The organism is Undibacterium sp. RuRC25W (assembly GCF_049339825.1).
Taxonomy (GTDB): domain Bacteria; phylum Pseudomonadota; class Gammaproteobacteria; order Burkholderiales; family Burkholderiaceae_D; genus Undibacterium.
In genome coordinates this window covers 1-57,471 of sequence record NZ_JBMPPD010000021.1, presented here as the reverse complement: position 1 = coordinate 57,471, position 57,471 = coordinate 1, and the positions used below count along the sequence as shown (strand labels likewise).

Sequence of the window (57,471 nt, the reverse complement as noted above, 5' to 3'; positions counted from 1 at the left end):
AAGAGTCTGCCGTTTATGTCCTCAACTGGCTCTCTGCGACAGGTACAGGCATCTTCATCGCCAGTATTATCAGTGGTGTGTTGATGAAATACCGCTTGTTGGATCTCGTACGTATTTATTTCCGTACGATCTGGTTAGTACGTTATTCGCTGTTGACGATCGTTCTGATGCTGGCGTTGGGTTACCTGACTCGTTACTCTGGCACTGACGCTACGCTTGGTATTGCATTCGCTCACACAGGTAGCCTATATCCGATTTTTGGTACCTTGTTGGGTTGGATGGGTGTGGCATTGACTGGTTCTGATACCGCAGCAAACGTCTTGTTTGGTGGTTTGCAAAAAACGACAGCAGAACAACTGGGTTTAAACCCAATCCTGATGGCATCGGCGAACAGTGCTGGTGGTGTGATGGGTAAAATGGTCGACGCACAAAGTATCGTTGTGGCTAGTACCGCTACCCGTTGGTATGGGCATGAAAGCAGTATCTTACGTTTCGTGTTCTTCCATAGCTTGGCGTTAGCTGTGTTAGTTGGTTTCTTTGTCTTCTTGCAGGCTTACATGCCGCCATTTACAGCATTGGTACATTAAGGTAGTTGTTTTAAGGTATCTGTTCCTTTCTTTCGCAAGCGGAGGGAGGGAACAAGAATAAGGGAACAAGAACGAGAGCGGCATTGAGACTACGTCTCAATGCCGCTTTTTATTTTGCTCTCTATTTTTACTCCGGCTTCAAGTAAAACGCATCTGGTAACTGCGCACCCGCGGTCGTTTCTTTGATATCACCCTTGGTATTCGTCAGTACCACTTCCAATTCAGGCCCACCGAGCTCAATAATCACCTGACGGCATGCGCCGCAAGGAGCAATCGGACCTTCGGTGTCGCCAGTGACGGCGATCTTTGCAAAATCTCCAGGACGATAACCAGCAGCGACTGCGCTGAACAAGGCAGTGCGCTCGGCGCAATTACACAGACCGTAGGAGGCATTTTCGACGTTACAGCCATGAAAAACTTTCCCGTCTTTTGTCAGTACAGCAGCACCGACTTTGAATTTGGAGTAAGGCGCATACGCCCGTTCACGCGCTTGGTTTGCTTCGGTGATGAGTTGTTGAGTGTTCATAGTGGGTTCCATTGAAAAAGGCATGTCGGAGTACGGCATGCCTTTGAATAGTGATACAAGCTGTAGTTAAGTTGCAGTTGATTTGTATCTGATGTTATTTTTTAACGCCTAATTCACGCAGACGTTCTTGCAGATAACTACCTGACGTGTGGCGCTCGGAGAGCACAACATCGGGACGTGGATGCAAGAACAACGGCAATGAAATACGGGATTTTTTCGCTTCTTCGCCAGTTGGGTTCAAGACGCGATGAATCGTCGAAGGATAATAACCCTGTGACGCTTCGTCGAGCATATCGCCAATATTGACAATCAACATACCGAAATCACATGGCACGTCATGCCAAGCGTCATCTTTGCCTAATACTTGCAATCCCGCTTGTGTTGCAGCAGGCAGTACGGTCAGCAGGTTGATATCGCCATGCGCTGCGGCACGCACGGCATCTGGTTCTTCGTCACCGCGCAATGGTGGGTAGTGCAATACGCGTAACAGAGTCAGGTCGCTATCCGTAATCATGTCTGATAAAGGCATGGAATACTTCGCTTTAATGTCCGCTGGTGTGTGATCTTCTACCCATTGCAGTAACTCAGCGGCCAGTTTGGAGCCTTCAGCATAGTATTCACGTGCAGCGTTCGACACTTCGGACGGTACGCGACCCCATGGATAAACGTGATAAAACTCTTTCAGATCGCGTTTGGCAAAACCCTTCGCGGTTTCCGAAATTTTTGGCGAAAAATAGCCATCCATTTTTTCAGCGTCGAACTCGTATTTGTTCTTCTTGTCAGTCTGGAAAAATTCATACCATTCCTGATAAATGGTATTGAGCAAGTGTTGAGACAATGGATGGTTTGTCAGCACACCGAAGCCTGTTTTATGCAGGCTTTCAGTGAATTTTCTGGCGGCATCCGGATCGCGATAATCAACAGGTTGAATATGCATGATCGCTCCTTAGTTGCTCAATGGTGCTTGCAACCAATCGCTGCTCAATGTTGCGTCGATCAGTTTAGAACAGGCATCCGCATCCACTTTCATACAAACGCGGGTTTCTGGTTTGCTGGCTTCCCAACCTGCCTGCGGATAAGGGATCGGCAGTTTTGCCATCATAGTCTGACCATTGCCGATACCTTCTTTGGCAACGCGAACGCGGCCAGATTGGGTTTCGAAAATCTCTGGCGCAACGAGCCAGACAAACGCTAACACGTCATGACCGTAGCAAGCATGGCCAAGGTCAGGGCGGATACTTTGATAGAAATTAGCGTAGAAGTTCACGGCGTGCGACAAGGTGTCCATCGCGACGTGTTTATGTTGGTCTGCCAGACGCGCAAAGAATGTCGATGGCAATACTACGCGGTGGGTCACATCCAGACCAACCATGGTCAGATCCCAACCTGCGGTAAACACTAAATCAGCTGCATCAGGATCGTTCCAGACGTTGGCTTCAGCGACCGGAGACACATTGCCTGGCTCATCAACTGCACCAGCCATCAACACGACATTTTTTAATAACTTTGGCAGTTGTGGTTCCATCTTCAATGCTAGACCCAGATTGCCCAGCGGGCCCACTGCTACCAGAGTGATTTCACCTGGATGTTGACGCGCCATCTTGACGATGAATTCAGCAGCACTTTCAACTTCTGCTTTACCGCCAACTTCAATCCGTGAAGGTAAATTGCCCAGACCGTCTGCACCGTGAATAAAGTCAGGTGGTGTTCCTGCAGCTTTGGCGAATGGCACATTAACGCCTTGCGCGACTGGAATACTACGTCCGGTAATACGTGTCAGATACAGTGCATTAATCGTTGCTTGTTCAACATAGACGTTACCAAAAGTCGTCGTGATACCAACGACATCGATATCTGGATGGGCGAGTGCAAAGTACAGCGCCATTGCATCATCTACACCTGGGTCGGTATCAAAAATGACTTTGTGTTTTGTTTGCATGGATGTTCTCCAAAAAATAACTCCGGCTGGCCATTGGACAGAACCCAGACGCGAAGCGATTTGTTGCGGTTGACCCGGTTCAAGGAGGCCGAAAATTGCGCTTTTGCTGACACTAACCCGGCTGTGTCCGTGGTGACAGCCGAGTCGCTTATTTTTTCTTTTTGCTCTAGCGAGACTTTACAAATGGTACGCCAATGGCTTTTGGTGCCACTGACTTTGCCATGAAACCTGCCAGTACGATGACCGTGACAACATACGGGATCATTTGAATCAAAGAGCCCGGTACCTTGCCGATCACAGGAAAAACAACGCCCTCGATCTGCACCTGCAATGCTGTAAAGAAACCAAACATCAGACAGCCTAAAGCCGTCTGTAAAGGACGCCAGTTGCCAAATACCAGTGCCGTCAACGCCAGATAGCCATTACCTGCTGACATATCACGCAGGAAAAATCCACTTTGTACGATAGATAAATAAGCACCAGACAGCGAACACAATACGCCAGCACAAAGCATCGCTATAAAACGTGTACGCTCAACATTTACGCCAGCAGCATCGGCCGCATGAGGATTTTCACCAACGGCACGCAGGCGCAAGCCAAAGCGACTGTGGTACAACACCCAGTGAACTAGCGGGATCAAGGCGAAGGCAACATAGACCAGTACACTATGACCGCCTAATAGCTGTGTGTAGAACCAGCCCAGGAAAGGGATATTGGCGATGGCAGCGGACCCAGGTAACACGATATCAAACAGGCGCGCTTCGCCAAGATCAGGTGTACGGCCACCTTGCATAAAGAAGAACTGTGCCAGTACAAATGTCAGTCCACTCAGTGCAATGTTAATCGCGATACCAGCAACGAGTTGATTACCTTTTTGAGTAATACTCACGAAGCCTTGAAGAAGCGCGATCGCAACTGAGATGCCTACGCCCGCCAACACGCCAAGCCAGGGATTTTGTGTCGTGTAAGCGACGGCAGCTGAGACAAATGCTGCAGCCAGCATTTTTCCTTCTAAGGCAAGATCAATCACGCCACTACGTTCGGCGAACAGACCTGCCATTGATGCAAACATGAGAACTGGTGCATTGCGAATAGTGGCAACCAAAATGCTGGAAAATTGAAAATCATCAAACATCATTTTTCCTTACGTTTTAATAGTGCGGATAACGCTGGCGTGTAGAGATTTTCCATGGCGCCGCAGAACAAAATAATTAGACCTTGAATAAAGATGAAGGTCTCTGGGGGAATATTCGGTTTTTCCAGAGACAGGTCAAAGCCACCCTGAATCAGCGCACCAAACAAAATCGATGAAAGGAAAATGCCAATCGGATGTTGACGTCCCATTAAGGCAATCGCAATACCGATAAATCCTGCACCTGCCGGAAAATTCAGATTCAGATAGTGGGTGGAGCCCATCACCGAGTTAACGGCTCCCAGGCCTGCCAGTGCACCCGAAATCATCATAGTGATGATGATGGTTTTTTTGATAGAGATCCCCGCATAATGGGCGGCATGTTGATTTAAACCGGTGGCACGTAACTGATAGCCCCAGGTCGTGCGCCAGATTGCCACGCCATAAATGACTAACGCCAGAATCGCGAGAATAAAACTGATATTGAGCGGTGTTTCACCCAACGCTGGAATAAGGGCATTTAGTTTTGGTAACCAGGAACTATCTGCGAATAAGCGACTCGCAGGATTTTGTTGGCCATCTGGGATCATCAGTATGATCAGGTAGTTCATCAGATTGGCCGCAATGAAATTAAACATAATCGTTGTCACGACCACGTGGCTACCACGCCTAGCCTGGAGATATCCTGGTAAAAATGCCCATAATGCACCAAAAATCGCACTGCTGGCAATCGCCAGCGGGATCAGAATCCAGCCGGGTAAATGTGCATCAAACGCCAATAATACTAATGTTAGTCCCAGGCCACCAATATACATTTGACCTTCGCTGCCGATATTAAATAAGCCAGCTTGCATCGCAACCGATACTGATAAACCGGTAAAGATAAACGTTGCCGCATAAAACAGGGTGTAGCCGAGACCTTCAGGATCAAGTACTGCAGCATTAACTAGGATTTGCAGCGATTCAAGCGGACTCTCACCCAACAAATAAATGACACCTGCAGCAACCAACAGCGCAGAGAGCAAATTCAGTAAGGGCAGGGCAAAGGCGCTGGCCCAACGGGGAAGATCGGCTTGATTCATACTTTTAACTCTATCGTCGCTGTTAGCTTTATATGTTCTCGGAACTATCGGAAGTATCGGGAATCTGGGGACTGCCCCTTATCTGACAGGGGTCTGTCTGTCAGTCTCGTTGTGGGCGCACGTTCTTCTCTTTAATTCATGACGAATGATGGACTCATCCATCATTCTCGTACTCGTCTTATTGCTACATTAATTACTAATGTTTATGTAAACCACCCATCAACAAACCGATACGGGTAGCATCAAATTCTTCTACTTTCAGTTCACCCGTTATCGTGCCACTGGACATCACCAGAATTCGGTCGGCTAATGCCCTGACTTCTTCCAGTTCGACGGAGACCAGTAAAATAGCGACGCCAGCGTCACGCATAGCAAGTAAGCGTGCGTGTAGACTCTCGATGGTGCCGATATCAACACCGCGGGTTGGCTGACCGACTAGCATGAGTTGCGGGTTGGCATTAATTTCACGTGCCATCACTACTTTTTGCTGATTTCCGCCTGACAATAAGGCAATCCGTAGGTGCGGATCTGCCGGGCGCACATCAAATTTACTCAGCATCTCAGCGCAGTTCTTCAAAATCTGTTTGTAATTGAGTAAGCCAAATGTTTTACCTAATTTTTTCTGATAACCGAAAAAACTATTCATCATCACCGAAAAATTTTTGACGACGGCGTTACGCAGGCGATCTTCTGGAACGTGGCCGATGCCCCATTCGCGATACACCGCAGGTAAACCGTCAGCGTCTTTGCGTCCGGCGAACGGCAGTGTTTTGCCATGCATCGTGATGCTGCCACTGGAGGGCAGGCGCATACCGCTTAAAATTTCAAGTAACTCGCTCTGACCATTGCCAGACACACCTGCTACAGCGACAATTTCACCGGCACGAATGTTGAAATTCAGATCGTTGAGTAAGTTCACTTGCTGTTCATTCACCAGATTGAGACCTTTTACCTCGAGTACATTTGCGCCTGGTGCATAAGGCGCGCGAGGCAAATGGGCTTCGATAGGGCGACCGACCATCAGTTCTGCTAACTGTTCTTTGTTGGTCGCTGCTGTGACAACAGAACCCACGACAGTGCCACCGCGCATGACGGTGACTTCGTCGGTGATTTCCAGAATCTCTTGCAGTTTGTGTGTGATCAGGATGATGGTTTTTCCCTGCTCCTTAAACAAACGCAATACTTCAAATAAGGACGCGGTTTCTTGTACTGTCAGCACCGCAGTCGGTTCATCCAGAATCAGGATGTTCGCACTGCGATAAATTTGCTTCAAAATTTCTACCCGCTGCTGTACCCCGACAGACAAATCTTCAATTTTGTCGAGGGGATCAACGTCGAGGTTATAACGTTGACAGATTTCGCGTAAGGTCGCCTCAGCTTCTTTACGACGATGTTTAAGGCGGAAGCCGCCTTCACCACCGAGCATGATATTGTCGAGTACCGTCATATTTTCGACCAGCATAAAGTGCTGGTGAACCATGCCGATGCCTAGCACAATGGCCTCGTGGCTGTTACGTATCTGTTGTATCTGACCGTTGATCAGGACGTTACCGCTGTCAGCCTGATAGTAACCATACAGGATACTCATCAGCGTCGACTTACCCGCACCATTTTCACCGATGACGCCGTGAATAGAGCCAGGCGCAATGGAAAAGCTCACATCACGATTAGCCTGCACTGCGCCAAAGCGTTTGGCAATGTGTTGAAATTCGACGGCTGGCTGCATACTTTCAGGTTTCCGGATGATAAATAGGGGCGGGGGCGTTAACGTAAAATAAACGTAAAAATGTCGGGGCGCTATCAGTCAGCGCCCCGTTTGTTCGATCTTGAATCAGACTGGGCACTTATTCGCATCACGGAAATCAACTACTTTGATTTTACCGTTGATGATGTCTTGCTTGGCTGCATTGACGCGTTTTTCAACTTCAGCACTCACCACGCTGCGATTATCTTTATCTAATGCCCAGTCAACGCCACCTTCTTTTAAGCCTTTATAAGTCACGCCACCTTTCCAGGTGCCGTTTTTGACTTCCATGAAGCTGCCGTAGATCACTTGATCAACACGTTTAACCATGGAGGTCAGCATATTGCCTGGGTGAATGTAGTTCTGGTTGGAATCGACACCAATACCCAGTTTGCCTTTTTCTTTGATGGCTTGTAACGCGCCCATGCCACTACCGCCTGCAGCAGCAAAGATCACATCAACACCGCGTTCCATTTGTGCGCGCGCAAGCTCGCCACCTTTGGCAGGGTCATTCCACGCTGCTGTTGTGGTGCCGACCATATTTTGTACCAGATCCGTTTTTGCATCGGTTGCTTTTGCACCTTGCGCGTAGCCGCAAGAGAAATTGCGGATCAGTGGAATATCCATACCGCCGATGAAGCCGAGCTTTTTGGATTTGCTTGACAGTGCCGCAGCAACACCTACCAGATAAGAACCTTCTTGCTCTTTAAATAGCACGGAATTGACGTTATCGCCTTTGGCAACACCATCGATAATCACGAATTTCGTCTTGGGAAATTCTTTAGCGATGTTTTGTACAGCTTGTGCCTGCGCAAAGCCAATCGCCGCAATCAGATCCACGTTTTTACGAGCCAAGTTACGCAGCATTTGTTCTGCTTGTGTGTCACTGGCGACCTGCACTTCAATCACATTGATTTTGGTTTCTTTTTTGAAGCGATCAGCACCTTCTGATGCGGATTGATTGAAAGATTTATCAAACTTGCCGCCCGCGTCGTAGATGACCGCTACTTTAGGATCAGCCGCGTAGACGCTGCTTGCAGCTAACAGACCAGCCAGGGACAGGCAAATTTGCTTGAGTTTCATAAAAACTTCCTTTTCAGATGTCGTAGTGTGATAGTGGTTTTCTGGCGGTTCGTTATGTTTTAGGCCAGAGCGCTATCACTAGCCTACCATGTCCATCGCTGTTGCTTTGTCATGGTGGCGAAATTTTATCAAATACTGGTGTTTCTTATTGAGTTTGCGTTATTCGTGATACTCACGTTACGCAGCTTTACGTGCTGACATAAACTGGATGACGTCCTGTCGCTGCGGTATCGACGTCTGCGCACCGAGCTTAGTGACTGTTAACGCCGCCGTGTATTGGGCTTCAATACTGGCTTCCAAGATACTCAGTCCGTTCGCAATCCCTACCGCAAAGGTGCCAACAAAGGTGTCTCCAGCGGCAGTCGTATCAATCACGTCGACTTTAATTGCCGGAATAAACTGACTGCTGGTTTGTTGGGTAATCAATGCACCGTGACCGCCCATGGTTAAGATGACCGTGTTAACGCCAAACTTAGTTATCGCGCGTGACGCGGATTCTGCCGTTGCCTGATCTGTCACCGCAACGCCACTGAGTAACGCTGCTTCAGTTTCATTGAGAATCAGAAAATCGACTTGCTTTAACAGTGCGTGACTTAACGCTTGAGCTGGTGCAGGATTAAGGATCACTTTCACGCCTTGCTCACGTGCGACTTTTACTGCGTATTCGACGGTCGTTAACGGCGTTTCGAGTTGACACAACAACAGTTTGGCCGAGGCGATAGTGGAGCGGGCCTCGTCGATGTGAGACGTTGTCAGACTGGCGTTCGCACCTGCCGCTAACACGATACTATTATCACCACCATCTTCGACCAGAATGCCTGCGACCCCTGTGGCCACACCTTTGATGGTTGTCAAATGACTGATATCGATACCTTCGCTAGATAAACACTGCTTAGAAAACGTACCAAAACCATCGTCACCTACAGCGCCAATAAAGCTAACATCAGCACCTTGGCGTGCCGCAGCGACTGCCTGGTTGGCGCCTTTGCCACCTGGGATCTGGCGAAATTCGTGTCCATGCAAAGTTTCGCCGAGCGCAGGCATGCGTGGGGTGCGAAAGACCAGATCCATATTGACGCTGCCGACTACCGTTATCCGTGGCTTCATGATGCTATTTTCTCAATAAAAAGTGGATGCGCAATCGTTTGCGCAATCGTTTTCGTATTTAACTATGCGCTCATCGGCTCGTCAAGCGCATTCTCTGTTTTTGGTGAAATTTTGTGCAATTTAAAGACTTGCGGAGCGTCTTTGCGACAGGACAAGCGGCCATCTTTATGATTTTGATCTCTTTGCGATGTTGTCTGCAAACGCGATTGTGGGGCTGACGGGCGATGCTGTCAAATGCAGTATCAAAGAAAAATTGCGGCAGATTTCATTTATCGACAATGTATAAAAAATGCTGGTTGACACGCTTTCCACATATGTTTATTGTAATAAACAATTGTTTTATTTTGAGCGTTTTATTTTTTCATAGCTACTTCGCAAACATTTGCATTCATGACCAAGTTAATGTCGAAAAAAGATCAGCTTTTTGAGCTGGTGAGGGGAAATCCGTACATTTCTCAACAGGAATTAGCGGCGCAATTACAATTATCCCGATCAGCGGTCGCTGGCTATCTGGCTAATCTGACGAAGGATGGACGGATTTTAGGCCGCGCGTATGTTTTACCTGACCGCAGTCCATTTATTTGTATCGGTGGCGCGAATATTGACCGCAAATTACGCAGCAAAGGACCACTACAAATGGGAACGTCGAACCCCGTCAGTCAATATGAAAGTTACGGTGGCGTTGCGCGGAATATCGCTGAAAATCTTGCCCGACTTGGTGCAGCAACACGGTTGATTTGCGCTGTAGGTGATGATGCAGCAGGTCAAAGCCTATTGACGCAGGCCGATTCCGTTGGCATTGATGTTGCTGCCAGCTTGCATGTATCTGGTGCTCTCAGTGGTAGCTACACTGCATTGTTGGACGATGCGGGAGAGTTGGTCTTGGCGATGGCGCATATGGAGTTGTGCGAGAGCCTGACACCAGCGTTTCTTGTCAGTCGCCAGCAACAGCGGGCGAATGCGATGATGACGATTGCCGATATGAATCTCCCTCTCGATAGTATGCAACTTTTGTTAGACGAGGCAAACGTCAACTGTACGCCCTTGGTCGTTGTCGCTGTCTCTCAACCTAAAATGACACGTTTGCCTGAACAATTAACAGGATTGCGCCTATTGATTCTTAATAATGCCGAACTGGAGCAGCGTCATGGGCATGCTTGTGCTACGCATGATGAGATGATAGCCGCAGGTCGCCGCTTGCAGGCGCAAGGTGTGCAGGATGTGATTATTACATTAGGCGAACAGGGTATTTTATTTAGCGACAGCAACCGGGGCGATGCATGGACTTTTTGTGCGGCAGTTCCGGTTGAGTCAACTGCGGTTGTTGATGTGACTGGCGCTGGCGATGCATTTGTGGCCGGCGTTTGTTGGTCACTACGCGAACAACCGGACGACTTACCACTGGCTTGCCACCGCGGTCAGCAGTTAGCAGCAATCACTGTCAAAACTACAGCAACCGTTGCTCAACAGTTGCATTCATCTCTATTTAACGAGGAAATTCTATGCAATCCCATTTGATTTTTTCTGAAGAAGTCCGTGCCGCCACGTTATCAGGCAAGCCTGTCGTTGCGTTGGAATCGACGATTATTTCGCACGGGATGCCCTATCCGCACAATGTGCAGACGGCGCTTGAAGTAGAGCATATCATCCGTGAGAAGGGTGCAGTGCCAGCCACTATTGCCGTTATGAACGGTAAGATCCATATTGGTTTGTCGCACGCCGAACTAGAGTTGTTGGGACAATCTAAGGATGCACTAAAGGTAAGTCGTCGTGATTTACCGTATGTGCTGACAACAAAAAAACTGGGGGCAACGACAGTTGCTGCCACGATGATTTGTGCTCAGTTGGCAGGTATTCAGGTCTTTGTCACTGGTGGTATTGGTGGCGTACATCGTGGTGCAGAGCATAGTTTTGATATCTCAGCCGACTTACAAGAATTAGCGCGCACCTCTGTTGCGGTTGTTTGTGCTGGTGCTAAATCGATCCTCGACATTGGTCTGACGTTGGAATATTTGGAGACCTACGGCGTGCCAGTGGTTAGCGTCGGGCAGTCGGCTTTTCCTGCATTTTTTACGCGTGATAGTGGATTTCAAGCTGATTTTCAGCTTGATAGCGCAGAAGAGCAAGCCGAATTTGTGCATGCCAAATGGGGACTGGGTTTAGATGGGGGCGTCGTTATCGCTAATCCCGTGCCAGAGTCGGATGCGATGCCGAAAGAAGAGATTGATCAGATCACACTGCAAGCATTGCAAGAAGCGGGTGTGCAAGGTATTCAAGGCAAGGCTGTGACGCCGTTTTTGTTAAGCAGGATCAAAGAACTGACTGCAGGTCGGAGTCTGACAACCAACATTGCGTTGGTGAAGAATAATGCCCGAGTCGGTGCGGAGCTAGCGCTGGCATTACACAAAAAACATTGATCGTTTTGCTGTCAAAATCGATCAAGTAGATGCGGTAATGGTAGGCATTTAAGTTGATCACAACTGGGGTTGGCGCTCCACAACGAATGCGATCGCACTTCGTAGAGTCAAGCCGGGCGGGGCCCGGCAGCCACCGTCCTCTTTTGTTTTGCCAAGAAACACGCTATCACAACCCACATCAGAAAACACCTAACGACAAATTCAGTTGTGACGAATTCAGTCAAGGATAGAAAATACTGACGTGATAACCAGAAGCTCTGAGTTTTGGTAATTCAAAGTACACCTTGATATTTTGCTGACTTTTTGGCGCAAAGCCCTTGCTCAAGACGGTCTGGTCGGTGAGATAATCGGATGGCGTAAAGGCTTTTTGTAATACCGCTTTATCTTTTTCATCATTCAGTATCAGCTCAATGTGTGGCCAGGATTGCAAAGTTGCGCTGTTATTTTGTAATTGTATGGACAATGAAAAAGCCTTGCCTTCAGGTGGCGGTGATTCTAGTTCATTTGATTCCACACTGATGCGTTCGATCTGTGCAGGTAAGTTCACCTGACAATGCATCACATCACATGCCTTGATAAGAGCGGCTTTGCTTTCAGGAAAATTGGCGGCAATCTGAACGCGGAAGATATAGATCGCTTGTAGCAATAGCAACGGCAGTAACAGCAGGCAGGAAACCAGCATCGCAATCCGAACGATGCGACCACGTTTTTGTTCGCGCTCAGCCTTGAGTACAAAGTCAGGTTTTTCTTCTGCGGCCATCTCGCCATCAACCGGGTTGCCTGCATCATCTATGTGAGCAGCATGACCAACGACATCGCTCACAGAATCTTCTGCGAGGGCAGCATGATTGGCGAGGGCTGATTCTGTTTCACCGATATAGGGTTCTCGTAGCTCGTCAGGCGTTGGTTCCAAATGAGATTGGGAATCTTGTTCTTGATGGCCCGCGTCCTCATTTATTGTCAGGGAGCTTTCAGGCGTATCTGTTAATGACCATGAATCGTCCGTTGGCTCCAGTGTGACTGCTTTAGTTTCTAATTCAACCTTGGTTGCCAAGTTGGCGTCAGGTGTCGCAGGATCTGCAAATAGATCAATGTCGTCGTCGCCGAGTAAAAAATCTAATGAAGCGGCCGAGTCAGGCAGTATCTCTGTACTGGTCTCTGGTTGCGCTGTAGGGGCAACCGTCTCAGCGGTGGATTGTTCATCTACAACGCTACCGGCGTCAGCAGTTTGCCAAGACTCAAGATCATTCAGGTCCTCATTGGGAAGGATAGAGAAGGTATCTTCAGGCAATGTATCGGCCGGCGCTTCAGGCACCTCGGGTGTCTGCTCAATGTGCTGAATTTGTGGCTCGGTCGTTGCTGATGGGGGAGGCACCTGATTATCAGAACTGTTTGGGGTGGTGGACTTTACGCCATCGAGTGGAATCAGATGCTCCACCCCATTGAAGGTTTGCTGGCACGAGCCGCAGCGTACCAGTCCAGCATGTAACTTCAGTTGGTCGTTGGCGACCCTGAATGTTGTCATGCAATGGGGGCAGCGGGTGGCGAGTGCCATAGCTTTATCCTGCTAATTTTCCGGACAGTGCAACCCAACCTTCATGCTCTGCCCAGACACTGAGTTGAATGAAAGGCGCGTACGCCGCCGCCACTTCTTCTGCTTGGCGCGCCAGTACGCCGGATAAAATGAGAGAGCCGCCAGCAGCAACGCGACCCGCAAGCATCGGTGCCATTAATTTAAGTGGGCTCGATAAAATATTTGCCACGACGACATCAAATTTTTCGGATGATGGATGTGCTTCGCCAAATGCTGCTGGTAACGCGTATTCAATCTCGCATTGATTGCGTTCGGCATTGTATTGTCCTGACTCGATGGCTTGTGGGTCGATGTCAACGCCGATGACGTTTGCTGCGCCTAATTTTTTAGCAACCATGGCCAGAATACCAGAGCCGCAGCCATAATCGAGGACGCTCAGATTTTCAGGAGCGTGTTCTTCCAGCCATTCCATACACAAACGTGTCGTTGGGTGACTGCCTGTACCAAATGCCAGACCCGGATCTAATTCGAGGATTAAGGCATTCACATCTGGCGCGTCATGCCAGCTAGGCACAACCCAGATATTCTTACCGATATGAATTGGGGCAAATTGAGATTGGGTTAAGCGTACCCAGTCTTGTTCTTCAACGTTGCGGATCGTGTATTTTGGTGCTTCTGGCAGGCCGATGGCTGCTGCAGCATCAGCAACAATCACTGCGTGATCGCTGTCGATGTCAGCCAGAGCAACAACGCGGCTGCGGTCCCAGGCAGCTTCGTCAGGCTCCATGCCCGGCTCACCAAATATTGGCTTTTCGTCAGCGGTGCCTTCATCTGCGTCCTCTACCGAAACAGACAGCGCGCCGGCATCCATCAGGGCGTCCGACAAAGGTTCTGCATGCGCACGAGCTACTTCGATGACAATTTCTATCCAAGCCATTTTATTACTTTCTATTCCTACGTTAAAACCAACGGGCTCACCACAGTGCTACAGAGAAAACACCAAAGGGCAACATCCAGATTTGATATAAAGAATTCACTCTATTCTAATCCTTCTGTGCCCTTTCGCACCTCCGTATTAAGAGGTTTTAAGCTTTACTTATTTTTCTTTGACAAATCTGGCATGTCCGCCAATTTATGTTCCAGATAATGGATATTGGTGCCGCCTTCAATAAAACGTGCATCAATCATCAACTCTCTGTGCAATGGGATATTCGTCTGAATACCTTCTACGACCATTTCTGACAAGGCAATTTGCATACGGCGGATCGCTTGTTCACGCGTTTCGCCGTAGGAAATGACTTTACCGATCATGGAGTCGTAGTTCGGTGGTACGAAGTAGCCTGCGTATGCATGAGAGTCAACACGAATCCCTGGGCCGCCTGGCGTATGCCAGGAAGTAATGCGACCTGGGGACGGCGTGAATTTAAATGGATCTTCGGCATTGATACGGCATTCGATCGAATGACCTTTGATCGTAATGTCACTTTGTTTGAATCGCAATTTTTCGTTGAAGGCAATACGGATTTGTTCCTGAACAATATCTACACCCGTGATCATTTCGGTGACTGGATGCTCAACTTGAACGCGGGTATTCATTTCAATGAAATAGAATTCGCCATTTTCGTACAGGAACTCGAATGTACCAGCACCGCGATAACCAATTTTGCGGCAAGCGGCAGCGCAACGATCACCGACTTTTTCGATCAGTTTGCGTGGAATGCCTGGTGCGGGTGCTTCTTCGATCACTTTTTGGTGGCGACGTTGCATTGAGCAGTCACGCTCACCCAACCAGATCGCATTACCATGCTGATCGGCAAGAATCTGGATTTCCACGTGACGTGGGTTTTCCAGGAACTTTTCCATATAGACTTCAGGATTGCCAAATGCTGCGCCGGCTTCCGCTTTGGTCATTGTTACCGCATTGAGCAGGGCTGCTTCGGTGTGGACAACGCGCATACCGCGTCCACCACCACCGCCAGCCGCTTTAATGATGACCGGATAACCTACTTTACGTGCGGTCTGTACGATGACTTTCGGATCGTCTGGCAAAGCACCTTCGGAGCCTGGTACGCAAGGAACGCCAGCTTCGATCATGGCGTGCTTCGCGGAGACCTTGTCGCCCATCAGGCGAATGGATTCAGCGCGTGGTCCAATGAAAACAAAGCCGGATTGCTCTACGCGTTCAGCGAAATCGGCGTTTTCAGACAAAAACCCATAACCAGGGTGAATTGCTTGTGCATCGGTCACTTCAGCCGCGCTGATAATCGCTGGCATGCTGAGGTAACTCAGATTCGATGGCGCAGGACCGATACAGACAGATTCATCGGCCAGCTTGACATATTTTGCTTCGCGGTCGGCTTCGGAATGCACGACAACGGTTTTGATACCCATCTCGCGGCATGCGCGCTGAATACGGAGCGCGATTTCACCACGGTTGGCGATAAGAATTTTTTCAAACATGATTTAACTTTGCTGTGGCAATGGTTGCAGCTCTTGGTGTCGGTAGTATGAACACGCTAGCCCGGATTAGCCAATGACGAACAGTGGTTGGCCGTATTCAACCGGCTGACCGTTTTCGACCAGAATTTGTTTGATCACGCCGTCGAAATCGCTTTCGATTTCATTTAAGAGTTTCATCGCTTCGATGATGCAAAGGGTGTCGCCTTTGTTGATTTGTTTGCCGATATCAGCAAACGGTGCAGAACCTGGGGAAGAAGAGCGGTAGAACGTGCCAACCATCGGAGACTTCACGATCTGACCTTCAGGTACGGCGGCAACTGGCGCTGCGACTGGTGCTGGTGCTGCTGGCTGCTGTGCCTGTTGTGGCTGCTGCTGCATCATCACCACTTGGTTCTGGGGTAAAGCGGAAGATTTAACGATGCGGACTTTGCCTTCACCTTCTGTTACTTCGAGTTCGGCGATATCCGATTCCGCAACGAGGTCAATTAGGGTCTTGAGTTTTCTTAAATCCATGTGTAATCCCCTTAAAAAAAGTAGTTCTGAATTATCTGAAGGGCGCAATATAGAACGAATTACCCGTTCTTGCAATGCTGCCGAATTGCGGATTGTACATTAAAATGAATGAAAATGTATGTTAAATAAGCGAAGTTAGAAGAAATTAGATATTTTTTAGGGAAAAATCAATAGCCAGTCGATAACCGTCGGTCCCGCAACCGCAAATGACTGCTTTGGCAATTGCTGAAAGGAAAGAGTGGTGCCGGAATGCCTCGCGCTGATGAACATTCGAGATGTGGACCTCGATGAACGGAATGGCAACTCCTGCAAGGGCATCACGCAAGGCAACGCTAGTATGCGTCAATCCACCAGGATTAATCACGATGGCATCTACGTGCTCCAACCGTGCCGCATGAATGCGATCGATTAATGTGCCTTCATGATTACTTTGAAAAACCGCTAATTCTGCATCGGCGGCTTGTGCTTGTGCCTGAGCTGCGGCTTCCACGTCGGCGAGTGTCGTATAGCCATACGTGGCAGGCTCACGGGTGCCGAGCAAATTCAGATTGGGGCCATTCAGTAGCAGCAGTTTGCTTGCCATAGTCGGATTCAATTTGACGAAGATGGGCGCATTTTGCCGCTAATGGCTACAGATTGGCAAGAAAAAAACGACTTACTTTGCCTTTTCCGCAGAAAATTTGGCAATGTCAGCGCGTAGCTGGTCCATTTTTAGGCGTCCAAGATAGTTTTTGACAACTTTTCCTTCGGGATTAATTAACACCGTGAAAGGTAGTCCGCCCGCCTGATTACCCAATTGCCGTGTCAATTCACTGCCGTCCATGCCCGCGACATAAATGGGGTAGCTAATGCTGTATTTCTTTGTGAATTCAGCAATATTACTCGGGCTATCAATCCCCATGCCAATAATTTGCACGGATTTACTTTGTAACTCTTTTTGTAGGGCGGACAATTCTGGCATTTCCTGAACACAAGGGCCGCACCAGGTTGCCCAGAAGTTAACTACTAGAAAGTGATGTTGCCATTGACTTAATGCTTGTGGCTTGCCAGTGCTGTCAGGCAAGGTTTTTGCAAAAAGCTGGGCCACGGTTTTATCTTGTGGAATCTCGGCACTGGCACGTAGATTACCCGCAAAAATACCTAAACCGAGACCAAGAACTGCGATCACTGTGGCGATAGGGAATATTTTTTTGCTCATTTTTCACTCAATGTCTTAAGTTTCTGCGTTGATCAATGCTTGCAATGTCGCTAAGTTAGCCCGCTCTGTGCTTTTGCCGTTACCGTTTCGGATTGCATCTGTTTCATGCAAAACCAGATGTACGCCTTCGTTTTCGACCATAAAACTCAATGTTTCTACGCTCTCGTTACGTTTTCCGAAGCTTTCGGACACCTCAAATTGCACATCTTTATTTAAAAGGAAGATGACAACGTCTTTGCTATTGTCTGTATATAAATGAAGATAAATGTCTGAATGTGGTCCGGCCGTGCCATTGAGTACCGCGCCAACGAGGTAGGGATTAAAACGCTCAAATTCAGTCATTAATCGAGCAGAAAGTTGTCTCAGTTGCAACAGTCTCTGAGGTTGAGTGTCTCCGAAAAACAATTCGTTGTATTCGCGGACTTCTTGTTCGATCTGCTCGTTATCCGGTAAGACATCGCCTTTGATTTTTTGATTGCCAAGCAATTGTTTGGCGGCTTTTCGCTTTGCTGAGGCGTAATCGGCACCATCTTCCGCAATCATGCGGGCGGCAAGGGCGGCGATTTCAGCACGCAATGCTTCTGCTTCTGTAGGAGTTTGAATCATCATGATGGCATCATAACTCAAGATCTATCCCTTCGTGCATAGGGAAACCACGCAGCTCTCAGGTAGAATTACGGGATTCTGAAAATAAGTGAAATTATGCATATTCATATCTTAGGTATCTGCGGCACGTTTATGGGTGGACTTGCTATTTTAGCAAAAGAAGCCGGACACAAAGTGACTGGGTGTGATGCCAACGTCTATCCGCCGATGAGTACGCAGCTTGAAGCGCAAGGGATTCAGTTGACGCAAGGCTTTGGTGCTGAACAGGTTGCTTTAGCACCGGATTTATATGTGATCGGCAATGTGGTTTCCCGTGGAAATCCCTTGATGGAAGAAATCCTGAATCGTGGCTTGCCGTATGTATCGGGTCCACAATGGATGGGTGAACATATTTTGCGGGATAAATGGGTGTTGGCCGTAGCAGGAACACACGGTAAAACGACAACATCCGCCATGCTGACCTGGATTCTTGACTATGCTGGCTATGCACCAGGATTTTTGATTGGTGGCGTACCGCTGAATTTTGGCATTTCTGCCCGCTTACACGGCACGCAGGCGTCTGATTTTTTTGTGATTGAAGCAGATGAATATGACACTGCGTTCTTTGATAAACGCAGTAAATTTGTTCATTACCATGCCAAAACGGCGATTCTGAATAATCTCGAATACGATCACGCAGATATTTTTCCCGATGTGACGGCGATCGAGACGCAATTTCATCATCTGGTGCGGACGGTGCCGGGTGTAGGGCGCTTGATTGTGAATGGCAAGGATGAATCGCTCGCACGCGTGGTCGCACGTGGTTGCTGGAGTGAGAAAGAATTCTTTGGTGTAGATCAGGCGTGGCGTCTAGTGTTAGGCAACGGCGAAGATTTTGATGTTTATTTTAACGATGCGTTGCAAGGGACAGTTCGCTGGCAACTGAACGGCGAGCACAATCGCCAGAACGCATTGGCAGCGATTGCAGCTGCACGTCATGTCGGCGTGACACCTTCGATCGCTATTGCGGCGCTGACTGAGTTTGTCAACGTCAAGCGCCGTATGGAAGTGCGCGGTGTAGAGCGCGGCGTGACAGTGATCGATGATTTTGCGCATCACCCCACCGCAATCACCACCACCGTTGCTGGTTTGCGTCGTAAAGTTGGCTCAGCCCGCATTCTTGCTGTCTTGGAACCACGTTCAAATACCATGAAGCTCGGCACCATGAAGCAGGCATTATCAGAAAGTCTCAAAGAGGCTGATTTGGTATTTGGGTTTGGTGCGCAAGAAGGAAAAGATGCCTTAGGCTGGAATCTGAGCGAGGCCTTGTCTCCATTGGGAGCGAAGGCGCAAAGTTTTCATTTGATACCAGCGTTGGTCGAGGCGATAGTCGCGCAGGCGCAACCTGGCGATTACGTTCTGGTCATGAGTAATGGTGGCTTTGGTGGTGTGCATCAACAATTACTAGATGCCCTCAAAGCAAAAAATAACGCAGAGGCAGGGGTAGTATGATTTTGTATTTGCACGGCTTTCGATCTTCACCCAACTCATTTAAAGCCAGGGCGATGCAAGAATACATGGATCGCTGTGGCCGAAGTGCGGAGTTTTTTTGCCCTGCGCTGTCGCCATCCCCTGCCTTGGCAATCGTGCAGGCAGAACAGTTATTAGCGGGTGTTGATCCCGCGGCAGTGACGATTATCGGCTCTTCACTGGGTGGTTTTTATGCGACTTGGTTGGCAGAGAAGTATGGCTGTAAAGCGATGCTAGTCAATCCCGCTGTCAAGCCACTACGCGAATTAGAAAGCTATGTTGGCGTTACCACCTACTACCATAGCGACGAACGATTCGAATTTAAAGCGGCGTATGTAGATGAATTGCGCGCGTTGGCAGTAACGACAATCACACATCCAGAGCGCTATTTTTTATTGGCAGCAACGGGTGATGAAGTACTGGACTGGCGCGAAATGGTGACCTTTTATCAGGGTGCCAGACAGCAGATTATTGAGGGAAGTGATCATGGCCTGGCAGAGTTTGCGGACATGTTTGACGAGGTCATGGCATTCTGTGATGCCAGTGTGATCCATGCGTGATTCGTACTTGCCCTTGTCTGTTAGCGAGCCACGTCGACTCGCCATTGCGCATTGGGTAGATCACGTCAATACGATCGAGACTCGGCCAGAGATGCAAGACTGGCTTTGCAACCGCGACTCATTGACCGCCAGATTGGTGGCGCGCTGTGATCAGTTTCGGGTCCAGCGATTGTCGCAACACCAGACACGTTGTCTGCATGATGAGTACACTAATATCGGTTTGGCAAGACCTGCCAAAGTGCGCCAGCGCGAGGTCTTACTCAAGTGTGATGGCGTACCGATGATCTATGGCCATACGGTCGTACCGCTAAATGCGACGGCGAATCAATGGCCTTTGTTTCATGCATTGGGTGAGCGGTCTTTGGGCAGTACCTTGTTTAATGATCCGCTGGTTGAACGGGGCGCTTTGTCCTATGCCCGTTTGCATACGAGTCATCCGCTGATACAAAGAATCAAGCGAGCAGTACCAGACATGCATGCTAGAACGCTGCCAGCACGACGATCACTGTTCTGGCGCAAAGGCGCATGTTTGCTGGTGACGGAGGTATTTTTGCCCGGAATTGTCAATCTGTAATGAAGCTTGCAGGCGAATCGGCATTGACGTTGATTAGATTTGAGCGCGGGGCTGCATGGTATTGCAGCATGGCATTGTAGGATGGAACACAAGGTGGGGAGCGTTCAGAATGCTTCCTGAAAATACAGCATATTGTCAGCCTGACGGGCAAGACAGTTTGTACACATCGATGTTTATAAAGAAGTATTGAATGAATTTATTTTTTGAAGAATCCGGTGATTTTAAGGCAGGTAGCGTGTTATCACAGGCAGGTGAAGCCTATCAGGTTGAATTAGCAAGCGGTAAGCGTACTAAGGTTAAAGCCAAAGACGTCTTGTTGCAATTTACGTCGCCTGATCCTGTCAGCCTGATTGAGCAGGCGAAAGCCGCTGCAGCTGAGATTGATCTAGAATTCTTATGGGAAGTGGCAGGACAAGAAGAATTTGGTTTCGCTGAGTTAGGCGCTGAATATTTTGGGCATGCGCCTCAACCAACCGAAGCGGCCGGATTGATTTTTGCGTTGCATACAGCACCGGTCTATTTTTATAAAAAAGGTCGTGGCAGATATAAGGCCGCACCAGAAGCATCTCTTAAGGCCGCATTGGCAGGCATTGAGAAGAAAAAGCAGCAATTGCTGATTCAGGCTGGTTACGTTGAAGAATTGAAGCAACAGCGTCTGCCAGAGGCGATGAAATCGCTGGCCTTGTCATTGTTATTTAAACCCGACAAAAACAGCATTGAATACAAAGCGCTGGCAGAAGCCTGCGATACATTGCAAACATCTTCTCAACGATTGATGCTCGCTGTGGGCGGCATTCCTAGTCCCAAAGAATTACATCTGGCGAAGTTTCATTTTGAAAATTTCCCTAAAGGTGCGGGATTCCCATCCATCGACGTTCCTGCATTACCAACGGATTTACCGGTGGCTGATGTTCAGGCATTTTCGATTGATGACGTGACCACCACAGAGATTGATGATGCTTTCTCTGTCGTGGAACTTGGCGATGGCAAACTGCGTATTGGCATTCATATCGCCGCACCAGCGTTAGGTATACGGCGAGGCGACGCCATCGATCAGATTGCCCGTTCACGTATGTCGACTGTGTATATGCCCGGTGACAAGATCACGATGTTGCCAGACGAGCTGGTTAATGCCTACACCTTAGGTGCGGGGCAGACGCGTCCGGCCTTGTCGTTGTATGCCATCATCAATACCGAAGATTGGACTGTGGTTGCGACGGAGACAAAAGTAGAAGCTATTCCAATGGCCTCCAATCTGCGTCATAACGATCTGGATGCCTTAGTGACAGAAGACAATCTGGCAAACAATACCGGTGAATATCCGCATAAAGCTGAGATCGCACATATCTGGAAATGGGCATTAGAATTAGAAAAAGGCCGCATGGCCAAGCGCGAAAGTTTTGGTATGAAACCAGAACAAACTAATCGTGTTGATTTTAACTTTTACGTTGAAGATGACGTGGTTAGTATCGTTCGTCGCAAGCGTGGCGCACCGCTTGATAAGATGGTGGCTGAGCTGATGATTTTTGCTAACAGTACCTGGGGCAAGCTCATGGCCGACCATGGTATTCCTGGCATCTACCGCGCGCAGGGCGTTGCAGGTGGTCGAGGTCAGGGTGGGTGGGCTGGACGTATGCAAGTGCGTATGTTGACGCACGCAGCGCCCCATCAAGGATTGGGCGTTGATCAATATGCGTGGAGCACCTCGCCGTTACGTCGTTATACTGATCTGGTTAATCAATGGCAAATTATTGCCTGCGTAGAGCACGGCATTACTGCGCCGTTTGTTGCGACCTTTAAACCAAAAGACGCGGACCTGTTTGCGATTGTGTCTGGTTTTGACGCAGCTTATTCCGCATACGCTGATTTCCAGTCAACAATGGAACGTTACTGGTGTTTGCGCTGGTTGCAGCAAGAGGGTGCCCGCCAGGTCGATGCGGTGGTTCTGAAAGATGAAATTCTCCGACTGGTTGATATTCCACTCGTGATACGCTTGCCTGGTATGCCGCAGACGGCACGTGGTGCACAAGTCAAGCTCGATATTTTGCGCTGGGATGAAGTTGATCTAAGCGTTGAGGCGCGCTTGCTGGAAGTACTTAATACCGTAACAGAACTGGGTGAAGACGAGGAAGAAGACGTCGGTGACGAGGGGGGCGATCAAATCGCTCAACAAGAAGACAGTTTAGAGGAGCAAACGGAGGCAGCAGTGGATAGCGAGCAAGCACTGCAAGGCGATGCTAATGCAATTGATATTGATGATACCGATGGCGTTTTGCAGAACGAAAAAGTGACAATTCAAGAAAATACGCAACCATAAATCGTGCATGAGTTTTTGGTATTCATCAGACTGGTATAAAGTCAGACAATAAGACGGAAAACAAACCATTGAAATCAATTTTCGATAATTTGATACTGACCATTGCCATCACCGTATCGGTGATGGTGCATGCAGCATTAATGCTGGTACATTTCGTTGCGTGTGATACGACGGAAACGAAAGCGGCTGATCCTGGTTTAGAAGTGATTTTAGTCAATGCTAAGCATGATAAGAAACCCTTAAAAGCCGAAGCACTCGCGCAAGCTGATCTCGATGGAGGAGGCGCCAGTGATAGTGGGCGTAGTAAGTCACCTCTGCCGGATATGCAGAAAAGTGAAGATGGTGACAATATACGTGCCGCCACTAAACGCATTGAAGAGCTCGAGCAGCAGCAAAAGGAGTTGCTGGACCAGGCCAGCCGTCAGGAGACTTTCCGTCTTCCTCAACATGAAAAAAGACGTCTCGATGATAGCCGTGCTCCGACGAAAGGGGACGATGATCTCGATACCACCAAAGCGCTTGCGCGGATGGCGGCTGAGATTTCACAGACGATTGAAGATCAGAATAAACGTCCACGTAAAACATTCATTACGCCAAGTACGCAAAAAGTGGGCTATGCACTGTATTACAAAGAGATGCAAAAAAGGATCGAGGATTTTGGCACGGTCCATTTCCCACAAAAAGACGGCAAAAAATTGTACGGTGAGCTGATTGTGTACATTCCGATTTTTCAGGATGGCACCATTTATGAAAAAGATGGTGGCCCACGCATAGAAAAATCGTCTGGTAGTAAAGAACTTGATAAAGCCGCATTACGTATTATTCGACATGCGGCACCATTTGAAAAATTTCCACAGAATATGCGTTCTGCTGATAAGAACGATTTATGGGTTGTCATTACTCGTTTTAAGTTTACCCGTGATGAGCAGCTAGAGACAGAATTACGCGGAGGTAAAAGTTGAGTACCGTATTGGTCAATAATTCAGTGGCGTCATCAAATGTGCTGGATCAGTATGTTGTGATTGGCAACCCTATTGCGCACAGTAAATCACCTTCGATTCATGCCGCATTTGCAGAGCAAACGCGGCAACAGTTGGCATACCAGCGCTTGATGGCGCCGCTGGAGAGCTTTGTGCAAACGGTCGAGACATTTCGCGCCAGTGGTGGCAAAGGAGCGAATGTGACGGTGCCATTTAAACTAGAAGCCTATGCATTGGCAAATCAACCCGCTAATCAGCTAACCCCTCGTGCCGCAGCAGCTGGTGCCGTTAATACCTTAAAGTTTGAAGTAGATCATCTGATCGGCGATAACACAGATGGCATCGGGTTGGTGGCTGATATCATGAACAATGCTGGCGTTCCTTTATGCGGCAAACGCGTATTGCTGCTTGGTGCCGGGGGCGCAGCACGTGGTGCAATACTGCCGTTGCTTGAGCAACAACCAGCCAGCTTGTGGATTGCTAACCGTACGCTGTCTAAGGCGCAGGATTTAAGAGCCATCGCGCAACAGTTCTCGCCTAGCAGTGTGGTGGAAGTGGCGACGTTTGAGCAATTATCTGGCCCATTTGATGTGATCATTAACGCAACCTCAGCCAGTCTGAGTGACGATGTGCCACCGTTACCGACTGGTATCATGACTTCTGCCACGCTTGCCTATGACATGATGTACGCGGCAACGCCCACCGCTTTTCTGCGTTTGGCTCATGAATGGGGTGCCGTCTGTCGCGATGGACTGGGAATGCTGGTAGAGCAGGCAGCTGAGGCATTTTATCTTTGGCGTGGCGTACGTCCACAAACAGAACCGGTATTGCGTACTTTGCGCACAGAATTACAAGCAATAAAGCCGGTCTGAAACCTCTGGAAAATATGAAAATCTTTCGTCGTTTACTGTTTTGGTTAGTGGTAGCTCCCATCCTGTTTGTCTTGTTATTGCAGGCGTATTTTTTTGTGCAAATTGCGTGGTGGATTAACTTTAATCCGTCATCGACCAGCTTCATGCGTCATCAATTAAGTGTCCTGCAAGAGAAAGATCCGAACGCCAAGTTACAGCATCAATGGGTGCCGTATAACCGCATTTCTAATAACCTCAAACGTGCAGTGATCGCATCTGAAGATGACAGCTTTGTCGATCATGAAGGGGTTGATTGGGAAGCAATGCAGAAAGCCTACGAAAAAAACCAGAAAAAAGGAAAAGTTGTTTCTGGCGGCTCGACAATTACCCAGCAGTTAGCTAAAAATCTGTTTTTATCCGGCGAACGCAGCTATCTCCGCAAAGGTCAGGAACTCATCATTACGTATATGCTTGAGTTCTGCATGAGTAAAGAACGCATTCTGGAGATTTATCTCAATTCTGTCGAATGGGGTGTCGGTATTTTTGGCGCTGAGGCCGCAGCACACCATTATTACGGGATCAATGCGGCATCGCTGGGACCTGCACAGGCCGCACGCCTCGCCGTGATGTTACCTAAGCCACGTTATTTCGATAAAAACCAAGGCTCAGGATATCTCCAGCGCCGGACCGAACTGATTTTAAAACGAATGAATAACGCGGAATTGCCATGAGACTGACACGACAAACGGGTATCAATCTTGTCTGGGTGTCCATTCTATCTATGATCGTGGCTGCCGCGGGTATGATGGCTCTTTACACCATGCGCTACGGCCATTTGCCGTTTCAGGAAGCCCTCGCACGCTGGCAGAGCTCTGGTAAGGTGATCGGCAATGAGTTACAGAAAGCAACGGGCATCAAGGATCTCAATTTGCCTGATCAGGAAAACGCTGGTGCACCGCCGCCAGTGACCGTGGAATCGGGTGTGCGTCGCTGTATTATTCAGGGCAGAACAGTATTTTCTGACACGGAATGTAGCGATCAAAATCCGACAACTAAAACGATGAAACTCACTGATACCAAGGGCTTTGTTCACCCTAAGCCAGTACAGACTGAAGATGAAAACGCCACGGGTACCGACACTGATCTACGTCGGAAGATGATCGATAAAGTCATCGAGAAAAGTAGTCGTTAAGCTCTATCTTGTATCAGACATTCGCCACTTACACGAAGGACAACGTTATGCCAGCTACCGCATTGAGTCACTATAATTTACGTTCTGACCGTGAGCAAATGGAAGTGTTGAAAGATTTTTACTGCCAATTCGTTGGTCTCAGGGTTGGGCCACGACCTGCCATCGCCAGTTTTGGTTATTGGTTGTATGCGGGAAGCGAAGCAGTGTTGCATTTGTCCGAAGCACGTCACGGCGAGCAGCGCCAAAGTGCGCTCAAGACCAGTTTTGATCACGTTGCATTTCAATGTACAGAGAGCGAGATGATGTTGCAGCAATTGCGGGAGGCGGGAATCCCTTATCGCTTGGCAGAAATTCCAGCTTCTGAAGGGTTCTCTACCCAGCAGCAGATTTTTTTTACTGATCCTTTGGGTAATGGGATTGAATTGAATTTCATCTGATCATGTCTGTCTTATCTGGGTTTTAAATATTTTGCTGTTTCACGTTGATACGACTTACTTTTTCTGGTCTTCCCCAGCGTTGCCCAGATAGTGTTTACCTGCACCTTATGCTCGTTGTAAAAATCTGCATTGAACAGTAAATATTGTTCAGCAATCTTAATTGGTTCATCGTCCCGAATCATCGTATTTTTTAGTGCGGTATTTTTGTTCATGATCCTGTTTGCTTCTGCCTCTTCCAATACGATGACTTCCGGCATTCCTGATTTAAAGGCGCCAACTAAATCATCGCTGGCAGGGAGATAGGTGATCGAGTAACCGAGTTTTTCAAGGTCTCTCCCGACGCTATAGCCAAGTTGGACACCGACATGCAGATTATCTGCATGTTCAAGATGTTGATTGTGCCAGCGCACTTTACTATTCATGTGACGGTAGAGATAAAAATTGGCATTAAAGAGACGGAGATCCTTATTCAAGGCACCATGCGTCGTAGTTGGATAACTCCCCCAGATGGTACGCTCTTTCATATAACTGGCACCAATAGCAGCTTGTATTCGTCCCTCTTTTACCTCATTGAGGCAGCGTTTCCAAGGGAGCCTAAGCAGTTCAAACTCCTGATTGAGATCATGTTCTGCCTGATGAATGGCTGAAAGAACTAGACCTTGGTTGGCACCGGTGATCCATGGGGACATTGAGTGATCGATATAGCAAAACTTTAATTTATTCTCCGCGGAAGACGCGATCAGCGTTACTAGATTGAGCAGTAAAAATAAACTTAGTCGTACCATGAACCTTGCCTCCGCGATAGAACATCATTGACGTTAGGCAGAGTCGGGCTAAAGGCGAGGTGCCGATTAATCTCTGCTTACGTTGAAAAATAAAATGATCCTGTATTGATGCATAAATACTGCTCAGACCTATATTTTCCTCATCACTATCGTGAAGCTGGTCTGCTGTATGTCTTATCTCATTTTTATATAAATAAAATTAGCTGATAACATTATCATGGATCTGAGTAGCCTGCTATCGCTGACATTATTGGCGCTCATTTTTTGGAAACGTTTGGCTCACAGCAATTCAAGACTGTGCTTGTTCTTTCGCGTCGATTTGTCTTAATGGTAGTACCGCGTTAAGCTTTTCAAATGTCAAATGGCATTCTTTGATAAAAATCGGTGGTGGACGTGTTGAAATTGCATCATGCAGATTCATTGTAGTTAGAACATCACATGACGTGTGCTTGAATCGTCACGCTGTGAGGTCAATCCAGTAATCTTTATTTCTCAATTTAGGTATTAATATAGGTGTCAATCAACAATGGAACTCCATCACCCAATAGGTATTTTTGATGCAGGGATCGGCAGTTATGCGATTGTGGAGCGAGTCCGCCTTCGCTTCCCATCGCAGGATATTGTCTATTTTGCAGATCGCGCGAGTTTTCCGTATGGTACTAAAACACCAAAGCAGTTACTGCAATCCGTGCGTGTTGCGACTGATTTTTTAGAATCACAAGGATGTGCCGCTGTTATACTCGCATCGAATGCACCAAGTATCGTTGTGTTGGATGAGTTACGTGCTCTGGCTAGCGTTCCTGTGATTGGTGTGTTTCCACCGGTCAGAGAAGCATTAGATAAGTCTTCCACGAAACAAGTTGCTATTCTGGGTGTGAAATCGATGGTCAATAGCGCTGCGATGCAGGCGTATGTTGATCAACACAAATCCAAACCAGACTTGGTTGTCTTAAGTAATGCATCATCCTTGGTCGATCTGGTGGAAAATTTTGATTTTTTAAATCACCCAGAACGCACACAACAAACAGTAACTGCGTTTATCGATCAATTACTCGCCACGCATCCATCACTGGATGTCATGACAATGTCGTCAACGCATCTACCATGGTTGAAATCTTTTTTTGAAATAGCTGCACCTCAGATCAGTTTTCTTGATCCAGCTGATTCGATTCTGACGCAATTAGAGCCGTACATTTCTGACGGGAGTGGAATCACCTCATGCCTTGCGACGGCAACAGCACAATTAAGTCTGGATGCATTTAATCAAGCGCTGGGATCGTTGGGAACTTGCCTCACCGCGAAGTTGGTTGAGACGCCTCTTCCGCGCGCATAAGACTTGAACTCAAAGCCATCAGTAACCGTTCTACGGGCAGGGATGAGTGGTGTGAAAATAAAAATAGAGTGGCGAGTTAACTGTGATATGGCGCTTGCTTTAACTAATCCAATGTTATTTTTAGACTCGTCATTTCTGCGAGTTTTTAACTGTGGGGGGCAGCGTATTTTGTTCGGGTAAGGATTTTTCAAGGGAAAGAGGGTGCATGGCGATCAAGTTCTAAACCCGTAAAAACTCTTCACGGTTTCCCAGCCAGCGTTCTAGATGCGCGGCGACGGTGACAGGATCATTTTTTAATAAATCGTCTGCTAGATTCCGGGCTTTTTCGACCAGCCATTGATCGGTCTCCAGATTTGCAAAGCGCAGCATTGCTTCGCCAGACTGACGTGCTCCCAAAAATTCACCCGGGCCGCGCAGTTCCAGATCTTTGCGGGCGATTTCAAAACCATCGTTACTCTCCCGCATGGTGGCTAATCGTTGTTTTGCAGTGCCACCGAGTGGACCCAGATACAACAGCAGACACACGCTTGCCGCGGCGCCGCGCCCGACGCGCCCACGTAACTGGTGCAACTGCGACAGGCCGAAACGCTCTGCGTGTTCGATCACCATCAGGCTGGCGTTCGGGACATCGACACCAACCTCAATGACCGTGGTTGCCACCAAGACCTGGCTACGGTTTTGAATAAAGTCATCCATCACCTGCTGTTTTTCAGTGGGCTTCAAACGACCATGTACTAAGCCCACCTGAACGCCAGGCAGGGCTTGTGCTAGCATGGCGTGAGTATCGGTGGCGGTTTGTAGTTGTAAGGTTTCTGATTCCTCGATCAATGGGCAAACCCAATACACTTGTTTGCCTTCTTGTGCTGCAGCATGCACGCGAGCAATGACTTCATCGCGGCGGTTCTGGTCGATAACGCGGGTAACAATTGGGGTGCGACCGGGAGGTAGCTCATCAATGACCGATACTTCTAGATCGGCAAAATACGTCATTGCCAGCGTGCGGGGAATGGGGGTGGCCGACATCATTAACTGATGAGGCACTTTGCCTTGTTCGGCTTTGTTCGCCAGTGTCAGACGTTGACCGACGCCAAAGCGATGCTGCTCATCGACAATCACTAAACCTAATTTTTTAAACTGCACAGTGTCCTGTATCAGCGCATGTGTACCAATGACTAAATGCGCTTCACCCGAGCTGATTAGCGCATTAGCGCTGTCTTTTTCTTTCTTTTTGAGACTACCTGTCAGCCACGCTGTTTTGATGCCGAGTGGCTCCAGCCAAGCGGCGATTTTGCGGAAATGTTGTTCTGCTAAAATCTCCGTCGGTGCCATGAGTGCTGCCTGATAGCCGTTATCAATCGCCTGTGCAGCGGCTAATGCGGCAACGATGGTTTTGCCACTTCCCACGTCCCCTTGCAGCAGGCGTTGCATCGGATAGCTGGCACGGAGGTCGTGACGGATCTCCGCCAGAACTTTCTGCTGGGCGCCCGTCAGCGAGAACGGCAGATTTAGCAGAAACGCGTTGCTCAGTTCACCGACCACAGGGAGCGCGTTCGCGCCTTTGCTACGGCGGGTAATCTGTGCGCGTTTAAGGGATAATTGTTGTGCCAGCAGTTCGTCAAATTTGACGCGCTGCCATGCTGGGTGTTCGTGTTCGATCAGGCTATATTGATCGATATCCGGTGGTGGGTTGTGCAGGATGCGCACACTTTCTTCGATGCCGGGCAATCCCAGTGCAGCAAGATGCGCGGGTGACAACGTATCGCGCCAGTGCATTCGGCTTAACGCGTTGGCGATGGCTTTACGTAATAATGCCTGCGGAACGCCCTCGCCGGAGGGATAGACAGGCGTGAGCGCCATTGGCAGTGGGGCACCTTCATTAACGATTTTATAGCCGGGATGTACCATCTCGGCGCCAAAAAAACCGTGCTTTAATTCGCCACGTGCCCGCACGCGTACCCCACTGGCAAACTGTTTGAGCTGACTGCCATAAAAATTGAGAAACCGCAGGACAATCTGACCGCTGTCATCGCTGATGGTGACGACTAACTGCCGTCTTGGCCGGTACTGCACATCCGATTCAGTCACGACACCCTCTACCTGCACCATACTTCCACCACGCAGTGATGCGTCGTGCATACTGGTGATGCTGGTTTCATCCTCATATCGCATCGGTAAATGCAGCGCAAAATCCATGTCTTTACGTAGCCCCAATTTGGCTAATTTGTCACTGGCTTTGATGGCATTGCTGGCGGCGGGTTTTTTGGATGTTTTTTTTGCAGTGGCTCGCCCATTGCTTGTCGCATCGTCCGGTTTTAAGGCGATTTCGGTGTTGACGACGGGTAGATTTGGGGCTTGCGCTGCCATGGGTGTAAAATGGTAGGTTTTGCTGTTGGCGTAGTTGATAAAAATAATGCTTTTTGTTCAAAAACAGAGGCGATATTCTCAAAAGAATAGCATGTCGCAAACTATTCTACTGATTTTTTATACAGTGCGCAGCATTTTGTTTTCACTCTTTTGGTTTTCCGAGCATGAAATATACTCTTAGTAACTTTGATTTTGATTTGCCCGAGTCCTTGATCGCGCAAATGCCATTGCCGGATCGCACCGCATCGCGCTTATTGCACGTGGACGGTGATCAATTGGTTGATCGTCGTTTTTCAGATGTATTAAGCCAGTTAACCGCAGGCGATGTGCTGGTATTTAATGACACCCGGGTTCTCAAGGCGCGTTTTTTTGGTGCCAAAGAAACTGGCGGTAAAGTGCAGTTGCTGGTGGAGCGTGTATTGTCGAATACCGATGAAAATCGCAGCGTGTTAGTCCAGATGCGAGCATCTAAATCGCCATTGCCAGGTAGTAAAATTCGCCTCGCAGACGCCTTTGATGTGGTTGTTGGTGAACGCCAAGGCGAGTTTTTTACCTTGTTTTTTCCATCGGATATTTTCGTATTGCTGGAGCAATATGGCCGTTTGCCGCTGCCGCCCTACATTGAGCATGATGCGGACGACTTTGATGAACAACGTTATCAAACGGTCTATAACCGGGTGCCGGGTGCGGTTGCTGCACCGACTGCTGGTTTACATTTTGATCAGGATTTATTGCAGCGTTGCCAGGCTAAAGGCGTACAACTTGCTTATGTTACCTTGCATGTAGGCGCGGGGACGTTTCAGCCAGTGCGTGTCGAAGACCTGAAAGAGCACGTTATGCACAGCGAGTGGTACACCGTGCCGACAGAGACAGTTGACGCAGTCCGCGCTGCAAAAGCGTCTGGTGGCAAGGTGGTTGCTGTTGGTACAACCAGTATGCGTGCCCTAGAATCTGCGTCGCAATCCGGACAACTGGAAGCTGGTAGCGACGACACCCAATTATTCATTACACCCGGGTATGTGTTTAAAACGGTGGATCGTTTAATCACGAATTTTCACTTACCAAAATCAACGTTGATGATGCTGGTGTCTGCCTTTGCAGGTTACGATAGCATTAAGGCAGCCTATGCCCATGCGATTGCACAGCATTACCGCTTCTTCAGTTATGGCGATGCGATGTTACTGACCAATACCTCAGACGCGCAGACAGACGCTGGCGCAACAGAGAAATAAAAACACACATTTAGCGTGTCCGCTACCAAGTAGGACACAAGGAAAGATTATGCTGGAATTTACGCTCATCAAAAAAGACAAGACTACGGCAGCCCGTCGCGGTCGTGTGAAGGTCAACCACGGTGAAATCGAAACACCGATTTTTATGCCAGTCGGTACCTATGGTTCCGTCAAAGCGATGTCGCCGCTGGAATTGAAAGAAATCGATGCGCACATCATTCTGGGTAATACCTTCCATTTATGGCTGCGCCCGGGCTTAAGCGTTCTGAATAAATTTGGCGGTTTGCATGACTTTATGGGATGGGATAAACCGATCCTGACTGATTCAGGTGGCTTCCAGGTGTTTTCGCTTGGCGCGATGCGCAAAATTACGGAAGAGGGCGTCAAGTTTTCTTCTCCGATCAGTGGTGAGCGCTTATTTTTGTCACCAGAAATCTCGATGCAAATTCAACGTGCGCTGAATTCCGACATCGCGATGCAGTTCGACGAATGTACGCCCTACGAAATCGATGGTCGTCCGGCAACCACCGAAGAAGCTGGCAAATCCATGCGCATGTCTTTGCGTTGGGCAAAGCGCTCGATTGATGAATTCAATGCCAACGAAAATCCGAACGCTTTATTTGGTATCGTTCAGGGGGGGATGTTTGAGCACCTGCGTGATGAATCGTTGGCTGGCTTGAATGAATTGGGTTTCCACGGAATAGCGATTGGTGGTTTGTCTGTTGGCGAGCCAAAAGAAGACATGATGCGCATTCTGGCGCATACCGGTCCCAAATTGCCTGAAAACAAGCCACATTACCTCATGGGTGTTGGTACGCCAGAAGATCTGGTGGCGGGTGTGGCGAATGGTATCGATATGTTCGATTGCGTGATGCCAACCCGCAATGCACGCAATGGCTGGATCTTTACACGCTTTGGTGACGTGAAAATTAAAAATGCACGTTACAAAGAAGATAAAGAACCATTAGATGCGACATGTGAGTGCTACACCTGCAAAAATTTCTCTCGTGCGTACCTGCATCATTTGCATCGTACCGGTGAGATTCTTGGTGCACGCCTTAATACGATCCACAACTTGCACTACTACTTAGATTTGATGAAAAACATCCGCAAATCTCTGGATGATGAACGCTTTCCTGAGTTTGTGCAGCAATTCCATGCAGATCGTTCACGCGGTATATAAATTCATCTGAAAATTCAAAGCATCAAACTTGCTTGATGATGATTGATGAAGTCTGAAAAGGGTCGCGGTGCGGCCCTTTTTTACGTTTGTAATATCGATATACGTTTTTCAAATATAGTCGGTGATACATCGTTATTTTCCGCTCTCCAAGAGTAAAATCGCGCCTGACAGAATTTCTGCATTGTTGATTGTTCTGCGGTTGAGCGAGTCGTTCGCCACGTAGACGAAAAAATAAATAGGAGACAACATGAATTTTCATCCTGTAGTGATCGCCGGTGGCGGTATTGCTGGGTTGTATTGCGCTTGGCGACTCGCTGAGTCTGGACAGCAAGTGGTGGTATTGGAAGGCTCTGCGGATCGTTGGGGTGGTCGCATCGAGACCGAAGACCTTGATGGCTTTACCGCTGAATGGGGGCCGATGCGCTTTGAACCGACGCTACAACCGCGCTTTGCTGGTTTATGCCGCGATCTGGGTGTGAAACTGATTGATTTCAGTGGCCCAGTGGGTGAAGAAGTAAATGCGCCTACTTATGATTTGCCCGATGAAGAGTTGGGGCTCAACTCGCTGCAACTACTCAAGCGCGGCATCATGTTGATCATGGGTCAGTCGCCCGATGATCAGGCTTGGATCGATAAGCAGACAGAAGCAGATTACCAACGCATGCGCAAACACGCGCAGTTGAACGGCCAGCCGTTATGGAGCATGGGTTTCTGGAACGCGATGTCAGCGCAAGGCGTATTGTCGCATCTGGCGCTGACCAAATTGCGTGATACCGGCACGTTCTATCATATGCTGCCAGAAAATCTGAACGCGATTGAATGGATCATCTGGTGGTTACGTGCTTTGAAAACCATCGGTCAGGAACTGGCAACCATTGATGGTGGTAGCGCCAAGCTGACCGACAGCATCATGGCTAAATTGCGCACATCGAGCAATGTCACGCTGGCTGGTGGGCATGCTTTGAAAAGTTTTAAGCAAGTTGCCATGGGGCAGCCGCGTTTGGCGTTGGAAATTACCACCAAAAATGGCGTGATTGAATTGCAAACAGACCGTCTGATGTTGGCTTTGCCACGCTTACCGCTAGTGAAGCTGGCATCGTCATTGCCTGAGCACGTTGCGAGTCAACTCGATTCCGTTAACGGTTTCCCGATGTTGAAACTGTTTTTTGTCACCGATGCGCCGTGGTGGGATTATTCTCAAAAACCGCAGCAGTATGCGAGTTGCTTGCCGACCCGTGAGATTCATTACTTCCGCCGACCTGAAAACAAAGACAAAGACGGACACGGTATGGTGTTGTTGTACATGGATCGACCTTCGACAGAGTTCTGGAAACACTACGTAGTTGAAGGTGATAAGCATGACCGAGCAGAAATTGATCAGAATGCTAAGATTGTTGAAGCTTTCTCCTTGTTTGTGGCACGTGATGTCAAACGCCTCATTGATATTAATCGTTCCGGTTTGAGCTTAACAGAGCAAGCACGTCATATGTTTGAAGAAAAGAGCCTTGAAGAAACCGCAGCGTTTATCAAAAACTCTGTGATTACCTACGGCATTCGCGACTGGGCACGTGCTCCGTATGGAGCCGCGAATCATGGCTGGCAGCCAGGCGTGCGGTCGTGGAAAGTGATGGACGTGTTTAAAGCCTTTGATTTTGGATCGGGAGCCAAAAACATCCACATCGTAGGTGAGGCGTATTCTGATTACCAGGGATTTGTCGAAGGCGCACTGAATACTGCAGAGTTGGCGCTGGAAACCATGAAATTTGTCTAATATTGACTGGAAAACTCGACTAAGTTTTGCTATGGATACGTCAAAATCCATCTAAAAAATAGATAACAAGATGAAGTTTTATGAGCAAAACACAGTAAAGCATACGAAAAAGCGGTATTTTTGCCTGCCAATGCTAGAATGTGGCGCTTTGCCAATTGAAAATTACCCATCTGTCACGACATAAGGGTGATTGCAACAAGAGTGGTTTGATTGTATGAGCCACTGATTCTTACAACGAATGGAGTCTTAACGTGTTTATTTCTAACGCTTATGCGCAGTCCACTGGTGCTGCTAGTATTCTTGGTGGCGATGGTGGCTTAATGAGTTTCTTGCCATTAGTTTTGATGTTTGTGGTGCTGTATTTCTTGATGTTGCGCCCACAAATGAAACGTCAGAAAGAACAAAAAGCCATGATGGATGCCCTGGCAAAGAACGATGAAGTCATCACGTCCGGCGGTATTCTGGGTAAAGTAGTTAAAGTGACTGACGCCTACGTGACCATCGAAGTCGCGAACGGTACAGAAATTGTCGTACAAAAAATTGCTGTGACGATGCTGCTGCCTAAGGGCACCATTAAAGCGATTTAATTAGCAAACACCGGCAACGCAGTCCATTTCACCTTGGACTGCGTTGTGCTTTTTAGCTTCCATTTCTATTTTTATTATGAATCGCTACCCACTCTGGAAGTATCTGTTGATTTTGATCGCGCTTGTTTTTGGCGGTTTATACACGGCACCGAACTTTTTTGGCGAATCGCCAGCCGTTCAAGTCAGTAGCGCGAAATCGACAGTCAAAATTGACAGCAGCTTGTCAGCCCGCGTTGAACAGGCAATACAACAAGCTGGCCTCAAAGACAATGGCATTTTTTACGATTTTAATGGCTTACAAGGCACCGTTCGCGCACGTTTTGTAGATACGGATACCCAATTCAAAGCCAAAGATGCGATCGAAAAAGCGCTGAATACAGATCCAAACGACCCGACTTATACGGTTGCGTTTAATCTGTTGTCGAATACGCCAAAGTGGATGCAGAATCTGAATGCCTTGCCGATGTATCTGGGTCTGGATTTGCGCGGCGGTGTGCACTTTCTGATGCAAGTCGATACTAAAGCCGTATTGAACAAGCGCGTACAAGGTTTGCAATCGACTGTGCGCGCAACGTTACGCGATAAAGAAATTCATCATGCTGGTATCAGCCGTGATGGTGATGTGATCTCCATTAAATTCCGTGATGCAGAAACCCGTAATGCTGCTAAAGCCCTGCTGGTATCGCAATTAACGGATGTGAATTTTGTTGATGCCGTTAGTAGCGATGCGACCGAGTTCAATCTGCAAGCCGGCCTGAAACCAGAAGCCCTCAAGGCAGTGGTTACCGAAGGCGTTAAACAAAATATCAGTGCCTTATCTAAACGTGTGAATGAACTGGGTGTTGCTGAACCAATTATTCAACAACAAGGTCCGGATCGTATCGTCGTCCAATTGCCTGGCGTCCAAGATGTTGCACGTGCAAAAGAAATTATTGGCCGTACGGCGACTCTGGAAGTTCGCTTGTTAGATGACAGTGTGATTGGTCCAGTCGATACCAATACACCAGTGCCGTTTGGTTCTGAATTATTTAAATCTAACCGTGGTGAATGGCTGATTCTGAGCAAAGATCCCGTTGCAACAGGTGATTATATTACTGGCGCATCAGCAACATTCGATGAACGTCAACAGCCAGCAGTGTCTGTGGATATGAATGGTGACGGTGGCCGTAAAATGCGTGAAGCGACGCGTAATCGCATCGGCAAGCGTATGGCGATCGTGTTGTTTGAAAAAGGCAAAGGTGAGGTATTGATCGCGCCAACGATTAATGCTGAACTCGGCTCTCGTTTCCAGATTACTGGTATGGGTACTGCTGCTGCCTCGGCTGATCTGGCTTTGTTGTTACGTGCTGGTTCTCTGGCCGCACCAATGGAAATCATCGAAGAACGTACCATTGGACCGCAATTAGGTGTCGAGAACATCAAACAAGGTCGTAATTCGACGCTGTACGGTTTTGCTGCGATCTCGATCTTTATGATCGTGTATTACATGTTGTTCGGTGCGTTCAGTGTGTTGGCACTGTCGGTTAACTTGTTGTTGTTGGTGGCGACATTGTCCCTCTTGCAAGCAACACTGACTTTGCCTGGTATCGCAGCGATTGCGCTGGCGCTAGGTATGGCGATTGATGCGAACGTGTTGATTAACGAGCGGATTCGTGAAGAACTGCGTGGTGGTAAATCGCCACAAAAAGCGATCGAAGAAGGCTTTGGTCATGCATGGGCAACCATTCTCGACTCCAACGTTACGACCTTTATCGTCGGTCTGGCATTGTTGATCTTTGGTTCTGGTCCGATCAAAGGCTTTGCTGTTGTGCATTGCCTGGGCATTCTGACTTCGATTTTCTCTTCCGTATTTGTGTCACGCGGTGTGGTGAATCTCTGGTACGGTCGTCAAAAGAAACTGACTTCCTTGTCTATTGGTCAGATCTGGAAACCAACTGCTGATGCGGTCAACACGACTGACGTTACTCAACAATCGTAAGCCTAGATAAGAATTCAGGAATTCATTATGGAATTATTCCGCATTAAAAAAGACATTCCTTTCATGCGCCATGCGCTGATTTTCAATGTCATTTCTGCCTTAACGTTTGTGGCCGCCGTCTTCTTTTTGCTGCACAAGGGTTTACACTTCTCCGTTGAATTTACCGGCGGTACGGTGATGGAAGTGTCGTATTCCAAAGCAGCAGACGTCGATGCCGTGCGTAAAACCGTTGAGTCTTTAGGTTACGCCGATGTCCCAGTGCAGACCTTTGGTAAAGCACAAGATGTGGTCATTCGTTTGCCATTGCCAAAGCAAGACAGCTCGGCAGATGATCAGGCGAAAAAAGTATTCACGGCGTTACAAGCCATTGATCCAGACGTTAAATTGCAACGGACAGAACAAGTTGGCTCGCAAGTGGGCGACGAGTTAGCGCATGACGGTTTGATGGCCTTGTTGTTCGTGGTGATCGGTGTGGTGATTTATCTGGCGATTCGTTTTGAATGGAAGTTTGCGGTGGCGGCAATTATCGCCAACTTGCATGATGTGATCATCATTTTGGGTTTCTTCGCATTCTTCCAATGGGAATTTAACTTATCTGTCTTAGCGGCAGTACTGGCGGTGCTGGGTTACTCAGTGAATGAATCCGTGGTTATTTTTGATCGTATCCGCGAAAACTTCCGTAAACAACGCAAGATGACCGTCAAAGAAGTGATCGATAGCGCGATCACAAGCACCATCTCACGGACGATTATTACCCACGGTTGTACGCAGATGATGGTGTTGTCGATGCTGTTAATCGGCGGTCCAACCTTGCATTATTTTGCGGTTGCATTGACGATTGGTATTTGCTTCGGTATCTATTCATCTGTTTTCGTGGCTGCGGCCATTGCGATGTGGTTGGGTGTGAAACGTGAAGATCTGATCAAGCCAGTCAAAGAAAAAGACGACACAGACGGAGCGGTTGTTTAATCTTCTGAATCGTTTGAAGGGTTGATTCTCTTTTTTGAGAATGAAGCAAGAATAAAAAAGCCAGCATTTGAACTGACCCCATTTAATTGGGCAGATTAATTGCTGGCTTTTCTTATGCATTCATCCATCAATCAGGGTGCTATGCTCACGCGTTACTGGTCATTTTGATGACGCGTCGATGATGTGTCGACGATATGTTTCTATCGTCGACAGGCTTAAAAACACGCAAGTTCATCGCTGTGAATATTAAGCGGCATTCTTCCCTAAGTGTGACTTTAACTTGCTCAACGCCTCTTCGAGAGCGTTATAGTCCGCTTCTGTATATTCTGCAAATCCTTCTCCACCACTTTGTATTACTTTTGGGAAGATATCTTTAAAAATCGTTTCGCCCTGCGACGTTAATTTAACAAATAACTGTCGCCGGTCTTCTCCACCACGTTCACGAATGATGAGTGCCTTTTGCTCCATGCGGTCGAGTACCCCGGTGAGGGTCCCTTTCGTGATCAGGGTTTTTTCGCCGAGTTCTTTGCAAGTCATTCCTGGCGTATTGCCGAGCGTTGCAATGATGTCAAACTGTGCTGGGGTGTAGCCGAGTTGTCTGACTCTGCGGTTTGATACTGTTTCAAACAACTGCATACATTCGGATAAAAGACGGATGCTGCGTAGGTAGCGTTTATTCATAGAATTATCGATATTGGTCGGAAGCAAAAATTATTTACTTCGCTACGCTATGCATAAAAGCAGATTGCGTTACGGTTGTTTATGCCGATGTTGGTTCTGATCTGCGTTGATCAGAACCAACAAGGACCATCTCAAGAGAAGTCTGAGATCGTCAAGGAGCAGACGAGTGATTAGTCTGCGCGAACAGCTTCAACTTGGATAGCCAGTTTTACTTCTGGTGCAAAACGTGGTGTGCCATAGTTCAAGCCAAAGTCAGTACGTTTGAATTCAGCAGAAGCGTCAGCACCGCACACTTCTTTTTTCAACATTGGATGTTGAATACATTTGAATTTGTTGATGGTCAGTGTCAATGGTTTTGTCACGCCTAACAAAGTGAATTCGCCTTCAACTGCAACTGGTGTGTCGCCATTGAATTTGATCGAAGTACCTTTGTAAGTCGCTGTCGGGAATTTTTCAACGTTGAACATATCAGCAGATTTTGCGTGATCATTCATTTTTGAGAAACCGAAATCGATCGATGATGTGTCGATCGTGATGTTTACTGTACCTGTTTTTGCTGTACGGTCCAGAGTGACTGTGCCGCTTGTTTTGTCAAACTTACCGCGCCATACGGATACGCCGAAATGGTCAGCTTCAAAGCTTGGATAGGTATGTGTTGGATCGATCGTGTAGTTATCTGCGAATGCCGGTGCTGCACTAACAACTAAAGCTGCTGCGATAAGTTTTGCTAATTTCATAGGTTGCTCCTGATTGGACAATGGAGGAATGTCAGCGCCTTGCATTGACATTCCGGTGGTAACAAAAGATGACGATATTTTTACTGCTATTTTTTGCTGCTTTTGTGATGTTTACTGCGTGGTAACTACATGAAACTTAATCGTAACTTCATCGGCGACCATGCCGGTGTCTTTCCATTCACCTTCTCCGATATTGAAGGTGAGGCGTTTGATCGGCAGGCTGCCGTCAAAGATCTGATTGGCGCCTTCTTGTTTGATGCTCATCGGGAAGCTGACATTGGCCGTTTTACCTTTGATGCTCAGCGTACCAGTGACATCGAGCTTACCCACACCGTTGGCTTTCATACCAGTTGCAACGAAGCTTGCTTTTGGAAACTGCGCAGCGTTAAACCATTCTTTTTTCAATACTTCTTTGTTGTACTCGGCGTCACCCAAATCAAAACTGGCGAGATCAATCTCGACGCTGGCTTTTGATGTTTCTGGTTTTGCTGCGTTATAGTCGATTGTTGCTGCAAATTTTTTAAACTTAGCATCTACCGGTACATTCATTTGTTTAAAGACGATCGTGACGGCACTTTTTGCTGCATCGAGTCGTGCAACAGCTGCCAGCGCTGGAACAGACATTGCCACAACGAGTGCTGAAGCGATCAGATGTTGTGGTTTGAATTGAAATCTCATAGCAATCCTTAATATTTATTTGTTGAGCGTCATCCGACGCAGTAAACCATCTTTGTCGATGAATTGATGTTTGAGTGCAGCCAGTACATGTAAAACGACGACTGCCAGAATCACATTGGTCAGTAACTCATGTAATTCTTTGAGAGAGCTTTTTAAGGCTGGATCCGGGGCAATGAAGGTAGGTAATTGAACCAGCCCCAAATAAACCACTGGATACCCTGCCGCTGAGGTGTAAAAGTAACCAGATAAGGGTACGGCGAACATGAGCACGTAGAGAAACACGTGTGCCGCATCAGCTGCCTTCGCTTGCCATGCGCTCATGGAGGCAGGGTAGGTGGGGGCGTGAGTGAATAAACGTGTCAACAGGCGGATAGCAACGAGTCCAAGCACCGTGACGCCCAGCCATTTATGATAGGAGTAATATTGTAACTTCGTTGGGCTGATACGCATGTCGGTCATCACCGTACCGAGTGCGAAGGCCGATACGATCAGGGCTGCGATGAGCCAATGTAATACCACGATTGCTGCGGGATAACGTTGATTTTCCGTCATTCAGAACTCCAGTTAAAAAGTAAATTAGTTCGCATTAGAACTAATATAGCAAAAAAAGTTCAAGTCTGCTGGCGAAGGCGTTTTTTGAGATGAATACTGTTCGCACCTGCCGCACCGTATTTGATCTGTATAACACTGTCTTCAGCATCTGTACTATGTCATTGTTACATTTTCAATATAGAGGCAAAAAAAATAAGCGCAATCAAAAAGATGATTGCGCTTATTGGCTCAGATCAGATCTGAGTGGTGAATACCGGAACGACGATGCTTCGAATGCTGTTCTTAGATAGCTTTCGCTAATTTGGCGGCAATACCAATGTAGTTTGCTGGAGTCATCGCTAACAAGACATCTTTCGCCTCTTGTGGAATTGCCAGACCTTCGACAAATTCACGCAGCGCTTCTTTAGAAATGCCTTTGCCGCGAGTTAATTCTTTTAACTGCTCGTAAGGGTTTTCTATTGCATAACGGCGCATAACAGTCTGGACTGGCTCTGCCAGTACTTCCCAGGTTGCATTCAAATCAGCAGCCAGGCGTTCAGGATTGGTTTCCAGCTTGTTCAGGCCGCGCAGACAACTGTCGTAGGCCAGCAGGGTGTAACCGAGTGCAACGCCGATGTTACGCAGGACGGTAGAATCCGTCAGATCGCGCTGCCAGCGGGATACTGGCAGTTTTTCAGACAGGTGGCGCAAGAGAGAATTTGCCAGCCCCAGATTTCCTTCAGAGTTTTCAAAGTCAATCGGATTGACTTTGTGCGGCATGGTGGAGGAGCCAATTTCGCCTGCTTTGGTTTTTTGTTTAAAGTAACCAACTGAAATATAACCCCAGATATCGCGGTTCAGATCCAGCAAGATGGTGTTAACGCGCGCAAATGCATCAAACATTTCTGCCATGTAATCATGGGGTTCGATCTGGATGGTGTAGGGGTTGTAGACCAGACCAAGACGCTGTTCAATGACATTTTTGGAGAAGCTTTCCCAGTCAAAGTGTGGATAAGCGGACAAATGGGCGTTGTAGTTACCAACCGCACCATTCATTTTTCCTAAGATCTCTACTTGCTCAATACGCTTGATGGCGCGTTGCAGACGAGCGACGACGTTCGCCATCTCTTTGCCCAGAGTTGTCGGGCTGGCAGCCTGACCGTGCGTACGTGACAGCATCGGTACATCAGCGTTAGTGTGCGCTAACTCAGTCAAACGTGCGATCAGTTTTTTCAGGGCTGGCACCATCACGCTGTCACGGGCAGTTTTCAACATCATCCCGTGAGATGTATTGTTGATGTCTTCTGATGTGCACGCAAAGTGAATGAATTCACTGGCCGCGACCAATTCTGGTACGTCTTTGACTTGTTCTTTAAGCCAGTACTCAACCGCTTTCACGTCATGGTTAGTGACCGCTTCGATGTCTTTGATGCGTTGTGCATCCGCTTCAGAGAATTCAGCTGCCAGTTTGTCTAACAGGGCATTCGCTGCAGGGGAGAATGGTTTAATCTCATCAAAGCCTGCTTGAGATAACGCTTGCAACCAGGAGATTTCGACTTTGACGCGATGGTGCATAAAGCCGGCCTCTGATAATGTCTGGCGCAGGGCATCAACTTTGCCAGCGTAACGACCGTCAAGTGGGGAAAGGGCGGAGAGGGAGGATAAGGACATGATCGCTCGATGTGGTAGTGTAAGAGAGAAAGGCTTGCGCAAAAAACAACACTTGCAGCGAATTTTGTAAACTTTCCAAAGTTTTAAATTAAGCTCAGGAATTAGTTATCTTTACGTTCTTTGCTTTATTTTGCGCTCAAACCGCGATTTTACCATTTGATGGCCGCGGAAAGCAGTGGCGTCTGATGCGATCGCGGAAAAAAAGGGCACACGCTAACGTATTGGCCCTGCCTTTACGAGAGTTTCTCCTCGTCAAAATGCTATAATCAAATCCACATTATTCTTGTAAAAACTATGAAACTCATTGGCTCTACTAGTAGTCCGTACGTTAGAAAAGTTCGCATCGTCTTGGCGGAAAAGAAACTTGAGTACACGTTTGTATTAGAAAATGTTTGGGCAAGCGAGACCACGATTCAAGAGTCCAATCCTCTTGGGAAAGTACCTTGTCTGCTCATGGAAGATGGTGGGGCAATGTTTGACTCGCGCGTCATTGTTGAATACCTCGATACGCTGACGCCGGTAGGAAAACTCATACCAGCAGTGGGTCGTGAGCGTGCCGAGGTCAAATGCTGGGAAGCACTTGCCGACGGCGTGCTCGATGCGGGGGTTTTAGTTCGTCTCGAAAAAACCTTGCGAGCACCTGAGCAACAAAGCAGTGAATGGATTGAGCGTCAGATGGCAAAAGTCCATGCTGGACTCAAAGCGATGTCGTTAGGCTTGGCCGAAACCGCGTTTTGCTCAGGAAATCACATGACACTGGCAGATATTAGTGTCGTCTGCGCGCTGGACTGGTTAAGTTTCCGTTTCCCTGAAATCACGTGGCGCACTGAGTACCCTAACCTATCAAAACTTGCCGATAAGCTATCGGAACGTGCATCGTTTAAAGATACGATACCCGCTTAATTTGATCAGAGCGCACCATAAAATTGTAACAGGAACAGGTCGATCAATGTCAGTAGCGACCTGCATCTCAATTAATGCGATGGCCGCTTTGGCATGATTTATCCGAAGTCGCTTTTTTACGCTTTATGTTCTTTTTCTGAACGAAACAAACCAAAGCTGTAGCGGTTTTTTTGTTGCTGTCTGAGAAGATCATCAATGAAGCTCGCCCATTGCTCGTGCAATTGCTGGCATGTCGCCAAGAGTACGGGCGTCATTCCTGGTAGTTCACTCAACGCCTTCAAATGCCTCTCAATCACTGATGCTAGCTTAAGGCATGCGGTACTCCCCTCGGGAGATGCCGCTTTAACGCTGTAGTGTGACATGAGATGTAGCGCCGCTGACAGTAAAATTTCTGCTTGAGTTGACTTGTCTGCATGATGTTGACCTGGAACATTGTTGAATAAAGTATTCTGCACGGTAGGTCTCCCTTCATTGGTAGATAGTTTGGCTGACTAGCAGAACAATGCGTAGCTGGCTGATGATAAATAGATTCAGGCGGTTAAGATCAACTTATTCAGTTGGGTCACCCGCAAGCGATAAATTCTTCCTTCATGATCGATCTCAAGTTCTCTGAGGTTTTGCATGAGTTCCTTACTTTTAAGCCGTAATACAGGCTGGTTTGTTTTGCCGTTGCACAAATCCGTCTTTCTGATCACAGTTGGTGTGCCATCATATTGCTCATGGGTATTCATAACAGTCCTTCATCAGTGAATGAGATGTAACTAAAAATTAAATGAGAATCATTCTTATTTGATTATTGTCTAGAATAGGGAATTTTGCAAATAATTTCTGTCGAGGTAGTTATTTTTCTGTGAACAAATAAACGTCTTGAGCGTATTAGTGGAGTTGAGCCGATAACTCGAGGTTGCTGAAAAAGCTTGTCAGCAGGGTGCCCAAAAGCAACAAAGCCCGAGGCGCACGTCTCGGGCTTTGTTGTTCTCTCGAATTACTATGATAGGTATGAACTCGTTACGTAAAGTCAGCCATGGCTTCGCCGAGCTTAACGCTACCAGCCGGTTTCCACGTTGTGTTGAAACGCAGATCCCCCTGTGGAAACAGTAACACGACCGTTGAACCCAACATAAAGCGCCCCATTTCTTCACCTTTTTTGAGAGAAATGTTCTGATCCTTATAATCCCAGCTGCAAATTTTACCGGGACGGGGCGGGTTAATAATGCCATGCCATACCGTTGCCATGCTACCGACAATGGTGGCACCAACCAACGTCATGACAAAATTACCCGATGCCGATTCAAAAAAGCACACCAGGCGTTCATTGCGGGCAAATAAATTCGGAACACCGCGGGCTGTCGTTGGATTGACGGAAAACAGATCGCCTGGCACATACACCATGCGCGTCAGTTTGCCATCGCATGGCATATGAATTCGGTGGTAGTCGCGAGGACTTAGGTAGATATTAGCGAAGCTGCCGTTTGTATATGCTGCTGCTGCCTCGCTGTCTCCGCCGATTAATGCCGTCGCTGAGAACTGATGGCCCTTGGCCTGAAAAATCTGCCCCTGAGAAATAGGACCGAACTGGCTGATGGCACCATCCACTGGGCAGATCAAATCACTGCTAGCCAGGGGGCGCGCGCCCGGTTTTAACGGTCGGGTAAAAAATTCATTGAAAGTAGCATAACTGGCGATATCCGGATTCACCGCTTCGCTCATATTGACTTGGTATTTGCCCACAAACCAGCGGATAAAACGGGTTGTAACATTGCCCCATCTGGCATTAGCTGCTTTACCTGCCAGACCAGTCAGTGCCTGTTTGGGTAAAAGGTATTGAGTGAGAACGGCAAGTCGATCTGGCACAGTAGGTGACCTTTGAATTGAAGTGGTCGGGAATTATAACGTTGCGCAAAGATAAATCACGTTTTTCCTGCATTGCGCCGCAAAAAAACTGTCTTTTTATTAGCTTCAGACGGGATGTAGGTTGATCCTCAATGTCAATAAGGGCATGACATATGGACGGAACAAATTTGCGGTATACTTAGAGTGATAGTTAAAATTAATTGACTTGATAAAATTAATTAGTTTTTCATAGTTTTAAAAACGCTCTATCATGGTGGCTTCATTACGTAGCACACCGCGTCATCAGTATGTAAGTCAACACGTGTCAGCTTAGGTTGCGAAGCACGTTAACTACGTTTCAACCATAAAGGAAATTACCATGTCATTGATTAACACCATCGTAAAACCATTCAAAGCAACTGCTTACCACAATGGTAAATTTGTACCAGTAACGAATGAAGATCTGAACGGCAAATGGTCTGTTTTCGTATTCTACCCAGCAGATTTCACTTTCGTTTGCCCAACAGAATTAGGCGATCTGGCTGATCACTACGCAGAATTCCAAAAACTGGGCGTAGAAATCTACAGTGTTTCTACTGACACACATTTCACACACAAAGCATGGCACGACACATCTGACACGATCGGCAAAATTGCTTACCCAATGATCGCTGATCCAACATTGGCTATCTCCCGCAATTTTGAAGTGTTGATCGAAGAAGAAGGTCTGGCACTGCGCGGTACATTCGTTGTAAACCCAGCTGGCGAAATCAAAGTATTGGAAGTGCACGACAATGGTATCGGCCGTGATGCAAAAGAATTGTTGCGTAAAGTTCAGGCAGCTCAATACGTTGCAAGCCACCCAGGTGAAGTTTGCCCAGCAAAATGGACACCAGGTGCAGAAACATTGACACCATCTCTGGATCTGGTTGGCAAGATCTAAGATCGTTGATCTGACGCGCTCACTTATCGTGAAGGAAATCAGATAGGTTAAGCGACGACACTCCATACCTTGATCTTTGTCAGGGTATGGACTGATGCAAAATTGCCCCAACAGTCTCCACAATACACAAGATGGCCGCGCTTACATTGCCTTCATGCCCCGTTGGGACCATTTTGCATCAGTCCTAAAAACGCTCAGTTAAAGAATAGGAAAGAATCATCATGTTAGACAATACACTCAAAGCCCAGCTCAAAGCCTACCTCGAACGATTAACCCGTCCAATCCAGCTGATCGCCTCACTCGATGATAGCGACAAAGCAAAAGAGATGCAGACATTACTCAATGAAATCGTTGAGTTGTCGGACAAAATTTCGTTGATTCAAGATACCGATCCTGCAAGCCGCAAGCCTTCGTTTGCTATCGCTTCCCCGGGTCATGATATTTCAATTCGTTTCGCTGGCATTCCAATGGGGCACGAATTTACTTCATTGGTTTTGGCACTGTTGCAGGCGGGAGGACATCCACCGAAAGTCGACGCCGATGTGATCGAACAGGTCAAGAATCTTGACGGTGATTTCCATTTTGAAACTTATATTTCTCTGAGCTGCCAGAACTGCCCAGAGGTCGTGCAATCACTGAACTTGATGGCGGTGCTTAATCCGCGTATTAAATCAGTAACCATTGACGGTGCCTTGTTCCAGGCTGAAGTCGAACAGCGTCAGATCATGGCGGTGCCAACGATTTATCTCAATGGTCAAGTATTCGGTCAAGGCCGTATGACAGTAGAAGAAATCCTGGCGAAATTAGATACAGGTTCCGTTCAACGCGCTGCAGAAAAACTCGATGCCAAAGCGCCTTACGATGTGCTGATCGTTGGTGGTGGTCCTGCTGGTGCTGCTGCTGCGATTTACGCTGCACGTAAAGGGATTCGTACCGGTATCGTTGCTGAGCGTTTTGGCGGACAAGTGCTTGATACGATGTCGATTGAGAATTTTGTTTCTGTGACCGAGACAGAAGGTCCTAAATTTGCCGTCGCCTTAGAGCAGCACGTGAAAGCCTACGACGTTGATATCACTAATTTGCAACGTGCCGACAAGCTGACACAAAAAGATGGCATGACCGAAATTTTGCTGGCAAGTGGTGCGACCTTAAAATCCAAAACGGTAATTCTGGCGACCGGTGCGCGCTGGCGCGAAGTGAATGTCCCCGGCGAAAAAGAATACCGTAATCACGGCGTTGCTTATTGCCCGCATTGCGATGGTCCGCTGTTCAAAGGTAAGCGTGTTGCTGTGATCGGTGGTGGTAACTCTGGTGTTGAAGCTGCAATCGATCTGGCCGGTATCGTTGGTCATGTGACCTTGATTGAGTTTGCAGCAGAATTACGTGCCGATGCCGTATTGCAGAAAAAATTGCATAGTTTGCCAAACGTGACAGTCATCACTCAGGCGCAGACAACAGAGATTCATGGCGACGGCAAAAAAGTGAACGCTATCAGCTACAAAGACCGTACGAACGAAGAAGTGAAACGTGTTGAGTTAGAAGGCGTGTTTGTTCAGATCGGTCTAGTACCTAATACTGAATGGTTGAAAGGGACCTTGGAATTATCTCGTCACGGTGAAATCATCGTTGATTCACGTGGACAGACATCCTTGCCAGGCGTATTTGCAGCGGGTGACGTCACCACCGTGCCTTACAAACAAATCGTGATCGCTGTTGGTGAAGGTGCAAAAGCAGCGTTAGGCGCGTTTGATCATTTGATTCGCAGTTAATGTAAGTAAGAATCCAGGCACTCACAAGGTGCCGTCGGGTAAAAGCCTCGTCGCGTTACGGACGAGGTTTTTTTTGTCTTGAAATCTTGAATGAGTTAAAAATCAACCTAAGAGTACGGTAGTAGAAAGTTTGTTCATTAGAAATAAGTGGTTATATTGGCAATTTTGTTGTTATAATTAATGCTAACTTTAAAGGCAATAATAAGACAATGACTCTGCTACCGCAATGGCTACATAACTGGTTGGGTTTACAGTATTCTGAGAAGCGGATTCCCTTTCCTATCACACTGCCTCTGGTGAAGTCGACTCCTGCACCGGTACTAAACACGCTATATCAACTTCAAAAACACAGAAGTACACAGGCAGATGATGAACAGTTCTTGGCGCTGTTACTTAAGAATCTCAAGCAACTTAACAGGCACAAAACTAGCGTTACGAGAAGAGCTCAATACAATCATCGCTTGATGGGTTTGTTTTATCCGCTGGCGGTGGTGTTGGCTGGACAATTTTCAAAAGATGGCGGGGTGCCGGATAGTCAGAGAAGAGCACAGTTGCTCGACTGTATGATTGCGATCTGTGCTGAGTTAGTGAATTCCTACGGACTCATCATTGAGCATTACCAGCAAAGTTCAGGTTTTCGCTATGTCAGATCATTAAAAAAATTAGATCAGGCCGCATTTCGTTTGCTAGAATTATTAAAATTCAAACAGACCATCAAAGCGCTGCGCTACCAAGAGTTATCAGCGAAGTCATGGCGCATGGCAAATTCATTGGTGCATATTCTGGCTGCCAATCAACGCTTGTACATCGTTCAGAAAACGCTGGATCAGCAATACCGTTCCGATCAACCGATGGCGATGGGGAGAGCGGTTGACGTCTATCTTGCCCTGCAGATGGTCGAGCGTCTGCAACTTAGCTATTGGCCAGTTCAGTGGCAGACGTGGCTTATTCGCTCGATTGGTTTGGGTGACTTGAAAATTGGGCTGAGTCAGAATGCAAGCGACGTAGTGTCCACACAAACGTCGCTGGTCTATTGCGCCGACACGGTACCGAGCCGCTTTGTTAATACGCAACAAACTGGGCAAATTGCTCCCCTCATTTTGGAGTGGGATCAATTGCAACAAATAATGATCTCCGATCTTGCGCAAGTCATCCGTTCGCGTCGGAACGGCGGTGGCGTATCGTTATCGAAGCATCTGAGTCTGTTTGGCCCTGATGAGCAGTTAGCGATAGCACAGTTGCAATTTCAATGTTTTCGCGACTATCCCTTCCGTAATTCTATTTCTATTGATCAGAAAAGAGAAGTCCCTGACTTGCGTATCTTTATTGGCTTCAATGAGATTTTTGCTTTGCTCAGGCACATTGATTCTGGTGGCGGATGGAAGGGGATAGGGCGCCGTATGTCGGACTTGTTAGCCAAACACTCTGCCGTTTTTTCTGATGACGCAGCAGGTTCTATTGAGAGTGCTTGGTTTCTTCGGCATCAGGATGACAACATGATTTGCTTGTCGACATTAGAGAGTCGTCACACATCAGAAATGCATATCGGTGATCTGACAGCCTATATGCTCGAGCAGAGCGATTGGCACCAACCTAGACTGGGCGTTATTGAGCGGATATTGCGACCCCAATCAGGTCAGGTTTATGTTGAAATACAATTGATCAGCCAGCACTCTACCTCAGTCGCTATCGAAGTACCTGAGGAAACGCTAATGAACAACCAATCCGATGTGCGCGCGGGCGACAAAGAGCTCATCAGAGCAATAAGAGGGATAAGTGATAACGCTATTCATATGATTTTGCCGCGTGGCGTAAGCGTACCTGACAACAGGAATTTGATTATTCATGCGAAGAAGGGGCTCGAAAATGCACAGCTTGGTCACATTGTCAGTGCCAGCAAAGGGTGTAGTGTTTACGCGCTACGACCAAGCATCGACAAGGAAACGACACCCCTGCGCGTCAACAGCGTAGTGGCATAACGACATACCCGATCAATCGTGATCAGTTATCAGTGAGGTCAGGTTGAGGCATCCCTCAGGCAGGCCTGTCTGCATCTACGGTTTTGCGTTCAACTTGTGATGCTTTATTTGTCGTGTGTGCTGGATCCTGATACAGCCAATGCATCACAAACTTGGTCAACTCTGACGCCGCATGGACTGGTGCTTCAGCCTGATGAGCAACGGCACTACAAAGTGCTTCAATGAGACACAATGCAGCACCTTCAGAGTTAGGAGAAAATTGTCGTCTGGTTTGTGCGTACAGCGTCACATTCGCCAATGCTGCCAACGGTGAGCTGGGGGCATCCGTCAATGCGAGGATAGGTACGTCTTTTTCTTTGATTTGACGCATCATCGTCACCACATCTTCTGCATAGCGTGGAAACGAGATGCCAATCACCAGATCGCGCGGTGTGAATTTAAACAACTGTCGCGCGACAGTTGATGGGCCGCCAGAACCGATTGTGGATTGTACTGTGCTGCAAAACGGATCCAAATTATGCGCCATCAGGCCCGCCAGGAACGCACTCGCGCCGTAGCCGACAATGTAGATGCGCTCGGCATTTAAAATCATTTTTACTGCCTGATTGCAGGATTCAATATCCAAACCACGACGCGTCGTTTCGAGGTTAGACAGATCCTCATTCAATGAACCCGCAATAATTTCAGTACTGGTTGCCGGACGACTGACTTCGCTGCGCAAATTATCGATCGGCGCTAACATGGCTTCAAAGCCCGTGACCAGTTCTGCTCGGAATTGCGGATATCCTTCAAAACCCAAGGCGCGCGCGAAGCGGTTTGCAGTTGCAACCGAGATGCCTACCGCATTAGCTAGCTCATCAATCGACATCGTCGCTGATCTGAAAACGTTCGACAACACATAGTCAGCAGCTTTTTTGTGTGCTTTCGACAGGTTCATATAAACCTTGCCAATGCGAACATTGACCGTTCCACCGAGGGTTTGCGTATCAGGGCGATTCATAATTAGCGAGCGTTTTCAGGAAAAAGATATGTAAATATAGTTTCATCAATTTGGATTGTAAAGTAATGAAACGTATCAATGAGGAGCAATTGATTGTTTGTTCTTAGATTAATAGTCGCATTAGCTTCGCTGAATATTCATCCGAATATTTTAATTAAGATAAATTATATTTTCCATTGCCTTGAATGCGGTAGATATAAATTGAATTTTCTTGTATCGAACCTTACTACAGTATGTGCGATTGTGGCGCATATGATAGACGTAAATTGAGGTGAAATTGTTCAGTTTTTGCTGAAAATTTTTGCCTCAAGGTAAGTTTTTTTGCCAAGATAAACTTGCTGGAACGATGTGGATATTGTTTTTGTTTCAAGTAGCCGTACTCCCCTTTACCGCAAGTGGGAGAGGGGCTGGCGGCGAGGTACTACGGAGAGTTACTTCGATGCTGAGTGAATAATCCCACCGCCAAGGCATACATCACCGTCATACAACACGGCAGACTGGCCAGGTGTCACTGCCCACTGCGCTTGGTCAAAATGCAAATTAAATTGCTGATTATCGCCATTAAAGGTGCAGCGCATATCGGGCTGACGGTAGCGTGTTTTGGCTGATAAATCGGGATTCACAGGCGCGTAACCAGCGACCCAGCTGACTTGGGTTGCATCTAAGCTGGAGGATAATAACCAAGGGTGATCATGACCTTGTACAGCGTATAAGGTATTGGTTTCTACGTCTTTTCGTGCCACGTACCAGGCGTCGCTGCTGCCGTCGGCGTTTTGGTGGGTTTTGATGCCGCCGATACCAATGCCTTTACGCTGACCCAAGGTATAGAAACTCAAACCTACGTGCTGACCAATAATCTGGTTTTCCGGTGTTTTAATATCGCCTGGTTTATAGGACAGGTAACGATTTAAAAAATCACGGAACGGACGTTCACCAATAAAGCAGATGCCCGTCGAGTCTTTCTTTTTCGCGTTAGGTAATTGCAATTGTTCTGCAATTTTACGGACTTCGGTTTTCTGAATTTCTCCTAACGGAAACAAGGTATTCGCTAACTGCTTCTGGTTTAGACGATGCAAGAAATAACTCTGGTCTTTGCTGGCATCGAGTGCCTTGAGCAATTGGAATTCACCATTTACTTCGCGCACACGGGCATAGTGACCGGTAGCGATATAGTCGGCACCGAGTTTCATTGCATGATCGAGAAATGCTTTGAATTTGATTTCAGCGTTACACAAGACGTCAGGATTGGGCGTGCGCCCCGCTTGGTATTCGCGTAAAAACTCGGCGAAGACCCGGTCTTTGTATTCGCTGGCAAAGTTAACCGCTTCAATATCAACGCCAACGACGTCAGCGACACTGACAGCATCGATCCAGTCTTCACGTGTTGAACAATATTCTGAATCATCATCGTCTTCCCAGTTTTTCATGAAAAGACCGATGACTTCATAACCCTGTTCTTTTAATAACCATGCAGAGACGGATGAATCAACGCCACCAGACATGCCAATAACAACTCTTTTTTTGCTCATAATTGTGATCCAAGTACGCTTGGATGGGTAAATAACAAGGATAGCGGCGCACGCTGTCCTTGCAAATAATCGTTTATACATTGCAGCACCAAAGGGCTGCGATGGATATGCTTACAATCGACGATTTCCTGATAGCTCATCCAGAGAGTACGCACAATACCGTCATCCAATGGCTGGTCGTATTGTTGCCCCACTTCTCCGGTGAATGCAAAACGCAGGTAAGTGACTTCCTCTGCCGTCGCTGGCGAAATAAATGTCGATAAATAGGTCCCTACTAGCGCTGTGGGCGTGAAATCATGTGCCGTTTCTTCTAGTGTTTCCCTAACAACCGCCTGAATTAAGGATTCCTGCGGATCCAGATGTCCCGCTGCCTGATTAATACGGATGCCGTCTGGTGTTTCTTCTTCAATCATTAGGAACCGCTGATCGCGTTCAATGATCGCTGCAACAGTTACTGATGGCTTCCAGATAGAGGACATAACTTCTTTCATTAATTCTGGTAAGGTGACATTTTACTTTGCCATCAAATTTTGTGTGGCAAACCAGCAAATTTGAAAGTGAATTAGCTAATGCGTTTTTTATCTATCAGTGCAAATCACACATCATTCGTTGCGATAAACTAAATATTTTTCTTCAAAATAGCGTAACTTATATCAGATTCATTACGCTAATCGTCTGTTTTTAAAAGGGAAAACAGATTTTTTAATGAACGAATGAGCATGTTGACCATGAAATGACAAAATAAAAATTTGCAAAAATGGTAAAAAACGAACGGTTGTGCTAAAAAACACTTTGCGTGTAATATTGTTGTCGAATACGAAATGTAAGATTCGGGTAAGTATTTCGGCGTTGCGCCGATCGTACCTCATTGATTCTTTATCGACTGCAGGCGAGACGTTAAATGCAACTTTGGCAATTCTTTGCTATGCCATGAATCGCCACCGTTGGCTGCTCAGGTTGTATGCAGTGGTCGCGGATAGTAAGTTAAGATTTTATTCAAAAGATTTTATTCACAATCAGGGAGCAATTCTATGAAAATCGGCATTCCCGCCGAGACTCGGCCTGGAGAGACGCGCGTTGCGGCTACTCCGGAAACCATTAAGAAGTACGTTGCTGCAAAACACCAGGTGATTGTGCAGTCTGGTGCTGGCGTGGCTTCGAGTATCACAGATGAAGCATATCTGGCAGCAGGTGCCCAGATCGGTACCGCAGCAGAAGCATTCGGCGCAGAATTAGTATTAAAAGTACGCGCGCCAGATGCCAGTGAAAGGACTTTGATCAAGTCCGGAGCAGTGTTAGTCGGTATGCTCAATCCATTTGATGCCGACAATATTGCAGCCATGGCAGCGCATGGCATTAGCGCATTTGCGTTGGAGGCAGCGCCACGTATTACGCGTGCACAATCCATGGACGTGCTGTCTTCACAGGCAAACATCGCAGGTTACAAAGCAGTGATGCTGGCCGCGAATACTTATCAGCGTTTTATGCCAATGCTGATGACGGCTGCAGGTACCGTCAAAGCGGCGCGTGTATTGATCATGGGCGTGGGCGTGGCTGGCTTGCAAGCGATTGCGACAGCCAAGCGTCTGGGTGCGGTGATTGAAGCATCGGACGTAAGACCTCCAGTCAAAGAACAAGTAGAATCGCTCGGCGCAAAATTTATCGATGTCCCGTATGAGACCGACGAAGAACGCGAAATCGCTCAGGGTACAGGCGGCTATGCCCGACCTATGCCTGCTGCTTGGATGCAACGTCAGGCAGCATTGGTGCATGAGCGTGCCAAACAAGCCGACATTATTATCACCACCGCGTTGATACCAGGTCGTAAAGCCCCGGTATTGATTTCTGAAGATACTGTCAAATCCATGAAGCCCGGTTCTGTCATCGTCGATATGGCGGTGGAGCAAGGTGGCAATTGCCCTTTGTCAGAATTAGGCAAAACGGTGACCAAATATGGTGTTCACATTATTGGTGAACCGAATTTGGCAACCTTACTAGCGGCGGATGCGTCGGCATTGTATTCCCGCAACGTACTCGATTTTCTGAAATTGATCATCGACAAAGAAGCGGCATTGGCGATAAATCGTGAAGACGAAATTGTTGCCGCCACCTTAGTGTGTGCGGGCGGCGAGGTACTCAAGAAGTAGTTGAATATTAGGTTTCAGAATTTAAGTTTTTCGTAACAAGTATCAGAAAGTAGAAACACCATGCAAAGAAATATGCTCCGCGCCAAAATTCATCGCGCCACTGTAACCCAGTGCGATCTCCACTATGAAGGTTCTTGTGGAATTGATGAAGATCTGCTCGACGCTGCGAATATCATCGAGAACGAACAGATCGAGCTGTACAACGTCAACAATGGTGAGCGCTTCTCCACTTATGCAATTAAAGGCAAACGTGGTAGTGGCGAAATCTCATTGAACGGTGCTGCAGCTCGCCGCGTGCAACTAGGCGATTTGATGATCATTTGTACTTACGCACCAATGACAGAAGAAGAAGCGCGTGCGCACAAACCGAATGTGGTTTTTGTGAATGCAAAAAATCAGATCACTAGTCTCAAGGAGTATTAAGCCGATGACAAAGGAGCGGACGATGGCAGGAATAATAGATGCACGATGCCTGCCGGAAAAAGTTTCCCAAGAAATCGACTGTATTTGTATGTCTCAATCCCTACAACAGAGAGGACATCATGGAAGTTAGTCATACCCTAACCAACCTCATCATTTTTGTACTGGCAATTTATGTCGGTTATCACGTGGTCTGGACGGTAACACCAGCTTTACACACGCCTTTGATGGCAGTGACCAATGCTATTTCAGCCATTATCATTGTCGGCGCTATGTTGGCGGCTGGCTTGACTGAAGGTTTACTGGCGCAGGTCATGGGCACCGTTGCTGTGGCGTTAGCCGCAGTGAATGTTTTTGGCGGATTTCTGGTTACCCAGAGGATGCTGGAAATGTTTAAGAAAAAAGAGCCTAAAGCTGTAAAAGCGGACGGTAACAAGGAGGGCAAATAATGAGTATGAATCTCGTAACAATGCTCTATCTGATCGCCTCGGTGTGTTTTATCCAGGCGTTGAAAGGCTTGTCGCATCCTTCTACGGCACGTCGTGGTAACACGTTCGGCATGGTCGGAATGGCGATTGCCGCGGCGACAACCATTGCGCTGATCGTGAAGCTCAAAACAGAAAGTGCTGGCAGCGGCATGGGTTACGGCTTGGTGACGTTGGGTGTGGTTGTCGGCGGTAGTATTGGCGCCATTCTGGCCAAACGCGTTGAAATGACAAAAATGCCTGAGCTGGTCGCAGCGATGCACTCGCTGATTGGTTTGGCAGCGGTGTGTATTGCTGTTGCTGTTGTATCTGAGCCTTGGGTATTTAATATCGTTGGCAAAGATATGCCGATTCCAGTGGGTAACCGGATTGAGTTATTTATCGGTACTTTTGTCGGTGCAATTACGTTCTCTGGATCTGTGATCGCGTTCGGTAAATTATCTGGTAAATACAAGTTCCGCTTATTTCAGGGGGCACCAGTCAGCTTCAGTGGTCAACATCAGTTAAACTTGGTGTTGGCCTTGGCGATGCTGGGCTTAGGCATTGCCTTCTGTGTCACGCAAAGCTGGACACCATTTGCGTTAATGGCAGCGATCGCATTTGTGCTGGGCGTACTGATCATCATCCCTATCGGTGGTGCAGATATGCCAGTCGTTGTTTCTATGCTTAATAGTTACTCTGGCTGGGCGGCGGCAGGTATTGGTTTTTCATTAAACAACTCCATGCTGATTATTGCCGGTTCGCTGGTCGGGTCATCTGGTGCGATTCTCTCTTACATCATGTGCAAGGCGATGAATCGTTCGTTCTTTAATGTGATTCTGGGTGGTTTTGGTGGCGAGGCAGCAACTGCCAGCACAGGTACGCAAGCACAGCGTAACGTGAAGTCTGGTTCTGCCGATGACGTTGCATTTTTGTTGGGTAATGCAGAAACGGTCATCATTGTTCCAGGTTATGGTCTGGCGGTAGCACGTGCACAACACGCCCTCAAAGAGTTGACTGAAAAGTTGACGCACAAAGGGATTACCGTCAAATATGCGATCCATCCAGTTGCCGGACGGATGCCTGGCCATATGAACGTTTTGTTGGCGGAAGCGGAAGTGCCTTACGATCAGGTCTTCGAAATGGAAGACATCAACAGTGAGTTTGGTCAGGCCGACGTGGTGCTGGTGTTGGGTGCGAATGACGTTGTCAATCCAGCTGCGAAAGATCCAAAATCACCGATCGCTGGCATGCCGATTCTGGAAGCCTACAAAGCCAAAACCGTTATCGTGAACAAACGTTCTATGGCATCTGGTTATGCCGGCTTGGACAACGAGTTGTTCTACATGGACAAAACCATGATGGTATTCGGTGACGCTAAAAAGGTCATTGAAGATATGGTCAAAGCCGTCGAATAAGGTTGTTGCAGCTGGTAACTCATGCAACTGAATTAAAAGTCCCCGTCAGCCCCTCTGGTGACGGGGACTTTTCTTGTCTGCAAAAAAACTAACTAGGGCGTGTTGACATATAAAAAGCTGTTAACTTTTCCCGAAGTGTGTTTACATTCTAGATTTTAAAGAATGAAACGATGCTGCGACTGATGTTGAGAGATGATCAATGGGAACGAATTGCGCCT

General features: G+C 47.6%; 55 protein-coding genes (1 of these 55 only partly in view). 27 read left to right on the top strand and 28 right to left on the bottom strand.

The features are described 5' to 3' along the window. Positions 1-587 carry the end of an L-lactate permease gene (locus tag ACO0KV_RS11200; RefSeq protein WP_423042610.1) on the top strand. Its footprint begins 1,111 nt before the window's first position, so the window shows 587 of its 1,698 coding nt (coding positions 1,112-1,698); the start codon falls outside the window, past its left edge; it ends in the stop codon at positions 585-587. Positions 588-714: 127 nt separating this feature from the next. On the opposite strand, the gene ACO0KV_RS11195 is transcribed toward ACO0KV_RS11200, so the two are convergent. The 8 genes from ACO0KV_RS11195 to rbsK all read right to left on the bottom strand — a co-directional run bounded on the left by ACO0KV_RS11195 (position 715) and on the right by rbsK (position 9,200). Continuing rightward, positions 715-1,113, bottom strand: a complete 399-nt coding sequence (locus tag ACO0KV_RS11195; RefSeq protein WP_423042609.1) for a cytidine deaminase — start codon at positions 1,111-1,113, stop codon at positions 715-717. Between the two features lie 94 nt (positions 1,114-1,207). Next, on the bottom strand, positions 1,208-2,050 hold the full coding sequence (locus ACO0KV_RS11190) for a 2OG-Fe(II) oxygenase family protein (protein ID WP_423042608.1): 843 nt from the start codon (positions 2,048-2,050) through the stop codon (positions 1,208-1,210). Positions 2,051-2,059: 9 nt separating this feature from the next. Further along, positions 2,060-3,052: a nucleoside hydrolase gene (locus ACO0KV_RS11185; protein ID WP_423042607.1), complete on the bottom strand. Its 993-nt coding sequence runs from the start codon at positions 3,050-3,052 to the stop codon at positions 2,060-2,062. 166 nt (positions 3,053-3,218) lie between these two features. Continuing rightward, a complete protein-coding gene (locus tag ACO0KV_RS11180) occupies positions 3,219-4,190 on the bottom strand; it encodes an ABC transporter permease (protein WP_423042606.1) in 972 nt (323 codons plus the stop codon). Further along, complete coding sequence (locus ACO0KV_RS11175) at positions 4,187-5,266, bottom strand: ABC transporter permease (protein WP_423042605.1); 1,080 nt, start codon at positions 5,264-5,266, stop codon at positions 4,187-4,189. Before ACO0KV_RS11175 ends, ACO0KV_RS11180 begins: the two co-directional genes overlap by 4 nt. 196 nt (positions 5,267-5,462) lie before the next feature. Next, a complete protein-coding gene (locus ACO0KV_RS11170) occupies positions 5,463-6,992 on the bottom strand; it encodes an ABC transporter ATP-binding protein (protein ID WP_423042604.1) in 1,530 nt (509 codons plus the stop codon). A 105-nt stretch (positions 6,993-7,097) separates the two neighbouring features. Then, positions 7,098-8,093 (bottom strand): BMP family lipoprotein, encoded by a 996-nt coding sequence (locus tag ACO0KV_RS11165; protein ID WP_423042603.1) that lies wholly within the window; start codon positions 8,091-8,093, stop codon positions 7,098-7,100. Between the two features lie 177 nt (positions 8,094-8,270). Then, complete coding sequence (rbsK, locus tag ACO0KV_RS11160) at positions 8,271-9,200, bottom strand: ribokinase (protein WP_423042602.1); 930 nt, start codon at positions 9,198-9,200, stop codon at positions 8,271-8,273. Between the two features lie 402 nt (positions 9,201-9,602). Between rbsK and ACO0KV_RS11155 the strand changes: the two genes are divergently transcribed. Then, positions 9,603-10,718, top strand: coding sequence for a carbohydrate kinase (locus ACO0KV_RS11155; RefSeq protein WP_423042601.1), 1,116 nt, complete (start codon positions 9,603-9,605; stop codon positions 10,716-10,718). Then, positions 10,703-11,617, top strand: a complete 915-nt coding sequence (locus ACO0KV_RS11150; RefSeq protein WP_423042600.1) for a pseudouridine-5'-phosphate glycosidase — start codon at positions 10,703-10,705, stop codon at positions 11,615-11,617. Before ACO0KV_RS11155 ends, ACO0KV_RS11150 begins: the two co-directional genes overlap by 16 nt. Before the next feature lie 220 nt (positions 11,618-11,837). Here the strand turns inward: ACO0KV_RS11150 and ACO0KV_RS11145 are convergent, their stop codons facing one another. The 7 genes from ACO0KV_RS11145 to ACO0KV_RS11115 all read right to left on the bottom strand — a co-directional run bounded on the left by ACO0KV_RS11145 (position 11,838) and on the right by ACO0KV_RS11115 (position 17,931). Next, entirely contained in the window at positions 11,838-13,172 is a 1,335-nt protein-coding gene (locus ACO0KV_RS11145) for a DUF3426 domain-containing protein (RefSeq protein WP_423042599.1), read from the bottom strand. Between the two features lie 4 nt (positions 13,173-13,176). After that, the gene (gene prmA / locus ACO0KV_RS11140) at positions 13,177-14,088 is read right to left on the bottom strand and encodes a 50S ribosomal protein L11 methyltransferase (RefSeq protein ID WP_423042598.1); all 912 of its coding nucleotides are present in this window, start codon (positions 14,086-14,088) and stop codon (positions 13,177-13,179) included. Between the two features lie 155 nt (positions 14,089-14,243). Further along, positions 14,244-15,611 (bottom strand): acetyl-CoA carboxylase biotin carboxylase subunit, encoded by a 1,368-nt coding sequence (accC, locus tag ACO0KV_RS11135; protein ID WP_186911016.1) that lies wholly within the window; start codon positions 15,609-15,611, stop codon positions 14,244-14,246. 66 nt (positions 15,612-15,677) lie between these two features. Beyond that, positions 15,678-16,124 (bottom strand): acetyl-CoA carboxylase biotin carboxyl carrier protein, encoded by a 447-nt coding sequence (gene accB, locus ACO0KV_RS11130; protein ID WP_423042597.1) that lies wholly within the window; start codon positions 16,122-16,124, stop codon positions 15,678-15,680. Between the two features lie 145 nt (positions 16,125-16,269). After that, positions 16,270-16,707, bottom strand: a complete 438-nt coding sequence (gene aroQ, locus ACO0KV_RS11125) for a type II 3-dehydroquinate dehydratase (RefSeq protein ID WP_423042596.1) — start codon at positions 16,705-16,707, stop codon at positions 16,270-16,272. A gap of 72 nt (positions 16,708-16,779) precedes the next feature. Beyond that, positions 16,780-17,322 (bottom strand): TlpA disulfide reductase family protein, encoded by a 543-nt coding sequence (locus tag ACO0KV_RS11120; RefSeq protein ID WP_423042595.1) that lies wholly within the window; start codon positions 17,320-17,322, stop codon positions 16,780-16,782. Positions 17,323-17,337: 15 nt separating this feature from the next. Further along, entirely contained in the window at positions 17,338-17,931 is a 594-nt protein-coding gene (locus ACO0KV_RS11115) for a hypothetical protein (protein ID WP_423042594.1), read from the bottom strand. Between the two features lie 93 nt (positions 17,932-18,024). Between ACO0KV_RS11115 and mpl the strand changes: the two genes are divergently transcribed. The 9 genes from mpl to ACO0KV_RS11070 all read left to right on the top strand — a co-directional run bounded on the left by mpl (position 18,025) and on the right by ACO0KV_RS11070 (position 26,348). Next, a complete protein-coding gene (gene mpl / locus ACO0KV_RS11110; protein WP_423042593.1) occupies positions 18,025-19,419 on the top strand; it encodes a UDP-N-acetylmuramate:L-alanyl-gamma-D-glutamyl-meso-diaminopimelate ligase in 1,395 nt (464 codons plus the stop codon). Beyond that, positions 19,416-19,997, top strand: a complete 582-nt coding sequence (locus tag ACO0KV_RS11105; RefSeq protein ID WP_423042592.1) for a YqiA/YcfP family alpha/beta fold hydrolase — start codon at positions 19,416-19,418, stop codon at positions 19,995-19,997. The genes mpl and ACO0KV_RS11105 overlap by 4 nt, the downstream gene beginning before the upstream one ends. After that, positions 19,990-20,571 carry a chorismate--pyruvate lyase family protein gene (locus ACO0KV_RS11100; protein ID WP_423042591.1) on the top strand — a complete coding sequence of 194 codons (582 nt, stop codon included), beginning with the start codon at positions 19,990-19,992 and terminating at the stop codon, positions 20,569-20,571. Before ACO0KV_RS11105 ends, ACO0KV_RS11100 begins: the two co-directional genes overlap by 8 nt. Before the next feature lie 190 nt (positions 20,572-20,761). After that, entirely contained in the window at positions 20,762-22,888 is a 2,127-nt protein-coding gene (locus ACO0KV_RS11095; RefSeq protein WP_423042590.1) for a ribonuclease catalytic domain-containing protein, read from the top strand. A gap of 68 nt (positions 22,889-22,956) precedes the next feature. Then, positions 22,957-23,850 (top strand): TonB C-terminal domain-containing protein, encoded by an 894-nt coding sequence (locus ACO0KV_RS11090; protein ID WP_423042589.1) that lies wholly within the window; start codon positions 22,957-22,959, stop codon positions 23,848-23,850. A 41-nt stretch (positions 23,851-23,891) separates the two neighbouring features. Continuing rightward, positions 23,892-24,740 (top strand): shikimate dehydrogenase, encoded by an 849-nt coding sequence (aroE, locus tag ACO0KV_RS11085; RefSeq protein WP_423042623.1) that lies wholly within the window; start codon positions 23,892-23,894, stop codon positions 24,738-24,740. Positions 24,741-24,754: 14 nt separating this feature from the next. Beyond that, positions 24,755-25,450: a monofunctional biosynthetic peptidoglycan transglycosylase gene (mtgA, locus tag ACO0KV_RS11080; RefSeq protein WP_423042588.1), complete on the top strand. Its 696-nt coding sequence runs from the start codon at positions 24,755-24,757 to the stop codon at positions 25,448-25,450. Further along, entirely contained in the window at positions 25,447-25,911 is a 465-nt protein-coding gene (locus ACO0KV_RS11075; protein WP_423042587.1) for a hypothetical protein, read from the top strand. Before mtgA ends, ACO0KV_RS11075 begins: the two co-directional genes overlap by 4 nt. A 47-nt stretch (positions 25,912-25,958) precedes the next feature. Continuing rightward, positions 25,959-26,348 carry a VOC family protein gene (locus tag ACO0KV_RS11070; protein WP_423042586.1) on the top strand — a complete coding sequence of 130 codons (390 nt, stop codon included), beginning with the start codon at positions 25,959-25,961 and terminating at the stop codon, positions 26,346-26,348. 11 nt (positions 26,349-26,359) lie between these two features. Here the strand turns inward: ACO0KV_RS11070 and ACO0KV_RS11065 are convergent, their stop codons facing one another. Continuing rightward, positions 26,360-27,133, bottom strand: a complete 774-nt coding sequence (locus ACO0KV_RS11065; RefSeq protein ID WP_423042585.1) for a hypothetical protein — start codon at positions 27,131-27,133, stop codon at positions 26,360-26,362. Between the two features lie 526 nt (positions 27,134-27,659). On the opposite strand from ACO0KV_RS11065, the gene ACO0KV_RS11060 reads away from it, so the two are divergent. Beyond that, the gene (locus tag ACO0KV_RS11060) at positions 27,660-28,466 is read left to right on the top strand and encodes a glutamate racemase (protein WP_423042584.1); all 807 of its coding nucleotides are present in this window, start codon (positions 27,660-27,662) and stop codon (positions 28,464-28,466) included. A gap of 219 nt (positions 28,467-28,685) precedes the next feature. Here the strand turns inward: ACO0KV_RS11060 and recG are convergent, their stop codons facing one another. Continuing rightward, positions 28,686-30,830, bottom strand: a complete 2,145-nt coding sequence (recG, locus tag ACO0KV_RS11055) for an ATP-dependent DNA helicase RecG (protein ID WP_423042583.1) — start codon at positions 30,828-30,830, stop codon at positions 28,686-28,688. A 164-nt stretch (positions 30,831-30,994) separates the two neighbouring features. Between recG and queA the strand changes: the two genes are divergently transcribed. From queA to secF, 6 genes are all read left to right on the top strand, one after another. Next, a complete protein-coding gene (gene queA, locus ACO0KV_RS11050; RefSeq protein WP_423042582.1) occupies positions 30,995-32,062 on the top strand; it encodes a tRNA preQ1(34) S-adenosylmethionine ribosyltransferase-isomerase QueA in 1,068 nt (355 codons plus the stop codon). Between the two features lie 49 nt (positions 32,063-32,111). Beyond that, entirely contained in the window at positions 32,112-33,245 is a 1,134-nt protein-coding gene (gene tgt / locus ACO0KV_RS11045) for a tRNA guanosine(34) transglycosylase Tgt (RefSeq protein WP_423042581.1), read from the top strand. A gap of 247 nt (positions 33,246-33,492) precedes the next feature. Then, entirely contained in the window at positions 33,493-35,016 is a 1,524-nt protein-coding gene (locus ACO0KV_RS11040) for a flavin monoamine oxidase family protein (RefSeq protein WP_423042580.1), read from the top strand. Positions 35,017-35,267: 251 nt separating this feature from the next. Continuing rightward, entirely contained in the window at positions 35,268-35,603 is a 336-nt protein-coding gene (yajC, locus tag ACO0KV_RS11035) for a preprotein translocase subunit YajC (protein ID WP_423042579.1), read from the top strand. A 76-nt stretch (positions 35,604-35,679) separates the two neighbouring features. Beyond that, on the top strand, positions 35,680-37,581 hold the full coding sequence (gene secD / locus ACO0KV_RS11030) for a protein translocase subunit SecD (RefSeq protein ID WP_423042578.1): 1,902 nt from the start codon (positions 35,680-35,682) through the stop codon (positions 37,579-37,581). A gap of 27 nt (positions 37,582-37,608) precedes the next feature. Next, on the top strand, positions 37,609-38,550 hold the full coding sequence (secF, locus tag ACO0KV_RS11025) for a protein translocase subunit SecF (protein ID WP_423042577.1): 942 nt from the start codon (positions 37,609-37,611) through the stop codon (positions 38,548-38,550). A gap of 246 nt (positions 38,551-38,796) precedes the next feature. Here the strand turns inward: secF and ACO0KV_RS11020 are convergent, their stop codons facing one another. The 5 genes from ACO0KV_RS11020 to purB form a co-directional block, all read right to left on the bottom strand. Beyond that, complete coding sequence (locus ACO0KV_RS11020; RefSeq protein ID WP_423042576.1) at positions 38,797-39,231, bottom strand: MarR family winged helix-turn-helix transcriptional regulator; 435 nt, start codon at positions 39,229-39,231, stop codon at positions 38,797-38,799. Between the two features lie 170 nt (positions 39,232-39,401). Next, a complete protein-coding gene (locus ACO0KV_RS11015; RefSeq protein WP_423042575.1) occupies positions 39,402-39,968 on the bottom strand; it encodes a YceI family protein in 567 nt (188 codons plus the stop codon). A 111-nt stretch (positions 39,969-40,079) separates the two neighbouring features. After that, complete coding sequence (locus tag ACO0KV_RS11010) at positions 40,080-40,646, bottom strand: YceI family protein (RefSeq protein ID WP_423042574.1); 567 nt, start codon at positions 40,644-40,646, stop codon at positions 40,080-40,082. A gap of 15 nt (positions 40,647-40,661) precedes the next feature. Then, positions 40,662-41,198: a cytochrome b gene (locus tag ACO0KV_RS11005; protein WP_423042573.1), complete on the bottom strand. Its 537-nt coding sequence runs from the start codon at positions 41,196-41,198 to the stop codon at positions 40,662-40,664. Positions 41,199-41,480: 282 nt separating this feature from the next. Then, positions 41,481-42,848: an adenylosuccinate lyase gene (gene purB / locus ACO0KV_RS11000; RefSeq protein WP_423042572.1), complete on the bottom strand. Its 1,368-nt coding sequence runs from the start codon at positions 42,846-42,848 to the stop codon at positions 41,481-41,483. Positions 42,849-43,142: 294 nt separating this feature from the next. On the opposite strand from purB, the gene ACO0KV_RS10995 reads away from it, so the two are divergent. Then, entirely contained in the window at positions 43,143-43,751 is a 609-nt protein-coding gene (locus ACO0KV_RS10995; RefSeq protein WP_423042571.1) for a glutathione S-transferase N-terminal domain-containing protein, read from the top strand. Between the two features lie 116 nt (positions 43,752-43,867). Here the strand turns inward: ACO0KV_RS10995 and ACO0KV_RS10990 are convergent, their stop codons facing one another. From ACO0KV_RS10990 to asd, 3 genes are all read right to left on the bottom strand, one after another. Continuing rightward, positions 43,868-44,113 carry a hypothetical protein gene (locus ACO0KV_RS10990; protein WP_423042622.1) on the bottom strand — a complete coding sequence of 82 codons (246 nt, stop codon included), beginning with the start codon at positions 44,111-44,113 and terminating at the stop codon, positions 43,868-43,870. Between the two features lie 168 nt (positions 44,114-44,281). After that, positions 44,282-44,482 carry a hemin uptake protein HemP gene (gene hemP / locus ACO0KV_RS10985; RefSeq protein WP_423042570.1) on the bottom strand — a complete coding sequence of 67 codons (201 nt, stop codon included), beginning with the start codon at positions 44,480-44,482 and terminating at the stop codon, positions 44,282-44,284. A 277-nt stretch (positions 44,483-44,759) separates the two neighbouring features. Continuing rightward, the gene (gene asd / locus ACO0KV_RS10980; protein WP_423042569.1) at positions 44,760-45,605 is read right to left on the bottom strand and encodes an archaetidylserine decarboxylase; all 846 of its coding nucleotides are present in this window, start codon (positions 45,603-45,605) and stop codon (positions 44,760-44,762) included. Between the two features lie 358 nt (positions 45,606-45,963). Between asd and ahpC the strand changes: the two genes are divergently transcribed. From ahpC to ACO0KV_RS10965, 3 genes are all read left to right on the top strand, one after another. After that, a complete protein-coding gene (gene ahpC / locus ACO0KV_RS10975; protein ID WP_423042568.1) occupies positions 45,964-46,527 on the top strand; it encodes an alkyl hydroperoxide reductase subunit C in 564 nt (187 codons plus the stop codon). A 221-nt stretch (positions 46,528-46,748) separates the two neighbouring features. Next, positions 46,749-48,296, top strand: coding sequence for an alkyl hydroperoxide reductase subunit F (gene ahpF / locus ACO0KV_RS10970; RefSeq protein ID WP_423042567.1), 1,548 nt, complete (start codon positions 46,749-46,751; stop codon positions 48,294-48,296). A 209-nt stretch (positions 48,297-48,505) separates the two neighbouring features. Next, positions 48,506-50,275, top strand: coding sequence for a hypothetical protein (locus ACO0KV_RS10965; RefSeq protein WP_423042566.1), 1,770 nt, complete (start codon positions 48,506-48,508; stop codon positions 50,273-50,275). A gap of 55 nt (positions 50,276-50,330) precedes the next feature. Here ACO0KV_RS10965 and ACO0KV_RS10960 read toward each other — a convergent pair whose 3' ends face one another. From ACO0KV_RS10960 to ACO0KV_RS10950, 3 genes are all read right to left on the bottom strand, one after another. Next, entirely contained in the window at positions 50,331-51,275 is a 945-nt protein-coding gene (locus tag ACO0KV_RS10960; RefSeq protein WP_423042565.1) for a MurR/RpiR family transcriptional regulator, read from the bottom strand. Positions 51,276-51,706: 431 nt separating this feature from the next. Continuing rightward, a complete protein-coding gene (gene mnmA / locus ACO0KV_RS10955) occupies positions 51,707-52,804 on the bottom strand; it encodes a tRNA 2-thiouridine(34) synthase MnmA (RefSeq protein WP_423042564.1) in 1,098 nt (365 codons plus the stop codon). Next, a complete protein-coding gene (locus ACO0KV_RS10950; protein ID WP_423042563.1) occupies positions 52,801-53,283 on the bottom strand; it encodes an NUDIX hydrolase in 483 nt (160 codons plus the stop codon). The genes mnmA and ACO0KV_RS10950 overlap by 4 nt, the downstream gene beginning before the upstream one ends. Positions 53,284-53,835: 552 nt before the next feature. On the opposite strand from ACO0KV_RS10950, the gene ACO0KV_RS10945 reads away from it, so the two are divergent. The 4 genes from ACO0KV_RS10945 (at position 53,836) to ACO0KV_RS10930 (ending at position 57,253) form a co-directional block, all read left to right on the top strand. Continuing rightward, positions 53,836-54,951, top strand: coding sequence for a Re/Si-specific NAD(P)(+) transhydrogenase subunit alpha (locus ACO0KV_RS10945; RefSeq protein ID WP_423042562.1), 1,116 nt, complete (start codon positions 53,836-53,838; stop codon positions 54,949-54,951). Between the two features lie 60 nt (positions 54,952-55,011). Then, positions 55,012-55,374 (top strand): aspartate 1-decarboxylase, encoded by a 363-nt coding sequence (gene panD / locus ACO0KV_RS10940; protein ID WP_186910976.1) that lies wholly within the window; start codon positions 55,012-55,014, stop codon positions 55,372-55,374. 119 nt (positions 55,375-55,493) lie between these two features. Continuing rightward, positions 55,494-55,820, top strand: a complete 327-nt coding sequence (locus ACO0KV_RS10935) for an NAD(P) transhydrogenase subunit alpha (RefSeq protein WP_423042621.1) — start codon at positions 55,494-55,496, stop codon at positions 55,818-55,820. Next, a complete protein-coding gene (locus tag ACO0KV_RS10930) occupies positions 55,820-57,253 on the top strand; it encodes an NAD(P)(+) transhydrogenase (Re/Si-specific) subunit beta (RefSeq protein ID WP_423042561.1) in 1,434 nt (477 codons plus the stop codon). The genes ACO0KV_RS10935 and ACO0KV_RS10930 overlap by 1 nt, the downstream gene beginning before the upstream one ends. Positions 57,254-57,471: the final 218 nt, after the last annotated feature.

What these genes read in the sequence shown, in the direction of transcription:
- ACO0KV_RS11015 (WP_423042575.1), bottom strand. Translation starts at nt 39,968, where the DNA reads ATGAAATTAGCAAAACTTATCGCAGCAGCTTTAGTTGTTAGTGCAGCA.
- accC (WP_186911016.1), bottom strand. Translation starts at nt 15,611, where the DNA reads ATGTTTGAAAAAATTCTTATCGCCAACCGTGGTGAAATCGCGCTCCGT.
- prmA (WP_423042598.1), bottom strand. Translation starts at nt 14,088, where the DNA reads ATGGCTTGGATAGAAATTGTCATCGAAGTAGCTCGTGCGCATGCAGAA.
- ahpF (WP_423042567.1), top strand. Translation starts at nt 46,749, where the DNA reads ATGTTAGACAATACACTCAAAGCCCAGCTCAAAGCCTACCTCGAACGA.
- ACO0KV_RS10930 (WP_423042561.1), top strand. Translation starts at nt 55,820, where the DNA reads ATGAGTATGAATCTCGTAACAATGCTCTATCTGATCGCCTCGGTGTGT.
- rbsK (WP_423042602.1), bottom strand. Translation starts at nt 9,200, where the DNA reads ATGAAGCCACGGATAACGGTAGTCGGCAGCGTCAATATGGATCTGGTC.
- accB (WP_423042597.1), bottom strand. Translation starts at nt 16,124, where the DNA reads ATGGATTTAAGAAAACTCAAGACCCTAATTGACCTCGTTGCGGAATCG.
- ACO0KV_RS10950 (WP_423042563.1), bottom strand. Translation starts at nt 53,283, where the DNA reads ATGTCCTCTATCTGGAAGCCATCAGTAACTGTTGCAGCGATCATTGAA.
- ACO0KV_RS11165 (WP_423042603.1), bottom strand. Translation starts at nt 8,093, where the DNA reads ATGAAACTCAAGCAAATTTGCCTGTCCCTGGCTGGTCTGTTAGCTGCA.
- tgt (WP_423042581.1), top strand. Translation starts at nt 32,112, where the DNA reads ATGCTGGAATTTACGCTCATCAAAAAAGACAAGACTACGGCAGCCCGT.
- panD (WP_186910976.1), top strand. Translation starts at nt 55,012, where the DNA reads ATGCAAAGAAATATGCTCCGCGCCAAAATTCATCGCGCCACTGTAACC.
- ACO0KV_RS11190 (WP_423042608.1), bottom strand. Translation starts at nt 2,050, where the DNA reads ATGCATATTCAACCTGTTGATTATCGCGATCCGGATGCCGCCAGAAAA.
- ACO0KV_RS11100 (WP_423042591.1), top strand. Translation starts at nt 19,990, where the DNA reads ATGCGTGATTCGTACTTGCCCTTGTCTGTTAGCGAGCCACGTCGACTC.
- queA (WP_423042582.1), top strand. Translation starts at nt 30,995, where the DNA reads ATGAAATATACTCTTAGTAACTTTGATTTTGATTTGCCCGAGTCCTTG.
- ACO0KV_RS10990 (WP_423042622.1), bottom strand. Translation starts at nt 44,113, where the DNA reads ATGTCACACTACAGCGTTAAAGCGGCATCTCCCGAGGGGAGTACCGCA.
- mtgA (WP_423042588.1), top strand. Translation starts at nt 24,755, where the DNA reads ATGAAAATCTTTCGTCGTTTACTGTTTTGGTTAGTGGTAGCTCCCATC.
- ACO0KV_RS10935 (WP_423042621.1), top strand. Translation starts at nt 55,494, where the DNA reads ATGGAAGTTAGTCATACCCTAACCAACCTCATCATTTTTGTACTGGCA.
- ACO0KV_RS10995 (WP_423042571.1), top strand. Translation starts at nt 43,143, where the DNA reads ATGAAACTCATTGGCTCTACTAGTAGTCCGTACGTTAGAAAAGTTCGC.
- ACO0KV_RS11010 (WP_423042574.1), bottom strand. Translation starts at nt 40,646, where the DNA reads ATGAGATTTCAATTCAAACCACAACATCTGATCGCTTCAGCACTCGTT.
- ACO0KV_RS10960 (WP_423042565.1), bottom strand. Translation starts at nt 51,275, where the DNA reads ATGAATCGCCCTGATACGCAAACCCTCGGTGGAACGGTCAATGTTCGC.
- ACO0KV_RS11180 (WP_423042606.1), bottom strand. Translation starts at nt 4,190, where the DNA reads ATGATGTTTGATGATTTTCAATTTTCCAGCATTTTGGTTGCCACTATT.
- mnmA (WP_423042564.1), bottom strand. Translation starts at nt 52,804, where the DNA reads ATGAGCAAAAAAAGAGTTGTTATTGGCATGTCTGGTGGCGTTGATTCA.
- ACO0KV_RS10945 (WP_423042562.1), top strand. Translation starts at nt 53,836, where the DNA reads ATGAAAATCGGCATTCCCGCCGAGACTCGGCCTGGAGAGACGCGCGTT.
- secF (WP_423042577.1), top strand. Translation starts at nt 37,609, where the DNA reads ATGGAATTATTCCGCATTAAAAAAGACATTCCTTTCATGCGCCATGCG.
- mpl (WP_423042593.1), top strand. Translation starts at nt 18,025, where the DNA reads ATGCATATTCATATCTTAGGTATCTGCGGCACGTTTATGGGTGGACTT.
- ACO0KV_RS11065 (WP_423042585.1), bottom strand. Translation starts at nt 27,133, where the DNA reads ATGGTACGACTAAGTTTATTTTTACTGCTCAATCTAGTAACGCTGATC.
- ACO0KV_RS11150 (WP_423042600.1), top strand. Translation starts at nt 10,703, where the DNA reads ATGCAATCCCATTTGATTTTTTCTGAAGAAGTCCGTGCCGCCACGTTA.
- ACO0KV_RS11175 (WP_423042605.1), bottom strand. Translation starts at nt 5,266, where the DNA reads ATGAATCAAGCCGATCTTCCCCGTTGGGCCAGCGCCTTTGCCCTGCCC.
- ACO0KV_RS11155 (WP_423042601.1), top strand. Translation starts at nt 9,603, where the DNA reads ATGTCGAAAAAAGATCAGCTTTTTGAGCTGGTGAGGGGAAATCCGTAC.
- ACO0KV_RS11115 (WP_423042594.1), bottom strand. Translation starts at nt 17,931, where the DNA reads ATGATGATTCAAACTCCTACAGAAGCAGAAGCATTGCGTGCTGAAATC.
- purB (WP_423042572.1), bottom strand. Translation starts at nt 42,848, where the DNA reads ATGTCCTTATCCTCCCTCTCCGCCCTTTCCCCACTTGACGGTCGTTAC.
- ahpC (WP_423042568.1), top strand. Translation starts at nt 45,964, where the DNA reads ATGTCATTGATTAACACCATCGTAAAACCATTCAAAGCAACTGCTTAC.
- hemP (WP_423042570.1), bottom strand. Translation starts at nt 44,482, where the DNA reads ATGAATACCCATGAGCAATATGATGGCACACCAACTGTGATCAGAAAG.
- ACO0KV_RS11060 (WP_423042584.1), top strand. Translation starts at nt 27,660, where the DNA reads ATGGAACTCCATCACCCAATAGGTATTTTTGATGCAGGGATCGGCAGT.
- ACO0KV_RS10965 (WP_423042566.1), top strand. Translation starts at nt 48,506, where the DNA reads ATGACTCTGCTACCGCAATGGCTACATAACTGGTTGGGTTTACAGTAT.
- ACO0KV_RS11185 (WP_423042607.1), bottom strand. Translation starts at nt 3,052, where the DNA reads ATGCAAACAAAACACAAAGTCATTTTTGATACCGACCCAGGTGTAGAT.
- ACO0KV_RS11195 (WP_423042609.1), bottom strand. Translation starts at nt 1,113, where the DNA reads ATGAACACTCAACAACTCATCACCGAAGCAAACCAAGCGCGTGAACGG.
- ACO0KV_RS11005 (WP_423042573.1), bottom strand. Translation starts at nt 41,198, where the DNA reads ATGACGGAAAATCAACGTTATCCCGCAGCAATCGTGGTATTACATTGG.
- ACO0KV_RS11170 (WP_423042604.1), bottom strand. Translation starts at nt 6,992, where the DNA reads ATGCAGCCAGCCGTCGAATTTCAACACATTGCCAAACGCTTTGGCGCA.
- ACO0KV_RS11020 (WP_423042576.1), bottom strand. Translation starts at nt 39,231, where the DNA reads ATGAATAAACGCTACCTACGCAGCATCCGTCTTTTATCCGAATGTATG.
- recG (WP_423042583.1), bottom strand. Translation starts at nt 30,830, where the DNA reads ATGGCAGCGCAAGCCCCAAATCTACCCGTCGTCAACACCGAAATCGCC.
- ACO0KV_RS11070 (WP_423042586.1), top strand. Translation starts at nt 25,959, where the DNA reads ATGCCAGCTACCGCATTGAGTCACTATAATTTACGTTCTGACCGTGAG.
- secD (WP_423042578.1), top strand. Translation starts at nt 35,680, where the DNA reads ATGAATCGCTACCCACTCTGGAAGTATCTGTTGATTTTGATCGCGCTT.
- ACO0KV_RS11105 (WP_423042592.1), top strand. Translation starts at nt 19,416, where the DNA reads ATGATTTTGTATTTGCACGGCTTTCGATCTTCACCCAACTCATTTAAA.
- ACO0KV_RS11145 (WP_423042599.1), bottom strand. Translation starts at nt 13,172, where the DNA reads ATGGCACTCGCCACCCGCTGCCCCCATTGCATGACAACATTCAGGGTC.
- ACO0KV_RS11120 (WP_423042595.1), bottom strand. Translation starts at nt 17,322, where the DNA reads ATGAGCAAAAAAATATTCCCTATCGCCACAGTGATCGCAGTTCTTGGT.
- ACO0KV_RS11075 (WP_423042587.1), top strand. Translation starts at nt 25,447, where the DNA reads ATGAGACTGACACGACAAACGGGTATCAATCTTGTCTGGGTGTCCATT.
- ACO0KV_RS11040 (WP_423042580.1), top strand. Translation starts at nt 33,493, where the DNA reads ATGAATTTTCATCCTGTAGTGATCGCCGGTGGCGGTATTGCTGGGTTG.
- ACO0KV_RS11095 (WP_423042590.1), top strand. Translation starts at nt 20,762, where the DNA reads ATGAATTTATTTTTTGAAGAATCCGGTGATTTTAAGGCAGGTAGCGTG.
- aroQ (WP_423042596.1), bottom strand. Translation starts at nt 16,707, where the DNA reads ATGGCAAGCAAACTGCTGCTACTGAATGGCCCCAATCTGAATTTGCTC.